General features: G+C 57.9%; 56 protein-coding genes (1 of these 56 cut by a window edge). 22 read left to right on the top strand and 34 right to left on the bottom strand.

The genetic code is table 11. From position 1 onward, the window contains the following. Window positions 1-166: 166 nt before the first annotated feature. Complete coding sequence (locus AC13E3_RS07300; RefSeq protein WP_482901901.1) at window positions 167-562, top strand: tautomerase family protein; 396 nt, start codon at window positions 167-169, stop codon at window positions 560-562. 98 nt (window positions 563-660) lie between these two features. On the opposite strand, the gene AC13E3_RS07305 is transcribed toward AC13E3_RS07300, so the two are convergent. The 19 genes from AC13E3_RS07305 to urtA all read right to left on the bottom strand — a co-directional run bounded on the left by AC13E3_RS07305 (window position 661) and on the right by urtA (window position 16,098). Beyond that, the gene (locus AC13E3_RS07305; RefSeq protein WP_405417000.1) at window positions 661-1,137 is read right to left on the bottom strand and encodes a hypothetical protein; all 477 of its coding nucleotides are present in this window, start codon (window positions 1,135-1,137) and stop codon (window positions 661-663) included. A 51-nt stretch (window positions 1,138-1,188) separates the two neighbouring features. After that, window positions 1,189-1,956: a DUF1828 domain-containing protein gene (locus AC13E3_RS07310; protein WP_405417002.1), complete on the bottom strand. Its 768-nt coding sequence runs from the start codon at window positions 1,954-1,956 to the stop codon at window positions 1,189-1,191. Beyond that, a complete protein-coding gene (locus AC13E3_RS07315; protein WP_405417004.1) occupies window positions 1,956-2,438 on the bottom strand; it encodes a hypothetical protein in 483 nt (160 codons plus the stop codon). Before AC13E3_RS07315 ends, AC13E3_RS07310 begins: the two co-directional genes overlap by 1 nt. Before the next feature lie 217 nt (window positions 2,439-2,655). Next, entirely contained in the window at window positions 2,656-2,934 is a 279-nt protein-coding gene (locus AC13E3_RS07320) for a hypothetical protein (RefSeq protein ID WP_482901870.1), read from the bottom strand. A 192-nt stretch (window positions 2,935-3,126) separates the two neighbouring features. Further along, a complete protein-coding gene (locus AC13E3_RS07325) occupies window positions 3,127-3,843 on the bottom strand; it encodes a hypothetical protein (protein ID WP_482901871.1) in 717 nt (238 codons plus the stop codon). A 127-nt stretch (window positions 3,844-3,970) separates the two neighbouring features. Further along, window positions 3,971-4,807 carry a nuclease-related domain-containing protein gene (locus AC13E3_RS07330; protein ID WP_405417008.1) on the bottom strand — a complete coding sequence of 279 codons (837 nt, stop codon included), beginning with the start codon at window positions 4,805-4,807 and terminating at the stop codon, window positions 3,971-3,973. A 173-nt stretch (window positions 4,808-4,980) separates the two neighbouring features. After that, on the bottom strand, window positions 4,981-5,166 hold the full coding sequence (locus tag AC13E3_RS07335; RefSeq protein ID WP_139216036.1) for a hypothetical protein: 186 nt from the start codon (window positions 5,164-5,166) through the stop codon (window positions 4,981-4,983). A 44-nt stretch (window positions 5,167-5,210) separates the two neighbouring features. Continuing rightward, entirely contained in the window at window positions 5,211-5,849 is a 639-nt protein-coding gene (ureG, locus tag AC13E3_RS07340; RefSeq protein ID WP_041645525.1) for an urease accessory protein UreG, read from the bottom strand. Window positions 5,850-5,871: 22 nt separating this feature from the next. Beyond that, window positions 5,872-6,591, bottom strand: a complete 720-nt coding sequence (locus AC13E3_RS07345) for an urease accessory protein UreF (protein ID WP_092031957.1) — start codon at window positions 6,589-6,591, stop codon at window positions 5,872-5,874. Further along, window positions 6,557-7,141 carry an urease accessory protein UreE gene (locus AC13E3_RS07350; RefSeq protein ID WP_092031960.1) on the bottom strand — a complete coding sequence of 195 codons (585 nt, stop codon included), beginning with the start codon at window positions 7,139-7,141 and terminating at the stop codon, window positions 6,557-6,559. Before AC13E3_RS07350 ends, AC13E3_RS07345 begins: the two co-directional genes overlap by 35 nt. Window positions 7,142-7,188: 47 nt before the next feature. Next, the gene (ureC, locus tag AC13E3_RS07355) at window positions 7,189-8,892 is read right to left on the bottom strand and encodes an urease subunit alpha (protein WP_092031962.1); all 1,704 of its coding nucleotides are present in this window, start codon (window positions 8,890-8,892) and stop codon (window positions 7,189-7,191) included. After that, window positions 8,889-9,206, bottom strand: a complete 318-nt coding sequence (locus AC13E3_RS07360; RefSeq protein ID WP_008175206.1) for an urease subunit beta — start codon at window positions 9,204-9,206, stop codon at window positions 8,889-8,891. Before AC13E3_RS07360 ends, ureC begins: the two co-directional genes overlap by 4 nt. Before the next feature lie 10 nt (window positions 9,207-9,216). Continuing rightward, the gene (ureA, locus tag AC13E3_RS07365) at window positions 9,217-9,519 is read right to left on the bottom strand and encodes an urease subunit gamma (RefSeq protein ID WP_092031965.1); all 303 of its coding nucleotides are present in this window, start codon (window positions 9,517-9,519) and stop codon (window positions 9,217-9,219) included. Window positions 9,520-9,560: 41 nt separating this feature from the next. Beyond that, window positions 9,561-10,457, bottom strand: a complete 897-nt coding sequence (locus AC13E3_RS07370; RefSeq protein WP_092031968.1) for an urease accessory protein UreD — start codon at window positions 10,455-10,457, stop codon at window positions 9,561-9,563. Then, window positions 10,454-11,152 carry an urea ABC transporter ATP-binding subunit UrtE gene (gene urtE, locus AC13E3_RS07375; protein ID WP_008175218.1) on the bottom strand — a complete coding sequence of 233 codons (699 nt, stop codon included), beginning with the start codon at window positions 11,150-11,152 and terminating at the stop codon, window positions 10,454-10,456. Before urtE ends, AC13E3_RS07370 begins: the two co-directional genes overlap by 4 nt. Then, window positions 11,152-11,976 carry an urea ABC transporter ATP-binding protein UrtD gene (gene urtD / locus AC13E3_RS07380; protein ID WP_008175220.1) on the bottom strand — a complete coding sequence of 275 codons (825 nt, stop codon included), beginning with the start codon at window positions 11,974-11,976 and terminating at the stop codon, window positions 11,152-11,154. The genes urtE and urtD overlap by 1 nt, the downstream gene beginning before the upstream one ends. After that, window positions 11,973-13,097: an urea ABC transporter permease subunit UrtC gene (gene urtC, locus AC13E3_RS07385; RefSeq protein WP_008175221.1), complete on the bottom strand. Its 1,125-nt coding sequence runs from the start codon at window positions 13,095-13,097 to the stop codon at window positions 11,973-11,975. The genes urtD and urtC overlap by 4 nt, the downstream gene beginning before the upstream one ends. Before the next feature lie 3 nt (window positions 13,098-13,100). Then, a complete protein-coding gene (urtB, locus tag AC13E3_RS07390) occupies window positions 13,101-14,699 on the bottom strand; it encodes an urea ABC transporter permease subunit UrtB (protein WP_008175223.1) in 1,599 nt (532 codons plus the stop codon). 91 nt (window positions 14,700-14,790) lie between these two features. Further along, window positions 14,791-16,098: an urea ABC transporter substrate-binding protein gene (urtA, locus tag AC13E3_RS07395; protein ID WP_008175225.1), complete on the bottom strand. Its 1,308-nt coding sequence runs from the start codon at window positions 16,096-16,098 to the stop codon at window positions 14,791-14,793. A 352-nt stretch (window positions 16,099-16,450) separates the two neighbouring features. Here urtA and atzF point away from each other — a divergent pair, with 352 nt between their 5' ends. The 7 genes from atzF to AC13E3_RS07430 all read left to right on the top strand — a co-directional run bounded on the left by atzF (window position 16,451) and on the right by AC13E3_RS07430 (window position 23,699). Beyond that, window positions 16,451-18,265, top strand: a complete 1,815-nt coding sequence (atzF, locus tag AC13E3_RS07400) for an allophanate hydrolase (RefSeq protein ID WP_273044547.1) — start codon at window positions 16,451-16,453, stop codon at window positions 18,263-18,265. 44 nt (window positions 18,266-18,309) lie between these two features. Next, window positions 18,310-19,002: a GntR family transcriptional regulator gene (locus AC13E3_RS07405; RefSeq protein WP_008175230.1), complete on the top strand. Its 693-nt coding sequence runs from the start codon at window positions 18,310-18,312 to the stop codon at window positions 19,000-19,002. A 461-nt stretch (window positions 19,003-19,463) separates the two neighbouring features. Further along, complete coding sequence (locus AC13E3_RS07410) at window positions 19,464-19,733, top strand: ComEA family DNA-binding protein (protein ID WP_008175232.1); 270 nt, start codon at window positions 19,464-19,466, stop codon at window positions 19,731-19,733. Between the two features lie 151 nt (window positions 19,734-19,884). Continuing rightward, window positions 19,885-20,667, top strand: a complete 783-nt coding sequence (locus tag AC13E3_RS07415) for a (Fe-S)-binding protein (RefSeq protein ID WP_008175233.1) — start codon at window positions 19,885-19,887, stop codon at window positions 20,665-20,667. Further along, window positions 20,660-22,099, top strand: coding sequence for a LutB/LldF family L-lactate oxidation iron-sulfur protein (locus AC13E3_RS07420; RefSeq protein ID WP_008175234.1), 1,440 nt, complete (start codon window positions 20,660-20,662; stop codon window positions 22,097-22,099). The genes AC13E3_RS07415 and AC13E3_RS07420 overlap by 8 nt, the downstream gene beginning before the upstream one ends. Beyond that, complete coding sequence (locus tag AC13E3_RS07425; protein WP_104270684.1) at window positions 22,096-22,749, top strand: LutC/YkgG family protein; 654 nt, start codon at window positions 22,096-22,098, stop codon at window positions 22,747-22,749. The genes AC13E3_RS07420 and AC13E3_RS07425 overlap by 4 nt, the downstream gene beginning before the upstream one ends. Further along, entirely contained in the window at window positions 22,746-23,699 is a 954-nt protein-coding gene (locus AC13E3_RS07430; protein ID WP_053112909.1) for a DMT family transporter, read from the top strand. Before AC13E3_RS07425 ends, AC13E3_RS07430 begins: the two co-directional genes overlap by 4 nt. Window positions 23,700-23,705: 6 nt before the next feature. Here the strand turns inward: AC13E3_RS07430 and gloA are convergent, their stop codons facing one another. Then, on the bottom strand, window positions 23,706-24,254 hold the full coding sequence (gene gloA / locus AC13E3_RS07435; protein WP_008175256.1) for a lactoylglutathione lyase: 549 nt from the start codon (window positions 24,252-24,254) through the stop codon (window positions 23,706-23,708). A 291-nt stretch (window positions 24,255-24,545) separates the two neighbouring features. Next, window positions 24,546-25,682 carry an alkane 1-monooxygenase gene (locus AC13E3_RS07440; protein ID WP_008175258.1) on the bottom strand — a complete coding sequence of 379 codons (1,137 nt, stop codon included), beginning with the start codon at window positions 25,680-25,682 and terminating at the stop codon, window positions 24,546-24,548. 251 nt (window positions 25,683-25,933) lie between these two features. On the opposite strand from AC13E3_RS07440, the gene AC13E3_RS07445 reads away from it, so the two are divergent. The 4 genes from AC13E3_RS07445 (at window position 25,934) to AC13E3_RS07460 (ending at window position 31,040) form a co-directional block, all read left to right on the top strand. Further along, the gene (locus AC13E3_RS07445; protein ID WP_008175260.1) at window positions 25,934-26,593 is read left to right on the top strand and encodes a GntR family transcriptional regulator; all 660 of its coding nucleotides are present in this window, start codon (window positions 25,934-25,936) and stop codon (window positions 26,591-26,593) included. Between the two features lie 97 nt (window positions 26,594-26,690). Beyond that, window positions 26,691-27,749: a lysylphosphatidylglycerol synthase transmembrane domain-containing protein gene (locus AC13E3_RS07450; protein WP_008175262.1), complete on the top strand. Its 1,059-nt coding sequence runs from the start codon at window positions 26,691-26,693 to the stop codon at window positions 27,747-27,749. Further along, entirely contained in the window at window positions 27,746-29,989 is a 2,244-nt protein-coding gene (locus AC13E3_RS07455) for a glycosyltransferase (RefSeq protein WP_008175264.1), read from the top strand. The genes AC13E3_RS07450 and AC13E3_RS07455 overlap by 4 nt, the downstream gene beginning before the upstream one ends. Window positions 29,990-30,092: 103 nt before the next feature. Then, on the top strand, window positions 30,093-31,040 hold the full coding sequence (locus tag AC13E3_RS07460; RefSeq protein WP_008175265.1) for a YbgA family protein: 948 nt from the start codon (window positions 30,093-30,095) through the stop codon (window positions 31,038-31,040). Window positions 31,041-31,091: 51 nt separating this feature from the next. Here AC13E3_RS07460 and AC13E3_RS07465 read toward each other — a convergent pair whose 3' ends face one another. From AC13E3_RS07465 to AC13E3_RS07475, 3 genes are all read right to left on the bottom strand, one after another. Further along, on the bottom strand, window positions 31,092-31,823 hold the full coding sequence (locus AC13E3_RS07465; RefSeq protein ID WP_008175266.1) for a DUF481 domain-containing protein: 732 nt from the start codon (window positions 31,821-31,823) through the stop codon (window positions 31,092-31,094). A 21-nt stretch (window positions 31,824-31,844) separates the two neighbouring features. Beyond that, entirely contained in the window at window positions 31,845-32,864 is a 1,020-nt protein-coding gene (trhO, locus tag AC13E3_RS07470; RefSeq protein ID WP_008175267.1) for an oxygen-dependent tRNA uridine(34) hydroxylase TrhO, read from the bottom strand. Window positions 32,865-32,999: 135 nt separating this feature from the next. Continuing rightward, window positions 33,000-33,731, bottom strand: coding sequence for a DsbA family protein (locus AC13E3_RS07475; protein ID WP_008175268.1), 732 nt, complete (start codon window positions 33,729-33,731; stop codon window positions 33,000-33,002). 126 nt (window positions 33,732-33,857) lie between these two features. On the opposite strand from AC13E3_RS07475, the gene AC13E3_RS07480 reads away from it, so the two are divergent. Further along, window positions 33,858-34,832, top strand: coding sequence for an NAD(P)H-dependent flavin oxidoreductase (locus tag AC13E3_RS07480; RefSeq protein WP_008175269.1), 975 nt, complete (start codon window positions 33,858-33,860; stop codon window positions 34,830-34,832). On the opposite strand, the gene AC13E3_RS07485 is transcribed toward AC13E3_RS07480, so the two are convergent. The 4 genes from AC13E3_RS07485 to AC13E3_RS07500 form a co-directional block, all read right to left on the bottom strand. Next, on the bottom strand, window positions 34,829-36,769 hold the full coding sequence (locus AC13E3_RS07485) for a methyl-accepting chemotaxis protein (protein WP_008175270.1): 1,941 nt from the start codon (window positions 36,767-36,769) through the stop codon (window positions 34,829-34,831). The genes AC13E3_RS07480 and AC13E3_RS07485 overlap by 4 nt on opposite strands. Window positions 36,770-36,896: 127 nt before the next feature. Next, window positions 36,897-38,414 carry a DUF5666 domain-containing protein gene (locus tag AC13E3_RS07490; RefSeq protein WP_482901872.1) on the bottom strand — a complete coding sequence of 506 codons (1,518 nt, stop codon included), beginning with the start codon at window positions 38,412-38,414 and terminating at the stop codon, window positions 36,897-36,899. Window positions 38,415-38,490: 76 nt separating this feature from the next. Continuing rightward, window positions 38,491-39,342: a DUF6502 family protein gene (locus tag AC13E3_RS07495; RefSeq protein ID WP_014578156.1), complete on the bottom strand. Its 852-nt coding sequence runs from the start codon at window positions 39,340-39,342 to the stop codon at window positions 38,491-38,493. 82 nt (window positions 39,343-39,424) lie between these two features. Then, window positions 39,425-40,885 carry a DUF5666 domain-containing protein gene (locus AC13E3_RS07500; protein WP_482901873.1) on the bottom strand — a complete coding sequence of 487 codons (1,461 nt, stop codon included), beginning with the start codon at window positions 40,883-40,885 and terminating at the stop codon, window positions 39,425-39,427. A gap of 205 nt (window positions 40,886-41,090) precedes the next feature. On the opposite strand from AC13E3_RS07500, the gene AC13E3_RS07505 reads away from it, so the two are divergent. Beyond that, complete coding sequence (locus AC13E3_RS07505; RefSeq protein WP_008175274.1) at window positions 41,091-41,264, top strand: DUF6435 family protein; 174 nt, start codon at window positions 41,091-41,093, stop codon at window positions 41,262-41,264. 13 nt (window positions 41,265-41,277) lie between these two features. Here AC13E3_RS07505 and AC13E3_RS07510 read toward each other — a convergent pair whose 3' ends face one another. The 6 genes from AC13E3_RS07510 to tkt all read right to left on the bottom strand — a co-directional run bounded on the left by AC13E3_RS07510 (window position 41,278) and on the right by tkt (window position 48,102). Then, on the bottom strand, window positions 41,278-41,622 hold the full coding sequence (locus AC13E3_RS07510) for a chaperone modulator CbpM (protein WP_053112922.1): 345 nt from the start codon (window positions 41,620-41,622) through the stop codon (window positions 41,278-41,280). 13 nt (window positions 41,623-41,635) lie between these two features. Continuing rightward, window positions 41,636-42,607: a DnaJ C-terminal domain-containing protein gene (locus AC13E3_RS07515; RefSeq protein WP_041645533.1), complete on the bottom strand. Its 972-nt coding sequence runs from the start codon at window positions 42,605-42,607 to the stop codon at window positions 41,636-41,638. 154 nt (window positions 42,608-42,761) lie between these two features. Next, entirely contained in the window at window positions 42,762-43,826 is a 1,065-nt protein-coding gene (fba, locus tag AC13E3_RS07520; protein ID WP_048496096.1) for a class II fructose-bisphosphate aldolase, read from the bottom strand. A gap of 54 nt (window positions 43,827-43,880) precedes the next feature. Then, window positions 43,881-45,041, bottom strand: a complete 1,161-nt coding sequence (locus AC13E3_RS07525) for a phosphoglycerate kinase (protein ID WP_008175289.1) — start codon at window positions 45,039-45,041, stop codon at window positions 43,881-43,883. 29 nt (window positions 45,042-45,070) lie between these two features. Then, on the bottom strand, window positions 45,071-46,102 hold the full coding sequence (gene gap, locus AC13E3_RS07530) for a type I glyceraldehyde-3-phosphate dehydrogenase (RefSeq protein WP_008175297.1): 1,032 nt from the start codon (window positions 46,100-46,102) through the stop codon (window positions 45,071-45,073). Further along, a complete protein-coding gene (gene tkt / locus AC13E3_RS07535; RefSeq protein WP_092031990.1) occupies window positions 46,102-48,102 on the bottom strand; it encodes a transketolase in 2,001 nt (666 codons plus the stop codon). The genes gap and tkt overlap by 1 nt, the downstream gene beginning before the upstream one ends. A 244-nt stretch (window positions 48,103-48,346) precedes the next feature. Here tkt and AC13E3_RS07540 point away from each other — a divergent pair, with 244 nt between their 5' ends. The 8 genes from AC13E3_RS07540 to AC13E3_RS07575 form a co-directional block, all read left to right on the top strand. Continuing rightward, window positions 48,347-49,339 (top strand): ArsR/SmtB family transcription factor, encoded by a 993-nt coding sequence (locus AC13E3_RS07540; RefSeq protein ID WP_227499645.1) that lies wholly within the window; start codon window positions 48,347-48,349, stop codon window positions 49,337-49,339. 149 nt (window positions 49,340-49,488) lie between these two features. Then, complete coding sequence (gene metK / locus AC13E3_RS07545) at window positions 49,489-50,679, top strand: methionine adenosyltransferase (RefSeq protein WP_008175302.1); 1,191 nt, start codon at window positions 49,489-49,491, stop codon at window positions 50,677-50,679. Window positions 50,680-50,747: 68 nt separating this feature from the next. After that, window positions 50,748-52,142, top strand: a complete 1,395-nt coding sequence (gene ahcY, locus AC13E3_RS07550; protein ID WP_008175303.1) for an adenosylhomocysteinase — start codon at window positions 50,748-50,750, stop codon at window positions 52,140-52,142. A 12-nt stretch (window positions 52,143-52,154) separates the two neighbouring features. After that, entirely contained in the window at window positions 52,155-53,024 is an 870-nt protein-coding gene (gene metF / locus AC13E3_RS07555; RefSeq protein ID WP_482901874.1) for a methylenetetrahydrofolate reductase [NAD(P)H], read from the top strand. A 230-nt stretch (window positions 53,025-53,254) separates the two neighbouring features. Beyond that, window positions 53,255-54,013: a transporter substrate-binding domain-containing protein gene (locus AC13E3_RS07560; protein ID WP_482901875.1), complete on the top strand. Its 759-nt coding sequence runs from the start codon at window positions 53,255-53,257 to the stop codon at window positions 54,011-54,013. A 91-nt stretch (window positions 54,014-54,104) separates the two neighbouring features. Next, complete coding sequence (locus tag AC13E3_RS07565; protein ID WP_014578168.1) at window positions 54,105-54,776, top strand: amino acid ABC transporter permease; 672 nt, start codon at window positions 54,105-54,107, stop codon at window positions 54,774-54,776. A gap of 13 nt (window positions 54,777-54,789) precedes the next feature. Further along, window positions 54,790-55,536, top strand: a complete 747-nt coding sequence (locus AC13E3_RS07570; RefSeq protein ID WP_008175309.1) for an amino acid ABC transporter ATP-binding protein — start codon at window positions 54,790-54,792, stop codon at window positions 55,534-55,536. Between the two features lie 166 nt (window positions 55,537-55,702). Then, window positions 55,703-56,587, top strand: partial view of an OprO/OprP family phosphate-selective porin gene (locus tag AC13E3_RS07575; RefSeq protein WP_482901876.1) — the 5' portion only. It continues 198 nt past the right edge of the window; 885 of the gene's 1,083 nt are visible here — the first part of the coding sequence; its start codon is at window positions 55,703-55,705; the stop codon falls past the right edge of the window.

The raw sequence follows: 56,587 nt of genomic DNA on the forward strand, positions 1-56,587 counted from the left end.
CGAAAGCCGAGAACCCGCGTCGCTGGTCTGGTGATATCCGAAACTTCAGCTTGCCGGAATCAGTCACTCTGAACCCGGAAAAGGCGGCCAATTGTTAAAGAGCTGATGACTTAAACGCGACATCTACGTTGACAGACTCCGCACCGTCACGGTCGCGAATCTGTCTCTGTCGCCGCAGCAGAAATCACAGATCGCCGAGGCCATCACAACGGCCCACAACGCCCAAACCGGCGCTCCCCGGTTCTTTGCCCAGGTTCTGTTTTATGCGGCCAATGAGGGCGATCACTTTGTGGGTGGCAGAGTGAACACCGCGCCTGAGGTGTATGTGTACGGCCTGGTTCGGGAGGGCAGAACCACCCAGATCAAACAAGCCCTGATGAGCCAGATGCTTGAAGAAATTGCCCAAATCGTGGACATCACAGCTGAAAATGTCTGGATCTATCTGCAAGACGTTCCGGCCACCCAGATGATCGAGTTTGGGCGGTTTTTGCCAGCGCCGGGAGAGGAAGCTGAATGGGAAAAGGGAATGTCTCCGGAAAAGCGCGCCAACTTGCCCAAATAACCGCATTAATAGATCTGTCCCGGTTTTCAGAAAATTGAGGACAAAGCGCAAATAGATAGATATTAAAGCTGTCGGAGTATTGCAAATAAAGCAGGGAGTTACTTTAAATCGACATCAGTAAAATGGACATATCCGGTAAGCACTCCATCGGTGAATCTATCGATCGTTCCTGTAAAGCGGATGACGTCTTCTTGGGAGAGTGAGAGCGCCTGATTGTCGGGGACTTCCTCAAGGAAATAATCGGCCAGCGCTCTTTGATCCCCGTCGCTAAGCTCAATCCTATTGCCCCGGTAGCCCGGCTCAACATCGATAACGGTCCCCGTCCAGGTCACGCGCTTGCCGACGAACTGGGATTTCTTTTCAGCTTCCTGGGCTGACGTGAGACCAGAAGTATAGATCTGATCCATCATCTGGTCATAGGACAGGCTTAGGTGTTCGGCCTGAAAACCGGGGATCTGGAAGCTTTTGCTGAAAACACCGGCCAGAGCACCAACAACCAAGACGATCATGAATATCATCTTGGGTTTGCTGGACTTCAGCTCCGCCCACATATCGTCAGCAGATTCATTTTTCATTGGGCACCTAATTTCCTTGGCAAGAGGAAAACACCAGAAGCAACTTCCACATCAGTGTTTTCCGGTAACTTCCGTTGTCATAAGCTTACGAAAGGCTGCAGGCATGCCCTTCCAAGGAACGGCTTTATCTGTGTAATAACTAGCCCGCGCCAACTGCTTGTCGCTGAATTTCGTCATATCTTCAAACACTGCGATTACCCGCATGGGATCCTTCAATTGCTGGCTCATGCTCCACAGTAGCTCCGCTTCCATTAAGCGCTCGCCAGAGGTTGCAACCACAACGGAAATCGGAATTTTCGACATGAAGTAAGCGTCGACAAAGATCTGCTGGTTCGGGTCAGCAGCGAAGTCATAGCGAGCTTCAATCTGCGTTTCCTTCTCCACTTCCCGAAGAACACTCATGATTTGATCTTTGAAGTCAGATATCTTGCGATCCTGCCGAAACGCAGACAGGACCTGCATCTGCGCGGAACACTCTGCTACACGCATTGCCGCGTCAGCCACCTCAGCAGCTGAACTAGCTACAGCAAATAACTCTTCGTCCACCTCGTCCCAAAATACCTGGTGACTGAACTCCAAAGATTTGATCCAAGCCTGGGGCTTGCCTTTTTCGATGCTGACGCCATCCGTCATCAGCCGAAATGCGGCCTCGCCGTTATCGTCTATTCGGAAGGTTCCGTCGGATATAGGCAAAACGAATAGAACAACGCTGTCACCGTCGTCATAGGTGAAAGGCGTGGAAATGGATACACCTCCGGCTTCTGTCGGACGAATATAGAAGCCTTTGCATAGCTCCGACTGAAGTTGTTTTGTGTCCATTAGAACAGCCCTCCCTGCTCGCTGGGCAACGAAATGCCAAGGCATTTTAGAGCTTGGTCGACCAAATTAATACGATCAATATCCAATTTCGGGTCCAACCGTCGAGTTTTACCGAAAGCCAACTCCTTGACTCCTGGAAGAGCTCTATTGGTTAAATCACGGCCATCCTCACAGTTGAAATGGACGTGAAACCCTTTGTGCGACGGGTGATAGTCCATTCTTGCGATTGGAATAAGATCTTCACCCTGCGATAAGAATAGCCAAGCTGAGAATTTTCGCTTGTCAAAGTAGGCGCCATCTCGCCATAGAAACAAAGCTCGGTAGTTCCCACCAGCATCCATTAAATCTGTGTGTTCGACCCTACGACTCTTCATGTTGAGGAACTTCGGCATATCCCTCGATTTGCTGGCGGGTCTAAAAACGATGGAGCGGACGGCCTTTGGGTGCCTGATATGGTCCCTGACCTGCTGGCGGGTGAACATCCATTTCCTCCTACCTCAGTACTGACCACCAAAATACGCGGCCAATGATCCTGATATTGTTATCAACTACGTGTTGAGCGGAATATTCTTCAGTCCCATGCTCTGATGAATTCTGGATTACAATCTTAATTCCGCCACCTGGTCGACGGTGCGGGTACTTTACCCGAATATTGTTTCCATTGAACAGGGATACAGAACCTCCGAGTGACGCGATTTGTTAGGCTTCAGAATGTTTATCGCTTCCAAGCGCCTGAACTTTTTTTCGGTGTGCTTCTACAGACTGTGCTACTACCTTTTTTTGTTCCTCAGATAGCTCTTCTAGCTTTGGCAATGTCCTCTCAAAAGTTTTAAATCGCGCCGCCATACCATCTAAAGAAATACCATCAATAGTACTCCTGTCAACAAACATGGACCATAGATTCCAAAGTTCATAAGGCAACTCTTGTCCGGAAACTATTTTATTTGCTATCCAGAGATAGACATCAACGATTTGCAAACCTATAGAATCCGAACTCTTTGAAATCGTGAGCTCTTTATCAGAAAGGCCCTCGTTCAATATTTCAGATTTTTCAAATGTAGAAAAAAGTGGATGATTAAGATAAATGTCCTTCTCTTTCTGAGGCGCCTTCCTAATTCCCTCAGAAATTCTTGAAAGGTTGTAATGGGTTCCAATCTGAGCATTATTGAATTAATTCTGTCTATCGACGATTATTGAGTTAGCTCTTTTTCGCCTTTTCTTTCGAACCCGACGAGCAATACATGAAACCACAAACTGAAAGCCCACTGCGTTTGGAGAAATCATCTTTTGATCTGGGTGACCAAAGTCTAAATGCAGTGGATTCGCAATCCCATAATTCATCGCATCAACGATGATTTCTACAGAGCGAGCGTCCAGCCCAGACTGGACAACGCGGTCTCGCACTTCGGAAAGCAGATTGACAATGTCATCGGTATATCTTTCTATTCGCTTTGCTATGCATAAGCGCCACGACTCGCGAAGTAGCTTTTCATCGAACAAGATAGATAATTTGTGAATTACAAGGTATCTCATGGGAGTCCAATAAACATCCCACTTGACTGCCTCATTTAGTCCAGCATCGAATACTGCATCAAAAAACAAAACAAGCGCATAATCAGGCTTTTCGATAAAATAGTAGTCGAAGTCGAATTCCATCCTTTCCTGAAGTTCGATCAAGTGATCAGCTATTTTTACGAGACCACCAAACCCTAGCTCATTTGCATGTATTTGAGGTTGGCCAATTTCCTTTAATATCTTTTTATGTGTAGAAAGGCACAGTGCATCGACGTTTCTCTTGCTAGAGAGCACCCCATAGCTTAGTCGAGGTTGAGCTTCGTCAAAAAGATTGTTGCCTGTATTCCCTGACTCGTCGATGTGGAAAAACATAATTTAAGCCTAACAGTAAATAGATAGCGCGCTTCTTTATTGGAATCATTTGAGCGTCAATAAAAGCTCAGAACCAAAAACTCAGATTTCGCCAGTTAAACCACTTAAATCAATACGCTCCGTTGCGTTAACATTCTGGTCGCTCCGTAATCATTTGAGAGCTTCGTTTCTGCAATAACGAAGCACCAACCATCCCCCGGCACTTGGGAAATGCCTTGCAGCCATAAAAGTCCTTCCCAATATTCTCTCCACGCTTCACCGTGCGCTTTACCATCTCACCCTGGCACTTCGGGCATCGTGGCTCACTGTTTTTCTTCGCCACGACCTCCTTCACATGCTTGACGTGATATCTGTGATTTTTGAACGTAGCCGCCAGCCGCCCGGATTCAATGGCTTCGATTACCTTCTGAACCTCAACATCCGACAGCCGCTGCTCGGTTTGGGCTTTGATATAGCGGACATACCCACCACCGTGGGTCACGTTCTCCGGCATTGGCGTTTTGAACGTCGAATCCCCCACAAAGACCACTACCGAAAACACCTGCTCATCACTCAGCTCCAACAGGCTTTGCAGTGTCTTAACGTGTTTGTAGTTCTGGTGCAGCGGGTTCTGAAATTTCTGCGAGTACTTGAAGATCTTCTGTGTCCAATACCGCTGTTTGGCGTTACCGAAGATCCAGCCCTTCATGTTCTTGGTTTCCACCACAAACACCCCGTACCGGGAAACGATGATGTGGTCGATCTGGGTGGTGCCGTCTTCCGTGGGCAGGGTGACATTCTTGATTAGGTGGTAACGGGTTTTATCGAGAAAGAGTTTGGCGGAAAGGTTAACCACCGCTTCCCCGGCTCTGCCTTTGAACCAAGGCGATTTGATGACCGCCGCAACGAGGAAGAACGGAATCAGATACCAGATGGCCGTTGGAATGGCGTTTTGGAGGGTGTGCAGTAGCTGGGTGTGGTCCATCCGTTATCCTTAACAGCGGCGTCAGTCCGTTTCTTCTGAATACACACTAGCCTAATCGTAAGGTAACTTCCTACCCTTCGGACGTAAAATTTAGTAATTCAAAAACGGAAAAGCCGCCCGAATCAGGAGCGGCTTTTCAAACCAATAAGGAGCAAATCAGTCTAGGTCTCTCCTCAATCCTGCCCGCCTCGTTTATGCCGCATCAGCGCGTAGATGCCAGCAGCAACCGCAGCACCAGCCGCCAGGAAGTATTCAATATGCACTCCATCACCAAGTGCTTCATGGCCGGCGTGACCAAAGGCAGCACCTGAGATCAGTAGCAGGCCGGCAGTCATAGTCAATCGGTTAGTCAGTTGCATAGTTTTCTCTCCGTAGTTCGTTTAAATCTCAAAATCCGGTTTCTCTAAGCAGTCTCGGCAAGCTTCTCAGGCCGGCGCTCCGGCAGCATGCCCCGCTCCAGAATGAAGCTGATGATCGTCTCCAGCCCTACTCCGTCGTAAAGGTTGGTGAACACGAAGGGGCGTTCGCCGCGCATTTTCTTGCTGTCCCGCTCCATCACATCCAGGGAGGCGTGCACCTGTTCCGCGATGTCGATCTTGTTGATGATCAGCAGGTCGGATTTGGTGATGCCGGGGCCGCCTTTGCGGGGGATCTTGTCGCCAGCGGAGACGTCGATCACGTAGAGGGTGAGGTCGCTCAGTTCCGGGCTGAAGGTGGCGGAAAGGTTGTCGCCGCCGGATTCCACCAGCACCAGTTCCAGGTTCGGGTGGCGGTTTTGCAGGTCGTCGATGGCCGCCAGGTTCATGGAGGCGTCTTCGCGAATGGCGGTGTGGGGGCAGCCCCCGGTTTCCACGCCGAGGATGCGGTCTGCGGCCAGGGCTTCGTGGCGCAGGAGGAAGTCGGCGTCTTCCCGGGTGTAAATGTCGTTGGTCACCACGGCGATGTCGTAGTGATCCCGCAGGGCTTTGCACAACTGGCGCAAGAGGGCGGTTTTGCCGGAACCAACCGGGCCACCCACTCCAACTCTCAGACAATGTGTCATGGCAGATCTCCTCAATTGTTATTCAGCTTCTGAAAAGCCGTGAATACTGTGTTTCATGCAGTGCACTTCCGAGCGCCAGTCCCGGCAGGATGGGCCCGAGTTCGTGATCGTTTCGTTCCAGGGCCGTGTCTACCGCCACCGCCAGTTGCGGCCGCAGCCGTTCGATAATGCGCTGTGCGGCGGTATGGCCGAGGGGCAATGCCTTGCAGGCCACCGCGAGCTGGTTTTCCAGCCAGGCCCAGGCGAAGCCGAGCAGCGTCTGGCGCACCGGTAAAAAGCGTTTATGGGCGGCCCAGGCGAACATGGTGATGTAGCCGGGCTCTTCCGGAATCAGGTGTGGCTCTGGCAGCAGCTCCAGGTTGCGCAAGAGAGTAACGAGGGCGCCGCCGAGGCGGGTGTCTTCGTCGCTCAGTTCGGCGGTTTCCCGGGTGGCGTGCAGCCAGTCGTTCCACTTTGCCAGCGCAATGGCATCACCTTCGGCCCAGGCGGTCTGCAAACGCACCAGCAGGGGCAGTTCGCAGCGGCTGAGGCCGTCTTCCAGCACGCCTTCAATCCACTGGGCCAGTTCGGCTTCGTTGTTCACCCAGCCCAGTTCGAAGGCGCTTTCCAGGCCCTGGGACCAGGCGAAGGCGCCGATGGGCAGTGCGGGGCTGACCAGTTGCATCAGGCCCAGCAATGCCAGGTCGTCCACCTGCGGGGTGGCGGCCTCAGTGGGTGTGTTTGTGACTGTGACTGTGGCCATGGCTGTGCCCGTGGTCGTGATCGTGTGAATGGCTGTGGCCGTGGGAATGGCCGTGGGAATGGCCGTGGCTGTGCCCGTTTCCATGGGAATACCCGGCCTGGGTGTAGGCTCCGGGTTCCGGATCGAATGGCGCGGTGTGGTGCACAAGTGTGGCACCCAGGCGTTCCGCCAGTTCTTCCAGCACGTGGTCCGGGGTAATGCGCACGTAGGCGCCTTTGTCGTCCATGCCGATGGCCAGGGTCACGTGGCGGTTGCCCAGGTGGTAACACAGGCGCGCCAGGGGCTGGCCGTTTTCGATTCGGGCGGTGACCACCTGTTCCTCGGCCGCGCGGATGCGAATGATCTCTCCGGTTTTTGCCAGTAGCAGGTCGCCGTCCCGCAGCACGGGGCCGCGATCAAGAAACAGGCCCACGTCCACCCTGGTCTGGGTGGTGGCGCGCAGGCGGCCACGGATGCGCAGCTCGTACGGCAAAATCAGGTTATCGAGGATTTCGGAGCTGTCGATTTCGGCAGCTTCCTGTTCGCTCAGGCGTTTTGTCAGTTCCAACATAATCAGTTCTCCAGTACCCGGCTCAGAACAGCCTTGAGCTGTATTGATTAAAAGAGATGGTAGCGCTGGGCCAGGGGCAGTTCGGTGGCGGGCTCACAGGTGAGCAGTTCGCCATCGGCATGCACTTCGTAGGTTTGCGGGTCCACGGTGATGTGCGGGCACGCGTCGTTCAGTTTCATGTCGCCCTTGCGCACCTCACGTACGCCCTTGCAGGCGGATAATGGGCTGTCCAGGCCAAGCTCTTTGCCAATACCGGCATCAATTGCCGCCTGGCTCACAAAGCTCAGGCGGGTGGCACTGGCCGCCTTGCCGAAGGCGCCGAACATGGGGCGGTAATGCACCGGCTGGGGCGTGGGAATCGAGGCGTTCGGGTCGCCCATGGGTGCAGCGGCAATCATGCCGCCTTTGAGGATGGTGGCCGGCTTCACGCCGAAGAACGCCGGGCTCCAGAGCACCAGGTCCGCCAGCTTGCCCACTTCCACGGAACCCACTTCATGGGCGATGCCATGGGTGATGGCCGGGTTGATGGTGTACTTGGCGATGTAGCGTTTGGCGCGCAGGTTGTCGGCGCCACGGTCTTCGTCTTCCGGCAGCAGGCCGCGCTGCTGTCTCATCTTGTGGGCGGTCTGCCAGGTGCGGCACACCACTTCGCCCACCCGGCCCATGGCCTGGGAGTCTGAGGCGATCATGGAGATCACGCCCATGTCCTGCAGGATGTCCTCGGCGGCGATGGTCTCGCGGCGGATGCGGGAGTCGGCAAAGGCGACGTCTTCCGGGATGTTCGGGTCCAGGTGGTGGCACACCATCAGCATGTCGAGGTGTTCGTCGATGGTGTTCACGGTGTAGGGTCGTGTCGGGTTGGTGGACGACGGCAGCACGTAATCCTTGGAGCAGGCGGTGATGATGTCCGGTGCGTGGCCACCGCCGGCGCCTTCGGTGTGGTAGGTGTGGATGCAACGTTCTTTGAACGCGGCCAGAGTGTCTTCCACAAAGCCGGATTCGTTCAGGGTGTCGGTGTGAATCGCCACCTGCACATCGTATTTGTCGGCCACGGTGAGGCAGTTATCGATGCTGGCCGGGGTGGTGCCCCAGTCTTCATGCAGCTTCAGGCCAATGGCGCCAGCCTGGATCTGCAGTTCCAGGGATTCCGGCAGGGAGGCGTTGCCCTTGCCCAGAAAACCAATGTTCATGGGCAGGGAATCCACCGCCTGGAGCATCTTGCCAATGTGCCACGGGCCCGGCGTGCAGGTGGTGGCGTTGGTGCCCGTGGCCGGGCCGGTGCCGCCGCCGAGCATGGTGGTGATACCGCTCATTAGCGCTTCTTCCACCTGCTGGGGGCAGATGAAGTGGATGTGGGCATCGATGCCGCCGGCGGTGAGGATCTTGCCCTCACCGGCGATGATTTCGGTGCCGGGGCCGATCACGATGGTCACGTCCGGCTGGGTGTCCGGGTTGCCGGCCTTGCCGATGGCGGCGATGCGGCCTTTCTGGATGCCCACGTCGGCTTTGACGATGCCCCACCAGTCGAGAATCAAGGCGTTGGTGATCACGGTGTCCATCACGGCGGCATCGGCACGCTGGCTCTGGCCCATGCCGTCGCGGATAACCTTGCCGCCGCCGAATTTTACTTCGTCGCCGTAGTGGGCGGCGTCGCTTTCCACTTCAATCCACAGGTCGGTGTCGCCGAGCCTTACCCGGTCGCCGGTGGTTGGGCCGTACATGTCGGCGTAGGCTTGTCGGGTAATTTTCATTTCTGGCCCTCCAGTTTGCCCATGACTTCCTGCCGGAAACCGTAGATTTCACGGCCGCCCGCAAACGGGATCAGCGTCACTTCGCGGCTCTGGCCGGGTTCGAAGCGGATGGCGGTGCCGGCCGCCACGTCCAGGCGGTAGCCACGGGCCTTGGCACGGTCGAAATCCAGGGCCGGGTTGGCTTCGGCAAAGTGGTAGTGAGAGCCGATCTGGATCGGGCGGTCGCCGGTATTGGCCACGTCTATCTGGATGCGCTCACGGCCTTCGCAGAGTTCGATGTCGCCGTCTTTGAGCTGGTATTCACCGGGAATCATGGCGCGCTCCTTACACGATGGGGTTGTGGACGGTGACGAGCTTGGTGCCATCGGGGAAGGTAGCCTCCACCTGCACTTCGTCGACCATTTCGGCGATGCCGTCCATCACGTCATCACGGGTGAGGACTTCGGTGCCGGCGGCCATCAGCTCGGCCACGGTGCGGCCCTCGCGGGCGCCTTCCATGATTTCGGCGCTGATCAGGGCCACGGCTTCCGGATAGTTGAGCTTCAGGCCTTTGGCTTTCCGGCGCTCGGCCAGCAGGGCTGCTGTGAACAGCAGCAGTTTGTCTTTGTCTCTTGGCGTTAATTCCATCGTTGTTTGCTCCGTTGATCGCGTCGCATTCTGCTTGTTATTCAGGTCAGCCAGATTCGGGGAACGCTGGCAGGCTGGCCGGTGAGTCTTGGTCTGATCAGTTCCCAGGCTTGCTGGCACAGGGCCCAGGCTTCGTTTCGTTCCTGCCCCAGGTAGCGCAGCAGCACCACACCCCGGCGGCGGGTCACCGCCCAGCGGTGGCTTTCCGGAAGGGTTTCCCTGAGTTCTTCAATGGCGGCGGCTTCGTCGTCCAGGCCGACCACCCAGAGGGTGGCCTGCACGGTGGCGCCGCCCTGGCCCCAGTGGCCTTTGAACCTGGCGTGGTTCGGGTCCATCAACTGGCGTTCCAGCCACAGGGGGCGGCCGTCCATCAGCAGGCGGAATTTCTGCTCCAGGTGGCCCGAAACAAACGGCAGTTTGCTGGCCGGGCGCCCGAGGGCAAGGATTTCCCAGCCGATGCATCGGGCGCCGGCTTCCAGTTCAATGGTGGTGGTCTGTTCGCCCCGGGAACCATCAAACGCCAGGGTTTCCTGGGGCAGGTATTCGAGAATGCCGCCCTGCTCCACCTTCAGCCGGGTGTGCTGGGCCCAGGCCACCCCATGGCTGTCGGCCTTGTAGAGCTTGGCCGCCGCTGGCGTGGTCAGCAGGGTGTGCGAGTCTTTACCTACACGTGCCTCGATACTCAGTGCATCGCCACTCACCAATCCGCCCGGCGGATGCAGTAGGTACACGTGGCAGCAGCCATGACGGCCTTCCGGGTAAAACGGACGTTGCACCCGCAACGGGCCTTTGTGGCGTACATGGGTCATCCGGGTGGCGGTGTTGCTGCCATCCGGCCGGGCGTCGAAGCCCAGGGCAATGGACGCGGCCCAGTGCCGCCCGGCGTCGAAACGATGGCCGGAGTCGTGGGCGGGTTCGATGCGTTCAAAAACCGTCATACCGTCAGGTGCTTCTTGATGAGTTCATCGGTGAGGCCGGCGATTTCGTCTTCAGCTACCCGGCGACCGCGGTCGAGGATGGCAAACCGGTCGGCGTATTTGCGGGCGAACGGAAGCTTCTGTTCCACCAGCAGCACGGTCAGGCCGTCCTCCTCGATGAGCTTGCGGATCACTTCACCAATCTGGGCCACGATGTTGGGCTGGATGCCCTCGCCCGGCTCGTCGAGGATCAGCAGGCGCGGCTCGATCACCAGGGCGCGGCCGATGGCGAGTTGTTGCTGCTGGCCGCCCGAAAGGTCACCGCCGCGGCGATGGCGCATTTCTTTCAGCACCGGAAACAGTTCATACACCCGCTCGGGGATTTTCTTGCTGCCGTCCTTGCGCACGGCAAGGCCGGTGCGCAGGTTTTCTTCCACGGTCAGTAGCGGGAAGATCTGCCGGCCCTGGGGCACGTAGCCAATGCCCAGCCGGGAGCGGTCTTCCACTTTCTTTTTGGTGAGTTCCACGTCGCCGGCGAATTCGATGCTGCCGCTTTTGGTGGTTTCCTCACCCATGATGCATTTCATCAGGGTGGTCTTGCCCACGCCGTTGCGGCCCATCACGCAGGTGCACTGGCCCTGGGGTACGTCCAGGTCCAGATCCCAAAGGGTGTGGCTCTCGCCATAGAACTGGTTGAGTTTTTCAATCTTCAGCATTACGCCTCCTCCCCGAGATACACCTTGATCACTTCCGGATCGTTGGAGACCTGGTCCATGGAGCCTTCGGCCAGCACGCTGCCCTGGTGCAGCACGGTCACCTTGCGTGCGATGGAGCGCACAAAGCCCATGTCGTGCTCCACCACAACCACCGACTGTTTGCCGGCGAGGCTGGTGAGCAGTTCGGCGGTGCGTTCCATTTCCTGTTCGGTCATGCCCGCTACCGGTTCGTCCACCAGCAGCAGCCGGGGTTTCTGCATCAGCAGCATGCCGATTTCCAGCCACTGTTTCTGGCCGTGGGAGAGGATGCCGGCGAGGCGGTCGCGCAGGGATTCCAGGCCGATCATTTCCAGCACTTCATCGATGCGGTCGCGGTATTCGGCTTTCATGATGGCGGTGAGCGTGGGGAACACCCGCTTGTCCGTCGCCATGGCCAGCTCCAGGTTTTCGAACACGGTGAGCGCTTCGAACACCGTGGGTTTCTGGAACTTACGGCCGATGCCCAGGCTGGCGATGTCCGGCTCGTTCATGGTGAGCAGGTTGTGGCGGCTGCCGAACCACACCGAGCCGGTATCCGGCCGGGTTTTACCGGTGATGATGTCCATCATGGTGGTTTTACCCGCGCCGTTGGGGCCGATGATGCAGCGCAGCTCGCCGTCGTCGATGGTGAGATTCAGGTTGTTGATGGCCTTGAAGCCGTCAAAGCTTACGTTCACGTCTTCCAGATACAGGATCGGCCCGTGGCGCACGTCCACCGGGGACTGCACCTGGGTCAGAAACTCGAACACATGCTCGCGGTCGGTCAGCTCCTGAAACAAGCTCATACAGTCGCCTCCTGCGCGGTGGGGGTATCGTCATCTTGGCTGGCTTTCCGGCGCTTCTGCAGCAGCCCGGCAATGCCCTTGGGCAGGAACACGGTCACCAGCACGAACAGGCCGCCGAGGGCGAACAGCCAGGCGTCCGGCATGATGCCGGTGAACACGGTTTTGGCGTAGTTCACCAGGATGGCCCCGATCACCGCGCCGTAGAGGGTTGCCCGGCCACCCAGGGCCACCCACACCACGATCTCGATGGAGAACAGAGGCGAGAATTCGCTGGGGTTGATGATGCCTACCTGAGGCACGTACAGCGCCCCGGCCACACCCGCCAGCATGGCGGAGACCACGAACACGAACAGCTGCACCCGCTCCACCCGGTAACCCAGGAAGCGGGTTCGAGCCTCGGCATCCCGGCAGGCCACACTCACCCGGCCCAGCTTGCTGGTCACAATGCCCCGGCAAATCACGTAGCCGATGGCCAGGGCGATACCGGTTGCGATGAACAGCCCGAGGCGCGTGGCGTCTGTGCGCAGGTTAAAGCCGAGAATGTCTTTGAAGTCGGTGAGGCCGTTGTTGCCGCCAAAGCCCATCTCGTTGCGGAAGAAAGCCAGCATCAGCGCGAAGGTGAGCGCCTGGGTGATGATGGAGAGGTACACCCCGGTTACCCGTGAGCGGAAGGCCAGGAAGCCGAACACCAGCGCCAGCAGGCCCGGGGCCAGCAGCACCATGATGAAGGCAAACCAGGCCATGTCGAACCCGTGCCAGAACCAGGGCAGCTCCTGCCAGTTCAGGAAAACCATGAAGTCCGGCAGGATCGGGTCGCCATACACGCCGCGATCACCAATCTGGCGCATCAGGTACATGCCCATGGCATAGCCGCCGAGAGCAAAGAAGGCGCCATGGCCCAGGCTGAGGATACCGAGGTAACCCCACACCAGGTCCACGGCCACTGCCAGCAGGGCGTAGCAGAGGTATTTGCCAAGAAGCGTGACGGTAAAGGCGCTCACGTGCAGGGCGCTGTCCTGGGGCATGAACAGGTGAAGGAAGGTCACCAGCACCACGGCCGCGAACAGCACGCCAAGAAATATCTGGGTTGAACGTTCCTGTAAGGGTCTTGTTAACCACATACCTTAACCCTCCGCTGCCCGGCCTTTCTGGGGGAAGAGCCCCTTCGGCCGTTTCTGGATGAACAGGATGATGAACACCAGCACGATGATCTTGGCGAGTACGGCACCGGCCCAGGGTTCAAGCAGCTGGTTGATGGTGCCCAGGGAAAGCCCGGCAATGAGCGTGCCCCAGAGGTTACCGACGCCGCCGAACACCACCACCATGAACGAATCGATGATGTAGTTCTGGCCCAGGTTCGGGCCCACGTTGGTGAGCTGGGAGAGCGCCACCCCGGCCAGGCCGGCGACGCCGGAGCCCAGGGCAAAGGTCATGATGTCTACCCGGGTGGCGCGGATGCCCATGGAGCGCGCCATGGCACGGTTCTGGGTAACAGCGCGCACTTCCAGGCCCAGGCGGGTCTTGCGCATGATCAACATCAGCCCGGCGAACACGATCAGCGCAAAGGCCAACACGTAGAGGCGGTTCAGGGTCAGCGAGAGCGCGTCGTTGATCACCAGGGAGCCGCTCATCCAGTCCGGCGTTACCACGGTGCGGTTTTGCGGAGAGATCACCGTGCGCACCAGCTGCTGCAGGATCAGGCTGATACCGAAGGTGGCCAGCAGGGTTTCCAGCGGCCGGCCTTTGAGGTACTGGATTACGCTGCGTTCAATGATGATGCCGGCGGTGGCCGCGACCATGAACCCGGCGGGAATCGACAGAATCAGCGCCAGGCCAGGTTGGCCGGGGAAGAGTTGCTGCATGCCCCAGGTGGTGTAGGCACCGAGCATGATCAGTTCGCCGTGGGCCATGTTGATCACGCCCATCACGCCAAAGGTGATGGCCAGGCCGATGGCGGCAAGGACCAGAACCGAACCGAGGGAAAGGCCGAAATACAGGGTCTCGGCGGCGCGGTTCAGTTGGAGTTTCTGTTCAATGCTTTCGAGGGCCTTGGCGGCACGTTGAGCCAGCGCCTCGTTGTCACCGCGAACGGCTTCGTTCAAAGCGGCGCGGGCCCGGGGATGCAGGCTGCCGGCGAGCACGTCCACGGCCTCCAGGTTGCCCTCGCCCACCCGGTAGATGGCCAGGGCTTCTTCAATGCGGTTGCGTACAGCCGCGTCTTCTTCTTTCGCCAGCTGAGCCTCAAGCGGCTCGACCAGAGAAGCATCCACTTTGCCCATCATATCCTGCGCGGAGGCTTCGCGCACATCTGGGTCTTTGGCATTCAGGTCCAGCATGGCCAGTATGCCTTCAAGCTGGCCCCGTATGCGGTTATTGATGGCGACTCTGTCCAGCTCACGGCGGGACATTTCACCCATATTCTCTCCGGTCAGCGGATCGGCAATTTCCCAGTCCCTGCCCCGGTTGTTCAGTACCAGTACAACCTGCCCGGTGTCTTTTACCCGGCTCAGGCGGTTATTTCCGTAGGCTTCGAGCCAGCCCCTGGCTCTTTCATCACCACTGCTGACGATGGCGTTCACCGCCTCTTCCACTTTACTGGCCGGCGCCTCTGCGAGATTGATCAGCAGAGCCTTGCCAGGATCGTCTTCCTGCGCCGTTGCAGGCAGCGATAGCAGGGAAAACAGGGCGATAAGCAGCAATGTGAGCGATCGGCAAATGCTCATGAGAGTGTCCTGTCTGTTTCAAGCGTGTTGCGGGGCAACAACCGGAGGCTTAACTACCCCCGGCTGTCGATGGTGCTTTACCGTCTGAGCCTTACTCGGCTTCAGCGGCCATTTCGCCCGCAGACGCGCCACAGGTGCCGGTTGCGGTGTTGAACGTGCCGCAGAACAACGGCTTGCGCCAATCTGCAATCATGTCCCGCGAACCAGGCAGGTAGTCAGACCAGGCATCGCCCGCGACCAGACCAGAGGTTTCCCAAACCACAGAAAACTGGCCGTTGTCCTGGATCTCGCCGATCAGCACCGGCTTGGTGATGTGGTGGTTGGGCATCATGGCGGCGTAGCCACCGGTGAGGTTGGGCACGGTCACACCGATGATGGCGTCTTTTACCGCATCAACATCTGTGGTGCCGGCCTTCTTGACCGCTTCCACATACATGTTGAAGCCGATGTAGTGCGCTTCCATCGGGTCGTTGGTGACCGCTTCATCATTGCCGGTGTGCTCAATCCACTGGTCGATGAAGTCGTAGTTGGCGTCGTTGTCCACGCTCATGAAGTAGTTCCAGGCGGCCAGGTGGCCAACCAGCGGGCCGGTGTCGATACCGGAGAGTTCCTGCTCGCCCACGGAGAAGGCAACAACCGGGATGTCGGAGGCCGCGATGCCCTGGTTACCCAGTTCACGGTAGAAGGGCACGTTGGCGTCGCCATTGATGGTGGAGACCACGGCGGTCTTCTTGCCGGCGGAACCAAAACGCTTGATATCAGACACGATGTTCTGCCAGTCGGAGTGACCGAAAGGCGTGTAGTTGATCATGATGTCTTCCTTGGCCACACCCATGTCCATCAGGTAGGTCTCAAGGATCTTGTTGGTGGTGCGCGGGTAGACGTAGTCGGTACCTGCCAGAACCCAGCGCTCCACGCCGATTTCGTTCATCAGATAGTTAACCGCAGGAATCGCCTGCTGGTTGGGCGCAGCGCCGGTGTAGAAGACGTTTTCGGAGGATTCCTCACCCTCGTACTGAACCGGGTAAAACAGAAGGCCGTTCAGCTCTTCCACCACCGGCAGTACGGATTTACGGGAAACCGAGGTCCAGTTACCGAAAATCACGTCGACTTCTTCCTGGGCCAGAAGCTCGCGGGCTTTTTCAGCAAACAGCGGCCAGTTGGAGGCCGGGTCTACAACAACCGCTTCCATCTGACGACCGAGCACACCGCCCTTGGCGTTCTGTTGTTCGATCAGCATTTCAACGGTGTCTTTCAGAACGGTTTCACTGATGGCCATGGTGCCGGACAGTGAGTGCAGGATGCCCACCTTGATGGGATCTTCCGCTGCAACGGAGTTAAAAGAGATGGAGAGAGCGAGCGCAGAGAGGCCAAGTTTCACGTGTTTTTTGAGGTTCATTTCAGGCGTCCTTTTCTTAGTTGGGTATGCAGTTCGTCTTCAAACGCAGCAGGGCCTTTGCATCTGCTGTTCCATAACCCTTATATCTCCATTAAAAACAGAGGCTTATCTAGTATACAAGGCAAACCAGAGGCATCCGCGCTCCTGAATACGCCTCCGGAGTGCAGCATTCTTGAGCGTTTTTGGTGCGGCCGCACCTGATATGGGCAGACCTGAACCGTCTTGTGCCTCAAAAATACTCATAACCTTATGTTTTCTGCTCACTATCAAGAAAAATTGGCAAATGGCACAAGCATTGCCATTCCACATGTATACAAGTTGATTACGCACATGAGGATGACCAATGCCTTCAATGCTCGGATGGACCATCAGGGACTGGCAGACTGCTTATAAAGAGGGCGCTACGCCCGAGTCATTGCTGGGTGAGTTACTGACCGGCCTGGACAAAAAAGACGTCGCCTGGATTTCGCTTCTGGACCAGAAAGGCCTGGATGAGGCCCTTGCCGGGCTGAAACAGAAACTCCAGGACGCCGGCGAAGAGATCGACAAGCTGCCGCTCTACGGCATTCCCTTCGCCGCGAAAGACAATATTGATGCGGCAGGATTTGAGACAACGGCAGCCTGCCCGGCCTTTGCCTATACCCCGGAAGAAGACGCCACCACCGTGGCCAGACTCAAGGCCGCCGGCGCCATCGTCATCGGCAAAACCAACCTGGACCAGTTCGCAACCGGCCTGGTGGGCACCCGCTCTCCCTATGGCGCCGTGCCCAACAGCTTCAAACCGGACGTGGTGAGCGGCGGCTCCAGCTCCGGTTCGGCTTCTGTGGTTGCAAGAGGTCTGGTGCCTTTTGCCCTGGGTACCGACACCGCCGGTTCCGGCCGGGTGCCTGCCGGGCTGAATAATCTGGTGGGGCTGAAACCGACCAAAGGGCTCTTCAGCATTCGCGGCGTGGTACCGGCCTGTCGTTCACTGGATTGCGTGTCCATTTTTGCGCTGACCGTGAATGACGCCGGCCTGGTCTCGGATACCATGGCGGGCTTCGATGCCGCCGATGCATTTTCCCGCAAGCCTCCCTATGCGCTGCCTCTGGATGGGCCAGCCCTTCGGCGGCCCGGCCCCATCCAACGACTGGCGATTCCCGACCACCCGCAATGGTTTGGTGATCAGAAGGCAGAAGCGGCCTGGAATACCGCCGTCAGCCAGTGGCGACAACAGAATGTGGAACTGGTGCCGCTGGATTTCAGCCCCATGCTGGAACTGGCTGCACTGCTCTACGAAGGCCCCTGGGTGGCTGAACGCCACGCGGCGGTGGAATCGTTCATGGCCAGCCACGGCGATGATATGAACCCGGTGGTCAAAGGCATTATCAGCAAGGCCGGGAATTTCAGCGCCACGGATACCTTCAAGGCCCAGTACCGCAAGGAAGAGCTGCAGCGCCAGATCGATGAACTGTTAGCCGATGTGGATGCCCTGCTGGTGCCCACGGCTCCGACGGCTCCCACCATCGAAGCGGTAAATGCGGACCCGGTTGCACTCAACAGCCAACTCGGCACCTACACCAATTTCGTGAACCTGGCCGACATGAGTGCGCTCGCGATTCCTGCCGGTTTCCGGGACGACGGCCTGCCCTTTGGCGTTACCCTGATAACTGGTGCCTGGAAAGACACGGAGCTGCAACGCCTGGCGTGCCAGTGGCTGAATGCCCACCCGACCCCTTTGGGCGCTACAGGCAACGACCGCCCCGAAGAAGCCCCCGGGGCCGCCATTTCGACACCCACCATCAAGGTGGCCGTTGTTGGTGCCCACCTCAGTGGCATGCCCCTGAACACCCAGCTCAGTGAGCGCTACGCGGTTCTGCTTGAGCAAACCACAACGTCTGCCAACTACCGGCTGTTCGCCCTACCAAACACCACACCGCCGAAGCCCGGGCTGAAACGGGCGGCCCCTGGCGAAGGCAGGGAAATCATTGTGGAAGTCTGGGAAATGCCCGCCTCGGCCTTTGGCTCCTTTGTGGACCTGATTCCTGCGCCTCTGGGCATAGGCAACGTCGAGCTGGCTGATGGCCGGTGGGTAAACGGTTTTGTTTGTGAGGGCTACGGCTTCGAGGGCGCAGAGGATGTAACAGAGTTCGGTGGCTGGCGCGCCTATATCGCCTCCAGAGCCTGACCAAGCCGGGGCAATCTGGCGCTCCACGAGGGGAAACGGTGCCAATGGCAAACCCTAGACGAAAAGAGTCCGTAGCCGACAGGGTCTATGAGGCCCTGAAAGAGGACATCTTCGAGTTCCGCCTAATCCCCGGCGACCGATTCAGCGAGGGGGATGTCGGAACCCGCCTGAACGCCAGCCGGACACCGGTGCGGGAAGCACTGTACCGCTTGCAGCGGGAGGGCCATGTGGAGGTGCTGTTCCGCAGTGGCTGGCAGGTAAAGCCATTCGATTTCCAGCAGGTGGAGGAACTCTATGACCTGCGCATCACTCTCGAACGGGCGGCCGTGCACAAAATCTGCAACCTGCCTGAAGAGCCTGCAGCACTGCGAACCCTGGTAGCCCTCTGGAACCCGGACCATCCATCCGAGCGCGCGGTGGGCAGCACCGTCAGAATGCTGGACGAGAGCTTTCACTGCGATCTGGTGGCCGCTGCCGGAAACCGGGAGATGACACGAATTCATCGTGAGATCACCGACAGGCTGAGGATTGTGCGGCGCCTGGACTTCAGCCGGGACGAGCGTATTGATGCCACTTACGTGGAGCATGCCGCGATTCTGGAGGCACTGCGCAACGGGCAGGCAAGCGAGGCGGCGGATCGTCTCACCCGTCATATCCGTGCCAGCCAGAAGGCCGTGCGGGAAATCACCATGGAGCGAATCCGCGAGGCGGCTGCTGCCCACCGCAGTGAGCAATAAATTGCCTCTCAGGCCCCGGAAATACTGAACCCAGGTTCATAATTGAACCCGCCGAAACGCTTACAGATTCGTAAGATATATCGCACAAACCATGGAGCGATTCTCCGATAGGTAGGAATTCGATACACAGTAGAATGATCAGTGTCAGGGATGACAAGCCAGCAAGGAACGTTGGCTCAAGGATGAGAACTCCAGGGAAGAGCCCTCCGCGGCTCGGGAGTTGCCCGAAGGATCAGGGCTTACAGGGATGATCACAGGAAAGACGCGCTCAGGATGAGTCGCACGCCTGAGGGAACAGGCAGGGGTCAGCCACGGAATCGGGGATCACAAGGAATGTGGTCCCGTCCGTGCACTCCCCGTACCCACAGACATTTCTGCTCTCTTCTTTACATTTCGCTTCTGCTGCTTTGCGCCCTGGCACAAAACCAAAAAACGCAACACAGCTTCAGGAGCTCGTATCTATGAAACGCACACCGCTTTTCGCAACACTCGTTCTGCTGTTCAGCCTGGTTACCGGTTTTGCCTACGCCCAGGACGCCGCTATCAATATCAACACGGCCGATGTGGCTACCCTCGCCAGCCTGAACGGCATTGGCCAGAGCAAGGCCGAAGCCATCGTTGCCTATCGCGAAGCGAATGGTCCTTTTGCAGTTACCGCAGACCTGGCAAATGTGAAGGGCATTGGCGAACGTACCATCGAGAAAAATGCCGCTCGCCTCACCGTGAAGTAATACCCCGGGCAGTGGCGCGCTGCCGCTGCCCTTCCTCTTTCTGAATCCCTTTCCTCCCTCTTTCCGGCTACCCATAAAGTCGTCTGGCAACACCGCGCTCGCCACCCTATTATTGCTGGATAACAATTCAAAAACCGTTGAGCATCCGCACATGGTTGATCCGATCAAGGTTTATCCTGCAAAACCCGCGAAAGTCTATTTCTACGGCACCTGCCTGGTGGACATGTTCTACCCCGATGCGGGCATTGCCGGCGTGGAACTTCTGGAGCGTGAAGGCATTGAGGTGCTGTTTCCCCAGAACCAGACCTGCTGTGGCCAGCCAGCCTACACTTCCGGTTATCACGACGAGGCCCGATCAGTAGCCAGGGCCCAGCTCGACCTGTTCCCCGGCGACTGGCCCATTGTGGTGCCATCCGGCTCCTGTGGCGGGATGATGCGCAAGCACTACCCTGACCTTTTCAAGGACACCACGGATGAGGTGAAAGCCGCTGAGGTTGCGGGCCGGGTCTGGGAGCTGACGGATTTTCTGCTCAATGTTTGCCACATCAAACTTGAAGATTTGGGCGAACCCACCACCGTGGCCATGCACACCTCCTGCTCCGCCCGCCGGGAAATGGGCGTGGCCGAGGTTGGACCCAAACTGCTGGGACAACTCAAAAACGTGAACCTGGTAGAGCAGATCCGGCCGGAGGAATGCTGCGGGTTTGGCGGCACCTTTGCGGTTCGCCACCCGGAGATTTCCAGCGCCATGGTGAGCGAGAAGGTGGATGCACTGGTGGATACCGGCACCAGGCAGTTTGTCACCACCGATTGCGGCTGCCTGATGAACATCGCCGGCTACGCCGAGAAAAACCAGAAGCCTGTTGAAGGCCAGCACATTCTCAGTTTCCTGTGGTCGCGCACCCAGGGCAAAGGGGGCAGCAGTCATGAGTGAGACAGCCGAGCACACTGGCCATCACATCGACGTGAAAGAGTTCCATCCGCGGGCTCAGGCGGCCATTCACGACCCCAAGATCCGCAAGAATTTCCGCAGCGCCATGGACGGGCTGATGTCCAAGCGCAAGACGGCGTTCGAGGGCTGGGATCTGGAAACCCTCCGGGATCTGGGTGCCAACGTTCGCCTCCGCGCCCTGGCCAACCTGCCAGATTTGCTGGAGCAGCTTGAGAAAAAGCTGATCGAAAACGGCATCAGGGTGCACTGGGCGGTGGATGGCGATGAGGCCTGCCGGATTGTGCGGGACATCTGCAAGGCCCGGGATGCCAAGACGGTGATCAAGGGCAAGTCCATGGTCTCCGAGGAAATGGAGCTGAACCATTACCTGGAGGAACAGGGGATCGAAGCCCTGGAATCGGACCTGGGCGAGTACATTGTGCAGTTGGCGGATGAAACGCCATCACACATTATCATGCCGGCGATTCACAAGAACACTGGAGAGATCTCCCAGTTGCTGCACGAGAAAACCGGCACGGATCTGTCCAACGATGTGGAATACCTCACCGCCAGTGCCCGCCTGCAATTGCGGGAAAAGTTCATGAATGCCGATGTGGGCGTTTCGGGGGTTAACTTTGCGGTGGCGGAGACCGGCACCCTATGCCTGGTGGAAAACGAAGGCAATGGCCGGATGACCACCACGGTGCCCAAGTGCCATATTGCCGTTACCGGCATAGAAAAGGTGGTGCCGAGCATGGAGGACGTCTCTGCCCTGCTCGCCCTGCTGACCCGGTCTGCTACCGGCCAGCACATCACCACCTACTTCAACATGATTTCCGGCCCGCGCAAGGCCGAGGAGCTGGACGGGCCCGAAGAAGTGCATCTGGTGCTGGTGGATAACGGCCGCTCGTCGATCTACCAGGACGACGAGCTGCTGGACACCCTGCGCTGCATCCGTTGCGGCGCCTGCATGAACCACTGCCCGGTGTACACACGGGTAGGCGGCCATGCCTATGGCACCACCTATCCGGGCCCGATCGGCAAGATCCTGATGCCGCACCTGATTGGCCTGGACGAAGGCCGGCACCTGCCCAGCGCCTCCAGTCTGTGTGGCGCCTGTGGCGAGGTCTGCCCGGTGAAAATCCCCATTCCCGATCTGTTGGTGCGACTGCGCCAGGAATCGGTGGATGGCGACAAGCTCCACCCGGCCAAGGTCCGTGGCCACGGGGCCAAGCGAAGCTCAATGGAAGCGATGATCTGGAAAGGCTGGGCCTGGATGCACGCCAGCCCCGGCATTTATCGCTTCGGCACCGGTGCCGCCAGCAAATTCAGGGCATTGCAGCCCTCGAAAGCGGGCGCCTGGACCGATTACCGCACGCCCCCCAAACTGGCGGCCAAAACCCTGCACCAGCGAATGAAGGAGCGTGGCCAATGAGTTCCCGGGAAACGATTCTTCAGCGTCTGCGCAACCGAACCGGCGGTGAACTGACGGTGCCGGAGTGCGACTTTTCAGTTCTGGTACGGGATGACTGGTCGACAAAGGAGCGTATCGAGCGGTTCGAGAAGATGATCGAGTCGGTCCACGGCGAGGTGCACCACTGCACCGAAGACATGTGGATGGAACGCCTGGCGGAGGTGCTGAACACCCGCGGGGCCAGGAATCTGCTGATTCCAAAACAACACGAAATCGGACAGTCACTTCGCACTGCCGGTCGTAACGATCTGCCGGAACTGTTGATCTACGACGAGCCTATCGAAAGCTGGCAGTCGCATTTGTTCAACGAGGTGGACGCCAGCATTACGTCCACCCGCGGCGGTATTGCCGAAACCGGCTCGCTGATCCTGTGGCCAAACGAGGACGAGCCACGGCTAATGAGCCTGGTGCCGCCGGTGCACATTGCCGTGCTCCGGGCCTCTGAGCTCTATACCACCTTCCACGAAGCCATGAAGGCCCAGAACTGGGCCGCTGGCATGCCGACCAATGCCCTGCTAATCTCTGGCCCTTCCAAAACCGCTGACATCGAGCAAACCCTTGCCTACGGTGTTCACGGTCCCAAAGAGCTGATTGTGTTGATTATTGAATGATCCAAGGCGCCCTGTTGATCGCCCTGGCTGCCCTGCTATGGGCGACCACGGGCATTGTTGCGAAATTTCTGTTTACCGGTACCGAACTGCAGGCCATTACGTTGGGCTTCCTGCGACTGGCCGTGGCTTTGCCGTTTTTCTGGCTGCTGATGCGACGGGAGCAGGCACGCCTTGAGCGAGCCAATCCGGGCGCTAAAGTGCCCGGCAGTTCCCTACGGAGCCTCACACGCAAGACCCTGATTCCGCTGGCAGCCCTTGGCCTGTTCCAGGCGTTCTACCAGGGCAGCTACCTTCTGGCCGTGGACCTCACCGGTGCCGGCATCGCCACCCTGATCGCGCTCTGCCTTCCGCCAGTGCTGGTGGCAATTCTTGCTGCGCCTCTTCTGGGAGAGAAGCCCAGCCTTTTGACGGTTCTGTCGCTGTTTGCCGCCATCGCGGGCACGGGCATGCTGGTTCTCAGCGATATGGACACCACCGGTACACTTCGGCTTGCGGGCATTCTGGTGGCGTTACTGGCCGCCTGCGTGTACACCGGTTTCACGCTGACCAGCCGTTACAGCTCTGCCGGGACACCGGTGTTCACCACGGCGTTTATCTGCTTCTTCACTGCGGCGCTGATTCTGTTGCCGGTGGTTGCCCTGTCTGGCGGTTTCGAGGGGCTGGAAACTCTCAGTATCGGGCACTGGCTGATGGTGGTGTATGTGGGGGTGGTGCCAACCTGTATTGGCTATGTGTGCTTTTTCTCTGGCATGAAAACGACACCGGCCACGCTCTCCAGCATCATTGTGACTCTGGAACCGCTGTTTGTGGCGCTGCTGGCCTGGGTGTTTCTGGAGGAGATTCTGGGGCCGATTGGTATTGCGGGGGCACTGATACTGACCGCAGCGGTGGTGGTGGCTTCCCGCTACGGCCGTAAACCCGCAGCCGGCCAGGAGGCCGGTGCGGAGTAAGGAAGATCAGTCTTCCTTGCGCTGTTTCTCAAGCATGTCCGGCTGCAGGATTTCAATCCAGTAGCCGTCCGGGTCTTTGATAAAGGCCAGGCCTTTCATCTTGCCGTCGTCCGGCTTTTTCACAAACTCCACACCGAGCTTTTCAAAGCGGTCGCAGGCGGCGTAAACGTCTGGCACCGCTACGCCGATGTGGCCGAAGCCCTGAGGTTCGTCGTTGCCATTGTGGTAGCCGAAGTCGTTGTCGTCTTCGGTGCCCCAGTTGTGGGTGAGCTCAAGCATGGCTTCGCGGCCGAAGGTGTAGGTGGTGCGGTGGGCATCGTCCTGCGGCACGAGGCCGGCCTGGCGATCATCCAGGTAGCCAAGGAAATACAGGGTGAACTTCATTTCGGGGAAGTCCAGTTTGCGAACGAGGCGCATGCCCATCACTCGGGTGTAGAAGTCCATGGAGCGCTCGGGTTCCTTGATGCGCATCATGGTCTGGTTGAAGACGTAACCTTCGGTTTCGGGAACGGTTTCTTCGTATAGGCCAGGGGCCTGTTCGAAATGCTTGGGCATGTTGGTTTTCCCTTTTTTTCGCAGGATTCAAAGGTTATACCTGTGTGCGTTTCAGGGGGATTTCAAGGGCGTGAAAAAAGACCCCGGGGCCAGAGACGAACCGCCGGGGTCTTGAGGGCCGGTTTTTTAGGCCGGCGTTTCTTCAGAGACGCTCTGAAGATCGGTGGCTGGCAGGGCCATGAGGGGGTTCTTTCTTCCGGGAATCCGAACTCGCTTCGCTCAGACAGTCGTTTCCCTGCAGAAAGAACCCCCTCACACCCCTGCCGACCGAACCTTTGGAGTGGCCCGCTTTCAGGCCAACTGGTGTTCTTCTCCTTCGTAATAAGCCTCTACCCTTGGGTTCATTACCCGCCGCCAGAGTGGGGGGAACATTGCCAGGACGATCATTGCGGAGTAGCCGGCCGGTAGTTGGGGAGCCACGTCGTGGTGGCGGAGGATCTGGTATCTGCGTTTGGCCCAGGCGTGGTGGTCGCTGTGGCGTTGGAGGTGGAACAGGAAGACGTTGGTGAGGAAGTAGTTGCTGTTCCAGCTGTGTTCGGGGCCGGTGCGTTCGTAGCGGCCGTTTTCGAGTTTTCTCCGGTGCAGGCCGTAGTGTTCGAGGTAGTTGACGATTTCCAGGAGGGTGAAGGCGATAAAGCTCTGGCCCAGGAAGAAGACGGCGCCGAGCCAGCCGAAGGCGATGGTGAAACCAGCCAGTGCCAGGGCGCTGATGCTGTACCACCAGATCAGTTCGTTGCGCCAGCTGAGGGCTTTGTGGCCTTTGCGTTGCAGGCGTTCGGCTTCCAGTTTCCAGGCATTCAGGAAGTTGCGCATGTAGGCCTGGGGCAAGAAGTTATACAGGGACTGGTTGTAGCGTGACGAGGAGGCATCTTCCGGGGTGGAGACGTGTACGTGGTGGCCGCGCAGGTGTTCGACTTTGAAACCGGCGTAGCAGACCAGTGACAGCAGGAAGCCGCCGGCCCGAGTTTCGAGTTTTTCGTCTTTGTGGATGAGTTCGTGGGCGACGTTGATGCCGAGGCCTCCGACGATGCCGATGGAGACGATCCAGCCAATACTGCCCACCAGGCTGAAGGTGCCGGACGCCAGTTCCAGCATGCTCCAGACCAGTAAGGCTGCAAAGCCTGCCACCCAGCCCAGGGTAATGGCTTTATAGAACCGTTCGCCGACCATCCGCGGCACGTCGGTTTCTTCATCCGGGTTCAGGGAATCCTTGCCGAGCAGCATGTCCAGTACCGGGATGATCCCGAACACGACCACGGGGACGCCCCAGGAAAACAGGTTCACCAGATCAGTGGCCTGGCCGGCGGCCAGCAGCAGAGGCGGCAGCAACAGGGGCACCATGGCGATCAGGTAGCTGTACTTCTTGAGGGTCAGCAATATCCTTCGGCGGGTGGCCTCGCGATTGACCGATAACTGCGTTGTGCTCATTGGGTTCTCTCCATCAAATGCTTGTTGGTGAAACTCTGATCACCTGTTGTTTTCTGCATTATTGTCCTACAGTACATCAGTCGTCAACATTTCTGGCGAGGTTTTTTGACAATTGTCAGGAAGCCCCGCCGAATCAAGGCGTTGTCGCTATCGCACTCCGAGGCTGTGATAAACTCATGCGCATATACTCTTCCGCCGGTCGGCTTACTGCAGCAGCCGACCGGTTTTTACGACCTGTCCAGAGAGCCTTTATGGATTTTCAGGTGCCGAACACACTGGCCGAGCAGATTGCCAATTACCTTGCAGAACGGATCATGACCGGGCAGATTCGTCCGGGTGAGCGGATTCAGGAGGCCACGCTCGCCGGTAAACTGAAGGTGAGCCGGGCATCGGTGAAGGAAGCCCTGTACACCCTGGAGCGCTGGCATCTGGTGGAGATCACGCCCCGTAAGGGCGCTTCGGCAACCCGGCTGGATGCGGCCCATGCTTCGGAGCTCTACGATGTTTATATGCACTTGCTGATGATGATGGCGGTGCGTTTGTGCGAGCGCTGGCAGGAACGCGACAAGCCTCTGGTGCTTGGGGCGGTGAGCAAGGTTGTTGACAAGATAAACGACGGATCTGCCGACATCTCCGGGGTGGTTGAGGCGAGTTTTGATGTGATGGATGCCTGTTGTGAGGTGGTGGGGAATCCGTATCTCACGGAGGCACTGTCGAATTTCAAGCCGGCGGTCAGTCGGGCCTATTATCTGAGTGCCGATCGGTATCGTCGAGGTTTGACGCAGACCAGTGAGTTTTTTGCCAATCTGCCGCAGGCGGTGCTGGCGCGGGATTCGGTTAAGGCGCAGGCGTTGATTCGGGAGTTTGCGGAGCACCAGAAGTCTCTCATTCACCAGGCTCTGACTTCTTAACCTCGACCCTGGAATCCATGGGGTTCGCCGCCAGCGACACTGGACACCCACCACACCCTACGCTGTAAACTGCCCGTCTCACTCTGACGGGCAGCCCATGACTGACTCCACGGACATCAACCATTCGAAGCGTGCCTCGGGAAAAAGGCTGGCGGTTTTCAGTCTGTTGTTTGTGGCGCTCACCGCTGCCGGGCTGTATGCCGTTTACCATCTGTTCGCCGAACGCACCCTTACCTTCGATACCAGGCTGATCGCTCCGGGAACCCTGTTATCGGTGGCTGGCCTTCTGCTGGTTTATTTCATCTCGGATGGCCTTCGGCTCTATTTTACCCTGAGAGCCCTGGGGCACCGGCTTCCCCTGCCGGCCATGGTGCGGCTGGTGTTTATCAATCTGTTCTTTTCCAACATCACGCCGATGGCCACCGGGGGCGGTTTCGCCCAGATCTGGTTTCTGAGCCACCATGGCGTTCCGATTGGGCGTGCGACGGCTGCGACCACGATCCGGACGATCCTGGCGGTGCTGTTCATATTTTCGCTGACGCCGGTATTCCTGCTCACGCTCAAACCCCTGGACGGCAATTCCATCACTGGCGATATCGGCACCGCTCTGGCAGTTCTGATTGTGTTGTACCTCGGCTTTTTCCTGGTTCTGCTGCTCCGGACCCGCTGGCTGATCGGCCCCCTGGCCCGGCTGCTGAGGGCCGCGCGTCGGCTCCATCTGATCAGTGAACCCCGCCATCGGCGCTGGCAGTTCAAGGCACGCCGGGAAATGCTGCGGCTGTCACGGAGCTTTGGTGATTACCTGCGTGGTGCTCCGGTGTTCGTCTGGCTGTCCATCCTGTTCACCGCCGTGTTTCTGCTTAGCCTGTTCAGCTTCCCGGCGCTGCTGATGCACAGCCTGGACTACAGTGTTGATTATGTGATGTCCGTGGGCCTGCTGGTTGTGACCACCTTCGTGATGTACTTCTCGCCCACGCCGGGCGCCTCAGGCATCTCGGAGGGTGTTTTCGGGAGCTTCTTCCGGGATATCCTCTCGGGAAACCACCTGATTCTGGTCATCGTCTGCTGGCGTCTGCTGACCATCTATCTGGGCATGATTATCGGGCTGGTGGTGCTACAGAAGGAACTTGTTGCCAATCGCAGGAGAGCCGGATGATCTTCCGAAACCCACTCAAGCTGCTGTTTTACCTCTGTCTTCTGGTGGTGTTTCTGCTGGTTGGCTACAAAACCTACCTGAATCTGTTCACGGAGGATTTCGAGGGGGTTCATACCGAGCAGGTAGAACGGATTTATCAGGCACTTGAACCCGGCGAGCCCTTCAGTTTCGCGGTGGTGGGCAATATCAATAATTCGGTGGGCATCTTCGAGGACCGCATCATCCCGGAGCTGAATCGATCCGGGCTGGATTTTCTGGTTTCGGCGGGGAACGCTGTCAGTGGTGGCGGCGAAGACAAGTACCGGGCACTCTACGGCACTCTGAGCCACCTGGAGATCCCCTATCTGCTGACCTTCGGTGCCCACGAGTACGAGGACTTTGGCAGTTTCCGTTTCTACGATCACTTCGGCCCGCACTTCTTCAGTATCGAAGCGGGCAATAGCCGGCTGATTTTTCTGGACAGCACCGGTAAAACTCCCTGGCGCTGGCAGATCCGCTGGCTGAAGGATTTGCTGGCCCAGGACACGTCGAAGGCGAGGATCTTGTTCATCGGGCACCCTCCCCTTCATCCGGACGAGAATGCCCCGTTCGACCAGAAGGATGATTACCTGGCGCCGCCCGAGTTCCGGGACGCCCTTCTACAGGCCATCGAGGAGCATGACGTTGACCGGGTATTTTCAGCCAACCTCTCGCTCTATTCGGAAAAGACGGTAGAAGACACCACCTTCGTTACCACGGGTGGCGCCGGTGGCCTGGTTATGAACAACGACACCAGTTTCTATCACTACGTGCAGGTGAATGTAGACTCAGATGGCGAGGTAACACACCGTCTGCAGCGACTGGAAGTGGGCCAGCACCCGGTTCTGAAGCGGCTGGAAAGTCTCTGGTTCTTTATCTACTCCCTGTTCTACACCGGTTACCTCAACTTTATTCTGATCGTCGCCGTGTTTGCGGCCATTGCGATCAAGCTGTACGGCGCCATTTTCATCGGCAAGGATTATTACCCGGACTACGACCTGGACCCCTCGCCCTGGCTGGACAAACCGATGCGGGTGGCCATGTTTACCAACAACTACCTGCCCTTCATCGGCGGGGTACCCATTTCCATTGAACGCCTGCGCCGGGGCCTGGAAGCGCTTGGCGATAAACTGCTGGTCGTGGCGCCCCGCTACAAGGGGCAGCCGGAAACCGAATCCCACGTTTTGCGAGTGCCCTCGCTACTGGCCATGGGCGAGAAGCGGGAATTCCGGCTGGCCAATATTTTCCTCGGGCGGATTCGCAAACGGGTTCGGGCGTTCAAGCCGGATATCATCCATCTGCACCATCCGTTCTGGCTGGGGTCGCTGGGCCTGTTCGTGGCTCGCACCCTGAATATCCCGGCCATATACACCTACCATACCCGCCTGGAGCATTACGCCCACTTCGTGCCGCTACCCGGCATGCTGTTCCGGAACCTGATTTCGCACGCGCTGATCAAACGCTTTGCCAACAAGTGCGACGGTGTGATCGTGCCTACCTACTCCACGGAGGAATATCTGCGGATGATCGGGGTTAAAACACCGACCTTCGTGCAGCCTACCGGCATTGAATATCACAAGTTCCAGGAGGTTCAGGAAAAGGACGTCGAGCAACTCCGGGAGAAGCTGAAGCTCAGGAATGAGAAAGTGTTTGTCAGTGTTTCCCGGCTCTCGAACGAGAAAAACATCGACTTCATGATTGAGGCCATTGATGCCCTGCGGCGGGAAACCCATGTGCCCTTCCGGTTCCTGATGATCGGCGATGGCCACCAAAAGGACCGCTTGCAGAAGAAGATCGAAGACCTGGGACTTCAACAACACTTCACCCTTGTTGGTGCCGTGCCGCCGGACGAAATGGCCACCTGGTACCGACTGGGGGATGCCTTCCTGTTCGCCTCCATCTCCGAAACCCAGGGCATGGTAATTCTGGAGGCGATGGCTGCCGGTTTGCCGGTCGTAGCGGTTCGCTCCAGTGGCATTGAAGACGTTGTCCGACACGGGTTCAACGGCTTCAAGACGCCGGAAAAACAGGACCAGTGGCGGGCGCAAGTCAAAAAGCTACTGGAAGACGACGATCTGCGTGAAAAACTCTCCGAACAGGCCCTGGAATTTGCCAGGGACTACTCAGTGGAGCAGTTCGCCCAAGACGTCCGCACCATCTACGCCACCACACTCGCCATGGCCGCGAAGAAACGAAAAGGCTCGATAATCCATCCTGAATAGGTGGGGTTACAGTTTTCCGCAGCGGCCTGATCGGGCTAGACTGAATTCACGTATTACAAAGACAGTTTTAGCTATCAGACCTGGTTAATTATCGGAGACTAACGTGAGCGGCATCCCCGTCGGAATCAGCACCTGCCTGCTGGGCAAGGAAGTTCGCCATGATGGCGGCCATAAACATTCCCGCTACTGCACCCAGGTGCTCTCGAAACACTTTGATTTCCGCTCCATCTGCCCGGAGCTGGAAGCGGGCCTGGGCGTTCCGCGCCCGGCGATCCACCTGCGCGAATACAGTGATGGCCTGCGCCTGATCGAGACCAAGGGCGCGGCGGACCATACCGACGCCATGCAGGGCTTTATCGAACAGGTGATGCCGACCCTGGCAGACCTTCGTGGTTACATCCTGATGGCCAAGTCCCCGAGCTGTGGCATGGAGCGGATCAAGGTACATAACGAGGATGGCAATGTAACCCGCCGGGATGGCCGGGGCATGTTTGCCGAGGCGCTGCTGAAGGCCTACCCTCTGATGCCGGTGGAAGAGGAAGGCCGACTGAACGACAACATGATCCGGGAGAATTTCGTTGAAAGAGTTTTCGCCTACGACGACTGGATGCAGAACGTGGCCGGAGACAAGCTCTCGGCCAGGGCGCTGATTGAATTCCATACCCGCCACAAATTCCAGCTTCTGGCTCACTCCGAAAAGATCTACCGCCAGCTTGGTCCGATGCTTGGAGACCTGAAGTCCGAGCCGTTGGAAGACATTGCCGAACGCTATATCCACCAGTTCATGGAGGCCATGAGCAAGAAGGTAAGCCGGGGTTCACACATGAACGCCATGCAGCATCTGATGGGCTACCTCAGGGATTCCATGGGCGATGAAGACCGCAAGGTGTTGATGGAGCAGATGGAGGCCTACCATCGTGGCGAGGTACCGCTGGTGGTTCCCATGACGCTGCTGCGTATGGCCCAAAGAAGGGAGCCGGTGGATTACCTGCATGCCCAGCAGTATTTGACGCCCTACCCAGATGAGCTGGGGCTGCGTAACAACGTCTGAAGATAAAGTTGGGGTCAGATGAAATTTTCATCTGACCCCGAATTCACGCAGTTAGAAACCGTAGAGCAGCGAGAGTGACGTTTCGGTGTCGGTGTTTTCGGAGCCGGCCGGAGCGTCAGACACGTGCTTGACCCGGAAAGCAGCCTTCATGGAGAGATTCCCCACCACGTTCGCCTGCAGCGATGTTTCCGATTCGGTCACCGTGTTGTTTTCGTCCAGGCCAACTTCGGTACTGAGCTTCTGACGGAACAGGGAATTTTCCGAAAGGGCGTAATCAAACTGGCCAGCAAGGCGGGCGATGGCCTCTTCCTCGGTATCCTCGCCTTCCGCATTCACCATATCCAGCTTGTTGTAGCGGTAACCGGCGCCTACTGAGAGGTCCAGAAACGAGCGATCTCCGGAGTTCCAGACCCGGTTGCCGTAACCCGTGGTTACGGTTGATTCGAAGTCGTAGCCGGAGAAGCGATCGTCTTCATAGGAGCCACGGAGAAACCAGTACCGGTTCTCGGCGAACTTGTAGTCGGTCTCCAGGGCGGCCTGATATTTCTCGGCAGTGGTTTCGTCTTCAGTCTCGGAATAGTTGGTGCGGAATTCGCCGGTGTTACGCCAGGTTTCGACTTCATGGACCAACCCCAGGCGACCCTTGATGTTGGTCTCTTCGGTAGTGCCCGAGGTGATCAACACACCCAGCTCGGTTTCGCCCTTCCAGTTGTCTGCCTCCTGCGCACTGGCAAAGGGCGCGATTGCAACTGCGGTAATGGCTACAGCCTGTCGTAAATCCATGAAGTCTCCTTTGGGGGTTGGTCAGGCGCCCTCGGTGCTCCTCGCCCTCTCGCCATCGAGGCTTTTCCGGGCCTGACGTTCTCTTTCAGCCTTTTTCCGGGCCTTGCGCTCGGCAATGATGCGCGCGGCTTCACCACCAACGTGGGCTTCGCCCCGCTCCTCTGCCAGACGCATCTGGCGTTCACGCTCGGCAAACCGGGCTTTCTGCTCTTCGGTCAGCGATTCGATGCACTGATGGCAGCTCACACCCTGTTCATATTCGGGGCGCTGCTTGTCTTCTTCGGTAATCGGCCTGCGGCAGGCATGGCACTGGTCGTAATCGCCACGCTCCAGCCGGTGGTTAACCGTTACCCGGTCATCAAAAACAAAGCACTCTCCGTGCCACAGGCTCTGCTCTTCCGGTACCTCTTCCAGGTATTTCAGGATGCCACCCTTGAGGTGATAGACCTCCTCGAAACCCTGCTCCTTCAGATACGCGGTGGATTTCTCGCAGCGGATTCCACCGGTACAGAACATCGCCACCTTCTTGTGCTTCGAAGGATCCAGGTTCTGTTTCACGTATTCCGGGAACTCCCGGAAGGTATCCGTGGCCGGATTGACGGCATTTTCAAAGGTGCCGATTTCCACTTCGTACTGGTTGCGGGTATCCACCAGCACCACATCCGGATCGGAAATCAGTTTGTTCCATTCTTTCGGATCCACATACGTGCCGACAATCCGCTTCGGATCAATACCGTCCACACCCATGGTGACGATCTCTTTCTTGAGCTTCACTTTGGTGCGTTTGAACGGCTGGATGTCCACAAAGGACTCTTTGTAATCAATGCCGTCGAACCGCTCGTCGCTGGCGATCCAGGCTTTCACGGCATCAATGCCTTCGCGGCTGCCGGCAATGGTACCGTTGATGCCTTCGCGCGCCAGCAGCAAAGTGCCATGCACGTCTTTATCAAGCATCAGATCCAGCAGCGGCTGGCGGAGGGATTTGTAATCGTTCAGGACTGCGAACTTGTACAGTGCGCAGACAACAACATTGTTGCTCATCATGTTCTCCTGCGGGCCGGACCGTAAATCCGGAGCATGGTTTAGAGGTTCATCTGAGGCGGGAGCCTGAGAGGGCGCAAATTTTAACCAACTCAGGCTCACGATCAAGTGCGGGGTTACCCGGGGTTCAACAGGTCACTCCGCCCCGTTGGCCAGTTCGCGCTCAACGACGGCGGAAAGTTGGCCCCAGCCGGGACGGGTCAGGCGGATGTTATCCACCAGAACCGTCGGCGTACTGGTTACCCGAAGCTGCATGGCCACTTGGCGGCTCTGCTCGACAGCTTCCCGGTGCAACTCGGTGGTCATGCACCGGCGGAAGCGCCGCTCTTCAAGGCCCAGAGCACCGGCGTAGCGGGTAAAGGTGGCAACCGGATCGTTCGAGCCGCTCCACTCGGTCTGGGAATCGTACAGGCGTTCGTGCATGGCCCAGTAGGCGTCCTGATCCCCGGCACAGCGTGCTGCCTGGGCGGCTGGCATGGCGTTCTGATGCTGCTGTAATGGCAGATCAAAGTAGACAAAGCGAACCTTGCCCTCAGCCACATACTCTTCCTTCAACTGCTTGCTGGCAGAGGCAAAGTTGCCGCAGGCGGGGCATTGATAGTCGGCAAACTCACGCACCACGACCGGTGCGTCGTCGGGACCCACGGAGACACCGAACTGGTCCAACTGGGCGGGGAAGTCCTCGGCATTCGGAGCGGCCACAGGCAGCCCGTCAGACGTTGGTTTTGGTGGAGCGGTCAGGAAAAATACGCCAAGAAGCACTGCCGCAAGCGCAAGCAGTCCGATACCCGCATACAAAAGCTTGTTTGATTTTCCTTTTTGGGGCGGCGGCGCACCGGTTTCCTTGCGACGTTTTGCTTCACCCATGGAGGGACTCCTTATTGTGTTTATGGTTTCCGGAATTAATTAGCTCGCGACCGTTTTCAGATCGAGCGTGGCACGCTAAGATCCTTTATATTCTACAAAAGTTCCAACAAAAATTAAGGAATCCTCATGCCATTGCCCGCTTCCCTGACAGACTCTCTCTCACTGCCCCTGGTGGCCGCACCCATGTTTCTGATCTCTGGGCCCGAACTGGCGCTCGCCTGCTGCAAGCAGGGCATCGTTGGCAGTTTCCCGGCTTTGAACCAACGCACCAGCGAGGGCTTTGAGGAGTGGCTCATCCAGATGAACGAAGAGCTGGCCGCTTACCGAAGCGCCAATCCGGAAGCAAAAACGGCGCCCTACGCCGTGAACCTGATCGTGCACCGGACCAATCCGCGCTGGCAGGCAGACCTGGAACTGTGTGTTAAACACAAGGTGCCCATTATCATCACCTCCCTGGGCGCCGCCAGCCAGGTGGTGGAGGCGGTGCACAGCTACGGCGGGGTGGTGTTCCATGACGTGACCAACCAGAAGCATGCCCGCAAGGCGGCCGAAGCCGGTGTGGACGGCATTATTGCCGTGGCAGCGGGTGCCGGTGGCCATGCGGGCACGATCAACCCGTTCGTTCTGGTGCATGAAATCCGGGAAGTCTTTGACGGCACGATTTTGCTGGCCGGGGGGCTATCCCATGGTGAGGATCTGCTGGCGGCCCAGGCCCTCGGTGCGGACCTGGCCTACCTGGGTACCCGTTTTATAAACACGTTCGAGTCCCAGGCCGATGAGGCCTACCGGAACATGATCATTGAGGCAGTGTCTGGCGACATTATTCATACGCCGGCGGTATCCGGTGTGCCCGCCAGTTTTATGCGCCAGAGCCTGGAAGCGGCCGGCTTCCCCATGGACGAACTGAACCAGGCCGGCGAGATCAACTACGGCGAAAAACTGAAGCCTATTGATGATGAAGCAAAGGCCTGGAAAACCGTGTGGTCCGCCGGCCAGGGGGTCAGCCAGATCCACGACGTGCTGTCCGTCTCGGAACTGGTGAGCCGTCTGACCGAGGAGTACAGAAACGCCCGGGAGCGCCTGTTATCGACAGGTTCCTAAACCTGGAACTGTGAGGCTTTATCCTTCAACGAGGTCAGTGTCCGGGCAATCTGGCCGCTGGCCTCGTCGGAGCGCTCAATGGCTTCCACCGTCTCTCGGGAGGAGCCTGCAATATCGCTCACGCTCACGCTGACCTCACTGGCATGCCGGCCCTGCTCTTCCGCCACGGATGAAATAGCCATGGCCCGATCCTGAAGGCTGCTGAGCAGCTGGTTGATCCGGTCGAAATGCTCGTCAGCCCGACGGAATTCCGACGACGACTCTGCAACCTGGCCTGACACTTCACCGATAGCGCTGACCGCCTGTTGGCTGCCCTTCTGCAAACGCTCAATGATGGACTGGATCTCCGTGGTGGACTCCTGGGTCCGGCTTGCCAGGGTGCGGACCTCATCGGCCACCACGGCGAAGCCCCGGCCGGATTCTCCTGCGCGGGCCGCCTCAATAGCGGCGTTGAGAGCCAGCAGGTTGGTTTGCTCTGCGATGGCACCGATCACCGACAGCACCGAACCGATTTCCTTGCTCTGGTGGTCCAGCTGATTAACCGCATCTACTGCCTGCTCAACGTTACGGACCACCTGATCCAGCCGGTTTCGCACATCCCGGGAAATACCGGCGGTGGCCTCGCTCTCGGAACTGACATTACTCACCGATCCGGCGATGTCCTGTATGTTCTCAGCCACCTCAGAGATGCTGCGGGACATGGCTTCCATGGTGCCAGACACCTCGGCTACGTCCTGCTCCTGACGATTCACCGCGGCCACGGCACTACGGCTTATGTCGCCCTGAGCCTGGGCCTGGCCGGCTGCCGATTCAGCGGACTCTTTCACGTCGGAGACCAGCTCCTGGATTCGTCCAATAAAGCGGTTCACGCCTTGCGCCATTTCCGTGAGCTCATCCTTGCCTTTCATGGAAACCCGGCGGGTGAGATCGGCCTCGCCATCGGCGATACCCCAGATCGCCGAGCTCAAACGGAAAACTCTGGGCAGCAAGCCTCCACCGAGCACCAGGGCCACCAGCAGGATCAGAACCACCACGGAACCGATTGCCAACATGCTCAAATTGGCGGAGAGGCTCGAGGCTTCGGTATTCAACGCCTCCACAGTGTTCTGGATTCTGGAGCGAGTGTCAGCGTCCATACTCGCCAACTGCTGCTGAAGGCGCTGGTTAACCTGCTCGGTTTCTGATTCGAGGGTGTCATGCAGCGCGTCGATGCTGCCGGTGATGGTAGTGCTGAATTCCTGCTCCAGAGCCGCCAGGTCCTGATTGATGCCTTCGAGCGACAGTCCCAGCTTCAGCTGACCAATGGCGGAACCCTGGGGAGCGATATCGGCAGTAATGATGACCACGTTGGGGTCGCGACTTGCCGCATCCAGGACCCGATTTGCCGCACCGCGACCTTCCCCCTGCTCCATTAAGGTGCGCACCCGGTCATCGGTGCGGTCCACATAACGGGTCAGGCGTTCACCGTACTGGTCGTAATACACGGCAAACAGAACCGATTCACGTGCGTCGGCCAGTTCGACAAGATCGGTGAGGCGCGGGACATCCCGATCCCAGATCAGCGGGGCCGCAACAGCGGCGAGGACGTCAGCCAGACCCTGGGCTTCCGCCATTACAGCGGTGCGAACGTTGCCGGCAACGCGTTCCTGCTGCGCCGTCTGCTGGCGGGTGAGTTCGGCGGAGAGTTCCTCGGTGGTCTTCTGCCGCATGGTCTCCAGGCGGGATCGGACATCCTCACGGGTATCACCGAAGGAGGCACTGACCTGCTGGCTGCTGGCCTCAAGGGCGGACCCTGCGGTGTCTACCAGGCGCTCTACCTGGCTGGAAATCAGCCACTGGCTGACCAGGACCTGAACCAGACCGGCAACGACCAGAACAACAAAAACCGGTCGGAGAAGGCGGCTAGAGATCAGCCGCCGGATAAAACTGAGTGACATACGGACTCCGCTAGCATGTGTGCTTCATGCATCCTGCACAGTCGGCAACAGCGTCCCTGCCTGGCGTGTCCGTATGTATAGCAAAACCCGGGCCGGAGTGGGCCGCATTTATGTACGGGTTTTGTAGTTAATCGTCATCGCTTTCTTCCAGATCGATTTCGTCGGCGATGAAGTTGTTCCCGTTCCTCGAATATTCAACTTCGAGAATCAAAAGCTCGCCATCATCAAAACGATCAATAATTTCACTTTGAGTATTACTGTCGTAAACCGCTGGTCCGGCATCGATCGATACACCGAGAACCGTGATGGTGCTCGGAGTGATGCTCGTAAGCTTTCCTTCAAGCTCGTAAAGATCTCGATCATCGAAATCTGCAATTTCGTCATCAACCTCCACCTTCAAAGCTTCGATAAATACATCTGCACCCTGCTCTTTCTCAATGCCCTCGACCTCCACTGTGGTCGAACCAATGGGGAGGGTCTGGAATGAGATACCAGAGCCGTCTTCGACAGTGAAGGCAGTCGTCGACGAAATCCGAACTTCAACACCGCCGACTAGGAAAGAGTTGTCAGCAGAGGAAGAAACTACTCCCTTCACTTTCGCATTGCCGTCCCGGATCTCAATTTCCTCCGCTTCAACAACCGTATCCGAGACGAACTGCCCTTCCACCTGTATCAGGAGCCCTTCGGTAAGCTCGTCGAGAGTAATGCTGTCATCCAGTTCGGTTGCATCTGTCACCCGAACGGTCAGACCTCCCATCGTAAACTCTCCCGGGCGTGAGCTGATACCGGAAGCGGTATAGGGCGCATCAATTATCGCGGTGAACTCGATATCGTCAGCACTGCTGCGACTGAAGCGTCGGGCGTCGTCCCGGTCAATGGTAGCGGCAGTCAACACGCTTCCTGACAGGGTTCCCTCTACCTCCAGGACAGCGCCGTTGATCAGGTTCGCCTCGGTCAGGTCTGATCCGAAACTGACGCTGTTCTCATCATATTCAACGGTGATCGTGCCAATCGTGAATTGATTCTGGGATATATCCACCGCTGACAATGTGCCTTCCAACTCGATACTAGTCAGATCCGGATTGATGACCGCGATGTAGCCGGCCCGATAGGAGCCATCGGCCTGACGCCAGGCGCTGACACGGACATGATCTGTGATAGAGGGTTCGCCAAGCAGTGTGGCGTAAGTTGTGCCGCGAACCACCGTCTGGCGATCAACCCGCACGGATTGCCCCATCACTGAAAGGGTCACGAATTCACCGGCACCACTTGGATCGGCGGTCACTAGGTCTACCGGACCCCGCAATGTATCGTCGTAACTGAGCTTCTCGGCCGTGCCTTCGCCATCATCAAACCACTCGCCTTCAACCCTGAGAATCATTCCTTCACTCAGAAGGCCTTCAGCAGTGATGCCGTCATTGCTTTCCACTTCCCGATTCGGAATGTCATCGGTGCTGAATTCAACGCCATTAACAAAAACACTTCCGAATCCGGAAACCGGACCAACGCTGGACCCGGTGCCCCGGATACCACCATCGGCAACATCCAGGCCTCCACCACCCGCGCCACCGCAGGCGGAGATCGCCCCGAAGACCACTGTTCCGGCTGCCAGCCCAATAACACGATTGCAGAAGTGCCGTTTCATAACTTTTATCTCCGTAGCCGGCGTTCCTGGCCGGCATCTGTCATATCGCTTCTTTAAAGCGCCTGCGGAAACTTTTTTATTCCCCACCCCGGCCGCCGTTTCCGGCGGGCTCTTCGAAGAAGAAGATGCTCACGCCGGTTCGGACGGGCTCACCGGATACACTTTCAGTCTCTTGACCGGATATATCCCGATCATGGGGACCAAGCCACTTGTCCAGTTCTTCCAGAAGAGACTGGGACCGTTCGGCTGCGTGCCTGCGCCAGCGCTCCATCACTTCCGGAGGGATATTGTTGTAGGTCAGGGTTCGCTGGAACAGCGGTGGCTGCCCGGACTCGTCACTGACCAGATTGTGATCAATGGTTGCGATGAGATCCGATACGTCCTCACCGAAAATCTGCAGCATTTCCTCGCTGTCTCCGGCCGGGACAAAGGCCCTTTGCTGCAGGACCAGGCGGCCCGATTCCCCCTCCACGGAAACCACCCCCACCCGAAGCAGTTCATCCAGCACGGAACGGGGCGGCATGTCGCCGCTGTAGCGTTTGACCAGCTCGCTGAAGCTTGCAGGCCCGTCGAAAGCCAGCATTGCAGGCTCTCCGTCCTTGGCCTGAAACACCGCATCGTGGACCCAGCCCGATACCACCCGGGACGCCCGGTTGGTATGAAGCACGTCGCGGCTCCCAGCATCCTCCCCTGCCAGGATCTCCCGCTGGCGTTTGACTTCCTTGCGGGTCAGCCCGGTCATGACTGCAGCCCGTGAGTCCGTGGGCTTTCGCCGGTCGTCGGTGAAATCCTCCAGGGCGGCTTCCACGTAGGCACGTTTAACCAGCTCGGAAAACTCACCGAAAGGAATACCATTGCGCAACAGCAACCTCGCCAGAGGGCGCAGAATGCGAAACAGCGCTTGATGCAGGGGGTTGGGCTTTTTCATGTTTGGGATTGTATTCCCATAGCGACTTCGAAAGCCAGAATGCGGGCCGACAACACCCCGGCCCGCTCCGGTGTTTCACTGATCAATCATCGCTGTCACTGTCGTCATTGCTGTCGTCGACCTCGACGTTCTCGGTCAGCTCATACAGGCCACCGATGGTCTGGCGGTACCCGATTTCCACTTCATCACCAACCTGTGCGCCGGACAGGCTGTAGCCATTGCGAAGCACCTCAAGATTCATGATGGTGATGGAATCGGCTCCGATGGCACTCACCCGTGCCTCGAGCTCAAAATCGTCATCGTCGTCGTCATCCTCGCGTTCAATGCTGATGGCCTCGAGGAATCCGCCATCACTGCTCTGCTGGCGACCTTCAATTTCGAGATAGTCTCCCACCTGCAGGCTCTGGATATCCTGAACGCGACTGCGACGGTCATCTTCGTCATCGTCGTCGTCATCAAGCAGGGTATTGCCGGTCAGCTGGACCCGGACGCCACTGACGACCATGGTTTCATTGGTCAGATCAAGAGACTCGATGCGACCATCCAGCTCGGCATCGGAATCCCGGCCTTCGATCTCTTCAGCCACCAGGACGCCATTGCGGAAACCCCCTTCCACTTTCACAAACAGGCCATCGGCAAGGCTGCTTTCGCGGAGATCGTCGAACTCGGTGCCACCATCAATCTGGACGCGCACCCCATTCACCGAGAACTGTCCGCTGGCAGCGTCATAGTCATAAATGCTGCCGGAGATTTCGACATCGTCATCATCGTCGAAGAGGTCGTCCTCATCATCGATCTCCTCGGCCATGATGGTGTTGCCGTCCAGGTAGCCTTCCACTTCCACCACGATTCCATTTGCCAGATCGTCCAGAGAGAAGCCGTCATCGCCGACAGCGCTGGTGTAATCAACCAGGAAACCGTTGATGGTGAAGGTCTGGGCGCTTGTGTCCAGATCGGCAACAACGCCTTCAATTTCTACTTCGTTGTTGTCATCGAATTCCAGGCCAATGGCCCGGGCACCAACAAAGCTTGCCCGGAAGCTGCCATCCTCAAGGCGCCAGGCGCTGACCCTTACACGATAGTCCTGGGGATTGTCGGCAAGGGCCGTTGGTGTTGCGCCGCGGAAGACGGTTTTGCCATCCAGGGCAATGCTCTGGCCAAGCATGGTCAGAGTTCCGGTGCGGGTAACCTCATCCCAACTCATGCCAGAAATCGGCCCGCGCAGGGTATCGTCATAACTGACTTTGTCCGCCCGCCCCTGACCCCTGTCATCCCAATCGCCCTCAACTTTGAGGATCATGCCCTTTTCGAGCTGATCCTCGCGTTCCAGGCCATCGTCGCTGCTAACGCTGCCGTTGGTCTCAAATCGGGTACCGTTCACGTAAACACTGCCGAAGCCCGATACCGCCCCGACACTGGTCCCCGATGAAGCATCACTTGTTGAGGCGTCTCCAGAGCCACCGCCTCCGCAAGCGGCGAGCGCGCCAGCAAGAGCGCCGGTCATGGCCAGTTTCACTGCAATTGCTAAAGGTTTGCGATTCATCGTTCTTCTCCAGGCTTGTTGTTGCGTCCCCGGGCGACCACGTCTTAGCACCCGACAATAAAATGGGATTTTTTTCCCATATCTTTATTTGGGAATTTAATCCCATTATTTATGGCTGTCCAGTTTTTGATCATGAAAATTTTGTGAACTTTATGGAGCAAAAAACGTAAATCTTTGAACGTTCAGCCAAAACAGGTTCATTACGATGTTGGGATTTTTGAAAGGCGATCCGAAGAAAAAACTGCAGAAACAATACGAGGCGAAGCTCGCCAAGGCACTGGATGCCCAGCGCAATGGCGATCTGAGAACTCATGGAACCCTCATGGAGGAGGCAGAAAAGATCTACGCCGAGATCCAGGCGCTGGACGAAAAGAAATAAGCGGGGGGAGCGTTTACTCCCCCATCAATTGCCGGATGCGGTGATTGAGACGGGCCACTTCCCGACGCATTTCCTCCACCTCATCGAGCAGTTCCAGAGACATGGCCAGGCCGGGCAGATTCATTTTCAGGTCCCTCTGTAATCTCTGCGCTTTGCGCAATCGGCTCAGGGCAGCGACATCGAACTCCCATTGCCGTGCCTCCGGGTAATCTTCCAGCGGGGCAATGATCCCGTAGTCCACCAGTTTTATGACAAACTCGGCATGGCACTCGCCACGCTCGCATATTTCACGCAGGGTGAAGGTGCTGCCATCCTGGTCGACCACCTCTACCGTCAAAATATGATCCTGCTTGCTCATACCTTACTCCCGCTCACACGTGAAGCTTGCTGCGTGGATTGAATTGCTTCTCGGCCTCGGCCAGCTGCTCGTAGAGCTTTTCGGCCTCAGGGCTGTGTTTCTCGGGCATGGCAATCTGCAGGATGACAATCTGATCGCCCGGGTGCTTGCCCGGGAAACCCTTACCCTTGAGGCGCAGCTTCCGTCCACTGGTGGAGCCCTTCGGCACCTTCACATTCACCTTTGAGCCAATCGTTGGCACGGTCACCGTTGCCCCCAGAGCGGCCTCCCAGGGGGCGATCGGAACCGTGACCAATACGTCCCGGCCCTCCACCGTGAAATGCGGATGGGGTGCCAGCTCCACTTCAATGAACAGATCGCCTGGTTCTCCGCCACCAACGCCCGGCGCCCCCTGGCCTTTGAGGCGAATATGCTGGCCCTCGCGCATGCCTGCGGGAATCTTCACTTTCAGGGTCTTTTGCCGCGGCATCACCCGGCCATGCTCATCGGCCTCATGTACCGCAAAAGAAACCTGCTTTTCACAGCCGTGAAACGCTTCTTCGAGGAACAGGGCGAGCCTCGCATGCACATCCTCACCGCGCATTCTCATGTTCTGGCGGAAACCGCCACCACCGTAGCCCCCGGAGAAACCGCCCTGGCGACCACCTCCGAATATCTCCTCGAAGAAGTCGCTGAACTGGCGCGCGTCGGCATCGGTATAACCTCCGCCACCGAAACCGGCACCACTTTGCCAGCCCGGAGGCGGCTCGAAAGAACCATCCGCCCTGGCGCCGTATTTACGCAGCTGGTCGTACTCCGCGCGCTTCTCGGGATCTTTCAGTACTTCGTAGGCTTCACCCACTTCCTTGAATTTGGTGTCGGCGTCCTCTTCCTTACTGACATCCGGATGGTATTTCCGTGCCAGCTTTCGGTAGGCTTTTTTTATCTCCTCGGCGGAGGCAGACTCACTCACACCGAGCACGGCGTAATAGTCTTTGAAGTCCATCAGGATCCTCACCACTGGTTATTCTGCTGGGCGTACGCCCGCTTACTAACCACTATATTTGATGAGATTGGGGAAATTACAAGGGGAAGGTCGTTCGTACTTGAGGTGGGTCAGGCATTTGGGGCGGAGATCCGCCCCAAATGAATAACATAACTTACTTAACTTTCGGATCCAGCTCACCGGAGGCGTAACGCTCGAACATGCGCTCAAGGTTCACCGGCTTGATTTTGCTGGCGTTGCCGGCACAACCGAAGGCTTCGTAGCGTGCGATGCACACTTCGGTCATGGCCTTCATCGTTTCCTTGAGGAATTTGCGCGGGTCGAACTCGGCCGGGTTCTCAGCCAGGAAGCGACGAACGGCGCCAGTGCTGGCCAGACGCAGGTCGGTATCAATGTTGACCTTGCGCACGCCGTGCTTGATGCCCTCTACAATTTCTTCGACCGGCACACCATAGGTTTCCGGAATCTCGCCACCGTATTCGTTGATGATCTTCAGCCACTCCTGGGGTACGGAGCTGGAGCCGTGCATAACCAGGTGGGTGTCCGGGATGCGAGCGTGGATGGCTTTGATCTGGTCGATGGCCAGGATGTCGCCTGTGGGCGGACGGGTGAACTTGTAGGCGCCGTGGCTGGTGCCGATGGCAATGGCCAGGGCATCAACGTGGGTTTTCTTGACGAAGTCCGCCGCTTCTTCCGGGTCGGTCAGCATCTGGCTGTGATCCAGGGTACCTTCGGCACCGATGCCGTCTTCTTCACCGGCCTGGCCGGTTTCGAGAGAACCCAGGCAACCCAGCTCGCCTTCTACGGAGACACCGCAGGCGTGGGCCATTTCAACGGTGCGACGGGTAACGTCGACGTTGTATTCGTAGTCGGTGGGGGTTTTACCGTCTTCACCGAGGGAGCCGTCCATCATCACGGAGCTGAAGCCCAGCTGGATGGAGCGCTGGCACACGGAGGGGCTGGTGCCGTGGTCCTGGTGCATGACCACCGGGATGTGCGGGAATTCCTCGATGGCCGCCAGGATCAGATGGCGCAGAAATGGCGCACCGGCGTACTTACGGGCACCGGCGGAGGCCTGGACAATCACCGGCGAATCGGTTTTGTCGGCGGCTTCCATGATGGCGCGCATCTGTTCCAGGTTGTTGACGTTAAAGGCTGGCACACCGTAACCATGCTCGGCGGCGTGATCCAGCATTTGCCGCATCGAAATCAGGGCCATGGGTCGTCTCCTTCATTTGGACTTTGGGGATAGTTGGATTCTTTCAGTAACTCGTTACGCGCCGCGTTCTTCCAGCACCGCTACTGCCGGGAGCGTCTTTCCTTCTACGAATTCCAGGAACGCGCCACCACCGGTGGAGATATACGAGATTTTGTCAGCAACGCCGTACTTGTCAACGGCGGCGACGGTATCACCACCGCCGGCGAGGGAGAAGGCGTCACTTTCGGCGATGGCATTAGCAAGCGCTTTGGTGCCGTTGCCGAACTGGTCGAATTCGAAAACGCCAACCGGGCCGTTCCAGAGGATGGTTTTGGCGTTTTTCAGCAGTTCAGCGAATTCGCCCGCGGTCTCTGGGCCCACATCGAGAATCATGTCGTCGTCGGTGACGTCGGAGATGTTCTTGACGGTTGCGGTGGCGGTTTCGGCGAACTCGCTGGCAACAACCACGTCGACCGGCAGCGGGATTTCAACGCGACTGGCGATGTCTTTGGCGGTGTCGATCAGGTCGTGTTCGCATAGCGATTTGCCGACCGGGTGACCGGCCGCGGCCAGGAAGGTGTTGGCGATGCCGCCGCCCACGATGATGGAGTCACACACTTTCTCAAGGGCGTTGAGCACGTCCAGTTTGGTAGAAACCTTGGAGCCGCCAACGATGGCAACCACCGGTTTGGCCGGGTTGTCCAGGGCTTTGCCAAGGGCTTCAAGCTCGGCCGCCAGCAGCGGGCCGGCGCAGGCCTCTGGGGCGAATCTCGCCACGCCGTGGGTGGAGGCCTGGGCGCGGTGCGCCGTGCCGAAGGCGTCCATGACGTAGACATCGCACAGGGCCGCGTACTTCTTCGCGAGGTCTTCGTTGTCTTTCTTTTCGCCCTTGTTGAAGCGAACGTTCTCGAACAGGACAACTTCGCCATCGGCGACTTCAACGCCGTCCAGATAGTCCTTGATCAGGCGAACTTCCTGGCCCAGCACCTTGGTCAGGTGGTCGGCGACCGGCTTCATGGAGGAGGCTTCGTCGTAAACGCCTTCCTCCGGGCGGCCCAGATGGGACATCAGCATGACTTTGGCGCCCGCGTCTTTAGCCGCCTTGATGGTGGGCAGTGACGCGCGAATGCGGGCGTCACTGGAGACTTTGCCGTCCTTGACCGGCACGTTCAAATCTTCGCGGATCAGCACTCGCTTACCGGCGAGGTTAAGGTCGGTCATTCTCTTGATGGCCATAACGTTCGTCCCTTCAACAAAATTTCAGATTAAGAATGTTTGGTTAACCAGCTTTTGCTGACATCGAGCATCCGGTTCGCGAACCCCCACTCATTATCGAACCAACACAGCACTTTCACCATGGTGCCCCCGGTGACCCGGGTCTGGCCGCCATCCACCACGCCGGAGTGGGCATCGTGGTTGAAGTCGGAGCTGGCCAGCAGTTCGTCGGTATAGCCGAGTATGCTCTTTAACGGGCCGTTGGCGGCCTCTTCTAACAGGTTGTTCACCGCTGCCACGTTGGTGGCTTTGCCCACGTTCACCACCATGTCGATGGCGGAGACATTCATGGTCGGCACCCGCATGGCGACCGAACTGAACTTGCCTTCCATGCTCGGCAGCAACCGCTCAATACCTTTCGCAAGACCGGTTTCCACCGGAACGATGTTGTGCAGGGCGCTGCGGGTTCGTCGCAAATCCTGGTGGTGGTAGGCATCGATAACCGGCTGGTCATTCATGGCCGCGTGAATCGTGGTGGTACTGCCCTGCTGCACGCCAAAGGCGTCGTCCAGCACCTTGATCACAGGCACCAGGCAGTTGGTGGTGCAGGAGGCGGCTGCAACGATCACGTCTTCCGGTGTGAGATCAGCGTGGTTGACCCCGTAGACAACGGTGCGGTCCACATCGGACTCGGCCGGCTGCGAGAAGAGCAGGCGTCTGGCCCCGGAATCGATGTGCTTCTCGGCCGTAGCACGATCCGAGAAGGCGCCGGAACATTCCAGTACCAGATCGACATCAAGCAGGCGCCAGGGCAGCTCTGCCGGGTCAGCGTGACTCAACACGCGGATGGCATCGCCATTGACCATCAGATCCTGACCCGATACCGAAATGTCACCCTGGAAACGCCCGTGGGTGGAATCGTATCGGGTCAGGTGGGCAATGGTGTCGATATCCGACAACTCGTTGATCGCGACCACCTGAAGGTGATCGCGGAAGCCGTTTTCATAAAGCGCACGCAACACGCACTGGCCGATTCGGCCGTACCCGTTGATGGCGACACGAAAAGGCGCAGAGTCCGTCATCAGGCGTCCAGAAGCTCAGCAGCCACTTCCAGGACATTGTCGACGGTAAAGCCGAATTCCTTGAACAGCTCACCGGCCGGGGCGGACTCACCAAAGGTGGTCATGCCGATGATGCGACCGTCCAGGCCAACGTACTTGTACCAGTAATCGGCAATGCCGGCTTCAATGGCGATGCGGTTGGTGACATCCAGCGGCAGGACCTGCTGCTTGTACTCGGCGCTCTGGGCATCGAACACGTCCGTGGACGGCATGGAAACCACGCGCACGTTCTTGCCCTGATCACGAAGCTGGGCAGCCGCATCCTGCGCCAGGCCGACTTCGGAGCCGGTGGCAATCAGGATCAGGTCCGGCGTGCCTTCGCTGTCTGACAGGATATAGGCGCCCTTGGCTACGTCCGCCAGCTGTTGGGCATCGCGCGGCTGTGCCGGCAGCCCCTGACGGGAGAAGACCATGGCGGTCGGGCCATCGGTGCGCTCAAGAGCTGCTTTCCAGGCCACTGCGGATTCAACAGTATCCGCCGGACGCCACATGCTCATGTTGGGCGTGGTGCGCAGACTGGCCATCTGCTCGATAGGCTGGTGAGTCGGGCCATCTTCACCCAGGCCGATGGAGTCGTGGGTGAACACGAAGATGGAACGCTGCTTCATCAGCGCAGCCATGCGCACGGCGTTGCGGCAATATTCCATGAAGATCAGGAAGGTCGCGCCGTAGGGCACGAAACCGCCGTGCAGGGCGATGCCGTTCATGATCGCAGCCATGCCGAATTCACGGACACCGTAATAGATGTAGTTACCGCTGGCATCTTCCTTGGTCAGACCCTTGGTGTCGGACCAGATAGTCAGGTTGGAACCGGCCAGGTCGGCAGAGCCGCCCATCAGTTCCGGCAGCAGCGGGCCGTAAGCGTTCAGAGTGTTCTGGGACGCCTTGCGGGAAGCCACAGTCTCGGCCTTGTCCTGGCATTCCTGGATGTAAGCCTGGGCCTTCTCGGCAAAGTCGGCGGGCAGGTCGCCAGCCATGCGGCGCTTGAACTCAGCCGCCAGTTCCGGCTCCGCCTTTTCGTAGGCGGCAAACTTCTGCTCCCACTCGGACTGGGCAGCAGCACCTTTTTCACGGGCGTTCCAGGCACTGGCGATGTCGGCCGGAATTTCGAACGGACCGTACTGCCAGCCCAACTGCTCGCGGGTCAGGGTGATTTCGTCGTCACCCAGGGGGGCACCGTGACAGCTTTCCTTGCCCTGTTTGTTCGGGGAACCAAAGCCGATGATGGTCTTGCAGCAGATCAGCGTGGGCTGTTCGGTGTTGGCACGGGCGGCTTCGATCGCGGCGCGAATGGCGTCAGCATCATGGCCGTCGACTGCGGGAATCACCTGCCAGCCGTAAGACTCGAAACGCTGCGGGGTGTTATCAGTAAACCAGCCATCCACTTCGCCATCGATGGAGATGCCGTTGTCGTCATAGAAGAACACAAGCTTGCCGAGGCCGAGGGTGCCTGCCAGGGAGGCAACTTCGTGAGAGATGCCTTCCATCAGGCAGCCGTCGCCGAGGAACGCGTAGGTGTAGTGGTCAACAATCTCGTGGCCCGGACGGTTGAACTGCGCTGCCAGGGACTTCTCGGCAATGGCAAAACCAACGGCGTTGGCAATGCCCTGGCCCAGAGGACCAGTGGTGGTTTCAATGCCCGGGGTGTAGCCGTACTCGGGGTGGCCCGGCGTCTTGGAGTGCAACTGGCGGAAGTTCTTGATGTCGTCGATGGAAACGTCGTACCCGCTCAGGTGCAGCAGGGAATACTGCAGCATGGAGCCGTGACCGTTGGACAGCACGAAGCGGTCCCGGTTGGCCCACTGAGGGTTGGCCGGGTTGTGGCTCAGGTAATCGTTCCACAGAACCTCGGCGATATCCGCCATACCCATGGGCGCACCCGGGTGGCCGGACTTGGCTTTCTGAACCGCATCCATGCTCAGCGCGCGAATGGCGTTGGCGAGATCTTTACGAGACGGCATTGACGTTTCTCCAGTGTTTTGCAGGAAAAGAATTCGCAGTGATTAAAGGGCGATCAAAATGAGGCGCGTATTTTCGCCGATTAGTGTGTGCCGGGGCAAATCGGCATGTGCCTGTTTCACGATTGTTTGCCTGTGGATTTCCGAAAGGTCTGATTTCAAAGAACGATAAGTCTATATCAAAATTTTTTGATATGCCTATTGATTGACCACCCGAAGCCCCCTACACTTCGTTTCCATGACATCCATGAACACACACGCCGACAACCTGTCCTCCGTGGACGCACTGGCCCCGATCTTCAAAGCAGGCGGGGATCCGTTGCGCCTGGAGATTCTGCGTGTGTTGAGACGGGATACGTTCGGAGTTCTGGAGCTCAGCCAGTTGTTTGATATGCGCCAGTCCGGCATGAGTCACCACCTGAAGGTAATGAACAAGGCTGGTCTGCTTGAGCCCCAGCGTGAAGGCAATGCGATTTTCTACCGTCGCCCGCTGCACCTGGACAGCGACAAGCCAACCGACCAGACCATCCGACAGATATTTGAAGCGGTAGACCGGGTGCCACTGCCACCACATCTGCAGGAGCGCATTGAGGCCATCCGCACACAGCGCGCAGACCAGTCCCAGGCTTTCTTCGCCCGGCATGCGGAGCAGTTCCGCGAGCAGCAGGAACTGATCGCCGCTTTTGATCTTTACGCAGAGCCGGTCGCGGAAATGATCCGCAAACGGTCCCGCAAACATCAATGGCAGGCCGCACTGGAAATCGGCCCCGGCGAAGGTGCCTTCCTACCGGTTCTGGCAGAGCTTTGTGGGCATGTGGTTGCACTGGATAACAGCCGGGACATGCTGGCCAAGGCAACCCGCACCTGCATTGACGAACGGCTGAACAACATCGACCTGATAGAAGGTGTTACCGATACCCTGCTGGCCAGGGGCGACGCCTTCGACCTGGTCGTTGCGAATATGGTTCTGCATCACGTGCCCAGCCCCGCTGACATCTTCCTTGATGCCGCGGCGTTGATGAACAACGGCGGCTGCTTCGTAATCAGCGACCTGTGCAGTCACGACCAGGACTGGGCAAAAGCAAACTGCGGTGATCTCTGGCTCGGGTTTGAGCCGGAAGAGCTTACCACCTGGGCCGCGGACGCCGGCCTGGTTGCCGGAGAACAGCTGTTTATCGGCTTGCGGAACGGGTTCCAGATCCAGGTTCGGGAATTCTGGAAACACAGCGGTCAGATTTGACGACCTGGATCGCAATATCAACAAATTTTGATATACGGATACGTAGTTTTACGTATCCTCACACAGACCAACAAACCGGATACCGGAAAGCGCTTTAAGAAAACCGCTTACCGGCCTGAATTTGAATCGCTCACAGAGGAGCATGCGCTATGGCTGACTACAACATCTTCACTTCCGAATCGGTCTCTGAAGGCCATCCGGACAAACTGGCAGACCAGATCTCTGATGCCGTGCTGGATGCCATCCTGACCGACGATCCCCATGCCCGCGTTGCCTGCGAGACCATGGTAAAAACCGGTGTGGCCATCGTTGGCGGTGAGATCACCACCAGCGCCTGGGTGGATCTGGAAGACCTGGTGCGCGGTGTCATCAAGGACATCGGCTACACCTCCTCGAAAGTGGGCTACGACGGCGACACCTGCGGTATCATCAACATTATCGGCAAGCAGTCCGTCGATATCGCCCAGGGCGTTGATCGCAAGAAGCCTGAAGACCAGGGTGCCGGCGATCAGGGCCTGATGTTCGGCTATGCCAGCAACGAAACCGACGTACTCATGCCGGCGCCGATCACTTTCTCTCACCGCCTGGTGCAGCGACAGGCCGAGGCCCGCAAGAGCGGCCTGCTGCCGTGGCTGCGCCCGGACGCCAAGAGCCAGGTGACCTGCCGCTACGAAAACGGCCGGGTTGCCGGTATCGACGCCGTGGTTCTGTCCACCCAGCACGATGAAGACGTGACCCAGGAAGACCTGAAAGAAGCGGTGATGGAACTGATCGTCAAGCACGCCTTGCCGCCCGAGCTGCTGCACAAGGACACTCAATTCCACATCAACCCGACCGGCAAGTTCGTGATCGGTGGCCCCGTTGGTGACTGTGGCCTGACCGGCCGCAAGATCATCGTCGACACCTACGGCGGTATGGCGCGCCACGGTGGTGGTGCGTTCTCCGGTAAGGATCCGTCCAAGGTTGACCGCTCTGCCGCTTACGCCGGCCGTTACGTAGCCAAGAACATCGTCGCCGCCGGCCTGGCCGACAAGTGCGAGATCCAGGTGTCCTACGCCATCGGCGTAGCCCAACCGACGTCGATCTCCCTGAACACCTTCGGAACCGGCAAGATCAGCGACGACAAGATCATTGAACTGGTGCGCCAGAACTTCGATCTGCGCCCGTATGCGATTACCAACATGCTTGACCTGCTGCATCCGATGTATCGGGCAACAGCCGCCTACGGCCACTTCGGTCGCGACCCCTATGAAATGACGGTTGGCGGCAAAACCTTTACCGCCTTCCCGTGGGAGAAGACCGATCGCGCCGCGGCCCTGAAAGATGCGGCTGGTATCTAAACCGATTTCGGGCGTATGTCATCAGGCATACGCCCAAGCCAAACTGATTGAACTGACAGGAGAACACCATGAGCACTCCCGCAGAAAAGCTGAACAGCTTTGACGACTACAAAGTTCGCGATATTTCCCTGGCCGGCTGGGGCCGCAAGGAAATCAACATCGCTGAAGGCGAAATGCCGGCCCTGATGAAGCTCCGCGAGAAATACAAAGCCGAGCAGCCGCTGAAAGGCGCCAATGTGATGGGCTGTATCCACATGACCATCCAGACCGCCGTGTTGATCGAGACGCTGATTGAACTGGGTGCGAACGTGCGCTGGTCCTCGTGCAACATCTTCTCCACCCAGGACCAGGCCGCGGCCGCCATCGCCGCGCAGGGCATTCCCGTGTTTGCCTGGAAGGGCGAAACCGACGAAGAGTACGACTGGTGCCTGGAGCGTACAGTCGGAGCCGATGTAGACGGCTGGGAACCGAACATGATTCTGGACGACGGCGGCGATCTGACCGCCCTGCTCCATGAGAAGTACCCGGAAATCCTGGCTAACTGCCACGGCGTGACCGAAGAAACCACCACCGGTGTGCATCGTCTGCAGGAAATGCTGCGCGAGGGCACTTTGAAGGTGCCGGCCATCAACGTGAACGACGCGGTCACCAAGGCCAAGAACGACAACAAATACGGTTGTCGCCACAGCCTGAATGACGCCATCAAGCGCGCTACCGACCACCTGATGGCAGGCAAGAAAGCCCTGGTGATTGGCTATGGTGATGTAGGCAAGGGCTCTGCTGCTTCCCTGCGCCAGGAAGGCATGATTGTAAAAGTGACCGAGGCCGACCCCATCTGTGCCATGCAAGCCTGCATGGACGGATTCGAAGTTGTGTCTCCGTACATTGACGGCGTGAACACCGGTACCGAGTCTGCCGTGAACCGCGACCTGCTGCAGAACACCGATCTGCTGGTCACCACCACCGGCAACATGAACGTGTGCGACGCGCACATGCTCAAAGCCCTGAAAAGCGGTGCCGTGGTGTGCAACATCGGTCACTTCGACAACGAGATCGATACCGCCTACATGCGCAAGAACTGGGAATGGGACGAGGTGAAGCCGCAGGTGCACGTTGTGTACCGTGACAAGGCCACCAACGACCACCTGATCCTGCTGTCCGAAGGCCGCCTGGTGAACCTGGGCAACGCCACCGGTCACCCGTCACGGATCATGGATGGCTCCTTTGCCAACCAGGTTCTGGCCCAGATGTACCTGTTCGAGCGCAAGTTCGCCGATCTGCCGGAAGATGCCCGCGAGAAAGGCGTATACGTTCAGGTTCTGCCCAAGCACCTGGATGAGGAAGTGGCTCGGGCCATGGTGGAAGGCTTTGGTGGTGTTATCACCAAGATGACGCCGGAGCAGGCCAAATACATCGGTGTACCGGTCGAAGGCCCGTACAAGCCAGAAAGCTACAAGTACTGATCGGGTAAACAGATGCAATCCCAGAAACAGTTCAAGCGCCGTTTCAGCTTTGAGTTTTTCCCGCCCAAGACCGACCAGGGCAAGGAAAAGCTGCAGAACGTGCGCAACCAGCTGGCCGAGGTGAATCCGGACTTTTTCTCCGTCACCTTCGGCGCCGGTGGTTCCACCCGGGACCGCACCATCGAGACCGTGCTCAACCTGCATAGCCAGGGCATTTCCACGGCACCTCATCTTTCCTGCGTCGGGGGCACCCGCCAGGAAATCGGGGAGCTTCTGGATCTGTACCGGGAGCACGGAATCAACCGGATTGTCGCCCTACGGGGCGACATGCCCTCCGGTATGGGTGCCGCCGGTGAGCTGCGCTACGCCAACGAGCTGGTGGAGTTTATCCGTGAGCACAGCGGCGATACGTTTAACCTGGAAGTAGCCGCGTACCCTGAGTTTCATCCTCAGGCCCGCAACGCCGAAGAAGATCTGAAGAACTTTGCCCGCAAGGTTCAGGCCGGTGCCAACAGCGCCATCACCCAGTACTTCTTCAACGCGGACAGCTACTTCTACTTCATCGACCGGCTGGAGAAAATGGGCGTTACCATTCCGGTGGTCCCGGGCATCATGCCCATCGTCAATTTCTCCAACCTGGTTCGTTTCTCGGACATGTGCGGCGCGGAAATTCCTCGCTGGATTCGCAAACAGCTCGAAGCCTACGGCGACGACAGCGATTCCATCCGCAAGTTCGGTGAGGAAGTGGTCACCAAGATGTGCGAGAAGCTGTTGAAGGCCGGCGCGCCGGGATTGCATTTCTATACCCTGAACCAGGTGGAACCCAGTATCAGCATCTGGAAGAACCTGGGCATCAGTGAGCGGGAGAAGATTGCTTTTTGATGTAGTTCATTGCCGTCGGATTACGGTCCTCCGCACCGTAATCCGACACCCCTTGCCGACCGCCGCCCCCGTGCCAAGCATTTGATTTCCTGTGCTCATCTGCGTAATAGTCTAAAGTGTATGTGATGCAGTTCCATCAACGCTCCCCGGAGATCGCAGTCAACAGCAGTGATTGGTCCGGCTTGCCTTACCGGGCAAATGGAGCCTCATAAGAAAGAAAAGGAGAATGTATGAGCACGAAGTGGCTGAAGACCCTAAGCGCCAGCCTGGCACTGACCGTTGCTGCAGGAACCGTGAGCGCAGAAACCCTGCGCGTCGTCACTGACCCGAGTTTCGTTCCGTTTGAAATGATGGACCAGGAAACCGGTGAGATGATCGGTTTCGATATGGAGATCATCCGCGAGGTAGCCGACCGTGCAGGTTTCGAAATTGACCTCAACACCATGGACTTCAACGGCATCATCCCCGCCCTGCAAACCGGCAACGTCGACATTGCCATTGCCGGCATCACGATTACTGAAGAGCGTGAAGAGATCGTCGATTTCTCCGACCCGTACTACGACTCGGGTCTGCGAATCCTCGTTCGCGAGGGTAATGACGACGTTAGCGAATTCGACGACCTCGAAGGCAAGAAAATCGGCACCAAGATTGGTAGCACCAGTTATGACTACCTGGTCAAGAACCTTGACGCCGATGACGGTGTAACCCCCTACCCGGGCAGCTCTGATATGTACATGGCGCTGATGTCCCGTGCCATTGATGCAGTGTTCTACGATGCGCCAAACGTAGGCTACTTTGCCCGCACCAAAGGTGAAGGCAAGGTGACAACCGTCGGCCCGCTGTATGAAGGCCAGCAGTATGGTATTGCCCTCAAGAATGGCAGTGAATGGGTTGATGATGTAAACGACGCCCTTGCCGCAATGAAGGAAGATGGCACTTACAAAACCATCTACGAAAAATGGTTTGGCCCCATGCCCGAGGGCATGTAAGGGCTCCCGGACCCCAGAGGTCTGATTCCCTTTGCCGGGGCTTCACTGCCCCGGCACTTCGTGACTCCAAAACTCTGCGGAGACTCTCATTGTGGAATTCCAGTTTCAGTTCGACTGGCAGGCAGCCATCGACTCTATCCCTTTTCTGATAAAAGGGATCCCCTACACCCTGCTGATCTCCTTCGGCGGTCTTCTGATCGGTTTTGCTCTGGGCATTTTCTTTGGCCTGCTGAGCATCAACAAGAAGTGGTTCCTGCGGTGGCCGGCCACCGCCTACATCGAAATCTTTCGTGGCACTCCGATCCTGGTTCAGGTCCTCTTTATTTTCTACGGCCTGCCGGACCTGATTGGCGGTCCAATTGATCCCTTGACGGCCGGCATCGCGGCCATCGCTTTGAACTCCGGCGCCTACATATCCGAGGTGGTCCGGGGTGGCGTTCAGTCCATCGACAAGGGCCAGACCGAAGCCGGGCTTTCTCTGGGGCTGTCCCGAACCCAGACCTTCTGGTCTGTCGTGTGGCCTCAGGCGTTCCGTCGCATGATTCCGCCGCTGGGTAACCAGGCCATTGTCAGCATCAAGGACACATCCCTGTTCTCGGTGATCGGCGTCGGCGAGCTGGTCCGCCAGGGCCAGATCTATATTGCCAACACCTTTACCGCCTTCGAGGTGTATTTTGTGGTCGCGATCCTCTACCTGGCCATCACCCTGTCCCTGTCCATCATTCTCCGCTTCGTTGAGCGCCGCGGACTGGCTTCTGTCTGAAGGAACGTTACCCATGACTCAGATTGTAAAAATGAAGGGCATGAACAAGTACTTCGGGAAACTGCATGTCCTCAAAGATATTGACCTTACCGTTGAACAGGGCGAAGTGGTGGTTATTATCGGCGCCAGCGGCTCCGGCAAATCCACCCTGATTCGCTGTGTGAACGGCCTTGAAGAATATGAATCCGGAACACTGGAAGTGGACGGCCAACAGCTCGCGCCCAAGAGCGGCAATCCGAAAGCTCTGGCTGAAATCCGCAAGGAAGTCGGCATGGTATTCCAACAGTTCAACCTCTTCCCTCACCTCACGGTGAAAAAGAACATCATGCTGGCGCCCAAGAAGGTCAAGGATGCTCCGGAAACTGTTGCCAATGCCACCGCCGAGCGGTTGCTCAACCGTGTGGGCATCGGCAACCAGGCCGACAAGTACCCCAGCCAGCTGTCCGGCGGCCAGCAACAGCGGGTCGCAATCGCCCGAGCGCTGGCGATGGAACCGCGCCTCATGCTGTTCGACGAGCCAACGTCAGCCCTGGATCCGGAAATGATCGGTGAAGTGCTGGACGTCATGCGCGAGCTGGCCAAAGAAGGGATGACCATGATGGTCGTCACCCACGAAATGGGCTTTGCCCGCGAAGTGGCCGACCGGGTGATCTACATCCACGAGGGCCAGATTGTCGAGCAAGGCAAACCCGAAGACGTCTTCGACAACCCCCAGAACGAACGCACCCAGTCATTCCTGTCACGGGTACTCGCGCACTGAGCTAAGCCGCCCAGGCAAAGCCCCTGCTTCCGGGGGCTTTTCTTCAGGTTTTTCTTTTTTCAGGGTCGACTAATTGGTTTTCTGTAACTTTTTCGCAATGTTAGCCAAATTTACTTACCCCGGTGTTCCAAAATACACAAGCAAACCGACAAGGTAAGAGAAAACCATGGCTAAGAAATATTTGAGCTTGATGCTGGCGGTTTCCGCTGTTTCCGCACAGGCCGGTACTGTTACGACTGACGGTGAGGACCTGGTGATCAATACCGAGAGTGGTATTGAGGTCAAAACGTCTGATGATTTGGCATCCTTTCAGCTTGGTGGCCGTATCCAGTGGGATTACGACGCAACGCAGTCGGATGACAACGGCGTTGATACCAAGGATTTTGATGTGCGGCGTGCACGCTTATACGTCAAGGGCCATTATGGCGACTGGGCCTACAAGACTCAGTTTAACGTCGCGGAAAGTGAGGGTGCCGACGGCGGTGACGTCGAAGACCTTTACATTCGGTACCTGGGGTTTGGCTCAGTTGCAAGCGTCACCATCGGTAAGCAGAAAGAGCCTTTCGGCCTGGAAGAACTGACAAGCTCGAAAGACATTTCCGCGCTAGAGCGCTCCGCCATGACCGAGCGTTATGCTCCCGGACGCAGTGGCGGTATTCAGCTGAGCGGAAAGGGAAGTAACTGGACCTACGGTATCGGTTATTTTGAAGCGGATGGTGACGGCAGCAACGACTTCAATAATACGGCGATAACGGCACGGGGTACGTTTGCGCCGATTCAAACGAATGATGCCGTTGTTCATCTTGGCGCGGGTTATACCACGCGTGAGGCCGATGTTCAGGCTGATGAAATCGATACCTACAATCTGGAACTGGCTGGCCGTATGGGGCCTTTCCACGCTCAGGCCGAATACTTCGATTCCGAGGAAGGGCAGTTGGATGTCGATGGCTACTACGTGCAGCTCGGCTGGGTCATTACCGGAGAGAGTCGCCCCTACAAAGCGGGCGTGTTTAAGCGGGCAAAGCCGTCATCGCCCAGAGGTGCCTGGGAA

It is taken from the genome of Marinobacter sp. L-80 (assembly GCF_056859395.1).

Excerpts from the sequence above, each read along its gene's own strand:
- AC13E3_RS07415 (WP_008175233.1), top strand. The coding sequence starts at position 19,885 with ATGGTTGATCCGATCAAGGTTTATCCTGCAAAACCCGCGAAAGTCTAT.
- AC13E3_RS07505 (WP_008175274.1), top strand. The coding sequence starts at position 41,091 with ATGTTGGGATTTTTGAAAGGCGATCCGAAGAAAAAACTGCAGAAACAA.
- AC13E3_RS07495 (WP_014578156.1), bottom strand. The coding sequence starts at position 39,342 with ATGAAAAAGCCCAACCCCCTGCATCAAGCGCTGTTTCGCATTCTGCGC.
- urtD (WP_008175220.1), bottom strand. The coding sequence starts at position 11,976 with ATGAGCTTGTTTCAGGAGCTGACCGACCGCGAGCATGTGTTCGAGTTT.
- atzF (WP_273044547.1), top strand. The coding sequence starts at position 16,451 with ATGCTCGGATGGACCATCAGGGACTGGCAGACTGCTTATAAAGAGGGC.
- AC13E3_RS07405 (WP_008175230.1), top strand. The coding sequence starts at position 18,310 with ATGGCAAACCCTAGACGAAAAGAGTCCGTAGCCGACAGGGTCTATGAG.
- AC13E3_RS07315 (WP_405417004.1), bottom strand. The coding sequence starts at position 2,438 with ATGTTCACCCGCCAGCAGGTCAGGGACCATATCAGGCACCCAAAGGCC.
- AC13E3_RS07325 (WP_482901871.1), bottom strand. The coding sequence starts at position 3,843 with ATGTTTTTCCACATCGACGAGTCAGGGAATACAGGCAACAATCTTTTT.
- gap (WP_008175297.1), bottom strand. The coding sequence starts at position 46,102 with ATGACGGACTCTGCGCCTTTTCGTGTCGCCATCAACGGGTACGGCCGA.
- tkt (WP_092031990.1), bottom strand. The coding sequence starts at position 48,102 with ATGCCGTCTCGTAAAGATCTCGCCAACGCCATTCGCGCGCTGAGCATG.
- metK (WP_008175302.1), top strand. The coding sequence starts at position 49,489 with ATGGCTGACTACAACATCTTCACTTCCGAATCGGTCTCTGAAGGCCAT.
- ureC (WP_092031962.1), bottom strand. The coding sequence starts at position 8,892 with ATGAAAATTACCCGACAAGCCTACGCCGACATGTACGGCCCAACCACC.
- AC13E3_RS07490 (WP_482901872.1), bottom strand. The coding sequence starts at position 38,414 with ATGAAACGGCACTTCTGCAATCGTGTTATTGGGCTGGCAGCCGGAACA.
- AC13E3_RS07560 (WP_482901875.1), top strand. The coding sequence starts at position 53,255 with ATGAGCACGAAGTGGCTGAAGACCCTAAGCGCCAGCCTGGCACTGACC.
- gloA (WP_008175256.1), bottom strand. The coding sequence starts at position 24,254 with ATGCCCAAGCATTTCGAACAGGCCCCTGGCCTATACGAAGAAACCGTT.
- trhO (WP_008175267.1), bottom strand. The coding sequence starts at position 32,864 with ATGAGCAACAATGTTGTTGTCTGCGCACTGTACAAGTTCGCAGTCCTG.
- AC13E3_RS07510 (WP_053112922.1), bottom strand. The coding sequence starts at position 41,622 with ATGAGCAAGCAGGATCATATTTTGACGGTAGAGGTGGTCGACCAGGAT.
- AC13E3_RS07310 (WP_405417002.1), bottom strand. The coding sequence starts at position 1,956 with ATGGACACAAAACAACTTCAGTCGGAGCTATGCAAAGGCTTCTATATT.
- AC13E3_RS07370 (WP_092031968.1), bottom strand. The coding sequence starts at position 10,457 with ATGACGGTTTTTGAACGCATCGAACCCGCCCACGACTCCGGCCATCGT.
- AC13E3_RS07540 (WP_227499645.1), top strand. The coding sequence starts at position 48,347 with ATGAACACACACGCCGACAACCTGTCCTCCGTGGACGCACTGGCCCCG.
- AC13E3_RS07420 (WP_008175234.1), top strand. The coding sequence starts at position 20,660 with ATGAGTGAGACAGCCGAGCACACTGGCCATCACATCGACGTGAAAGAG.
- AC13E3_RS07480 (WP_008175269.1), top strand. The coding sequence starts at position 33,858 with ATGCCATTGCCCGCTTCCCTGACAGACTCTCTCTCACTGCCCCTGGTG.
- AC13E3_RS07465 (WP_008175266.1), bottom strand. The coding sequence starts at position 31,823 with ATGGATTTACGACAGGCTGTAGCCATTACCGCAGTTGCAATCGCGCCC.
- ureG (WP_041645525.1), bottom strand. The coding sequence starts at position 5,849 with ATGACACATTGTCTGAGAGTTGGAGTGGGTGGCCCGGTTGGTTCCGGC.
- AC13E3_RS07410 (WP_008175232.1), top strand. The coding sequence starts at position 19,464 with ATGAAACGCACACCGCTTTTCGCAACACTCGTTCTGCTGTTCAGCCTG.
- urtC (WP_008175221.1), bottom strand. The coding sequence starts at position 13,097 with ATGTGGTTAACAAGACCCTTACAGGAACGTTCAACCCAGATATTTCTT.
- AC13E3_RS07360 (WP_008175206.1), bottom strand. The coding sequence starts at position 9,206 with ATGATTCCCGGTGAATACCAGCTCAAAGACGGCGACATCGAACTCTGC.
- urtB (WP_008175223.1), bottom strand. The coding sequence starts at position 14,699 with ATGAGCATTTGCCGATCGCTCACATTGCTGCTTATCGCCCTGTTTTCC.
- AC13E3_RS07440 (WP_008175258.1), bottom strand. The coding sequence starts at position 25,682 with ATGAGCACAACGCAGTTATCGGTCAATCGCGAGGCCACCCGCCGAAGG.
- AC13E3_RS07475 (WP_008175268.1), bottom strand. The coding sequence starts at position 33,731 with ATGGGTGAAGCAAAACGTCGCAAGGAAACCGGTGCGCCGCCGCCCCAA.
- AC13E3_RS07450 (WP_008175262.1), top strand. The coding sequence starts at position 26,691 with ATGACTGACTCCACGGACATCAACCATTCGAAGCGTGCCTCGGGAAAA.
- AC13E3_RS07345 (WP_092031957.1), bottom strand. The coding sequence starts at position 6,591 with ATGGCCACAGTCACAGTCACAAACACACCCACTGAGGCCGCCACCCCG.
- metF (WP_482901874.1), top strand. The coding sequence starts at position 52,155 with ATGCAATCCCAGAAACAGTTCAAGCGCCGTTTCAGCTTTGAGTTTTTC.
- AC13E3_RS07455 (WP_008175264.1), top strand. The coding sequence starts at position 27,746 with ATGATCTTCCGAAACCCACTCAAGCTGCTGTTTTACCTCTGTCTTCTG.
- AC13E3_RS07445 (WP_008175260.1), top strand. The coding sequence starts at position 25,934 with ATGGATTTTCAGGTGCCGAACACACTGGCCGAGCAGATTGCCAATTAC.
- AC13E3_RS07570 (WP_008175309.1), top strand. The coding sequence starts at position 54,790 with ATGACTCAGATTGTAAAAATGAAGGGCATGAACAAGTACTTCGGGAAA.
- ureA (WP_092031965.1), bottom strand. The coding sequence starts at position 9,519 with ATGGAATTAACGCCAAGAGACAAAGACAAACTGCTGCTGTTCACAGCA.
- AC13E3_RS07485 (WP_008175270.1), bottom strand. The coding sequence starts at position 36,769 with ATGTCACTCAGTTTTATCCGGCGGCTGATCTCTAGCCGCCTTCTCCGA.
- urtA (WP_008175225.1), bottom strand. The coding sequence starts at position 16,098 with ATGAACCTCAAAAAACACGTGAAACTTGGCCTCTCTGCGCTCGCTCTC.
- AC13E3_RS07430 (WP_053112909.1), top strand. The coding sequence starts at position 22,746 with ATGATCCAAGGCGCCCTGTTGATCGCCCTGGCTGCCCTGCTATGGGCG.
- AC13E3_RS07425 (WP_104270684.1), top strand. The coding sequence starts at position 22,096 with ATGAGTTCCCGGGAAACGATTCTTCAGCGTCTGCGCAACCGAACCGGC.
- AC13E3_RS07525 (WP_008175289.1), bottom strand. The coding sequence starts at position 45,041 with ATGGCCATCAAGAGAATGACCGACCTTAACCTCGCCGGTAAGCGAGTG.
- AC13E3_RS07330 (WP_405417008.1), bottom strand. The coding sequence starts at position 4,807 with ATGGACCACACCCAGCTACTGCACACCCTCCAAAACGCCATTCCAACG.
- AC13E3_RS07515 (WP_041645533.1), bottom strand. The coding sequence starts at position 42,607 with ATGGACTTCAAAGACTATTACGCCGTGCTCGGTGTGAGTGAGTCTGCC.
- urtE (WP_008175218.1), bottom strand. The coding sequence starts at position 11,152 with ATGCTGAAGATTGAAAAACTCAACCAGTTCTATGGCGAGAGCCACACC.
- AC13E3_RS07305 (WP_405417000.1), bottom strand. The coding sequence starts at position 1,137 with ATGAAAAATGAATCTGCTGACGATATGTGGGCGGAGCTGAAGTCCAGC.
- AC13E3_RS07350 (WP_092031960.1), bottom strand. The coding sequence starts at position 7,141 with ATGTTGGAACTGACAAAACGCCTGAGCGAACAGGAAGCTGCCGAAATC.
- AC13E3_RS07335 (WP_139216036.1), bottom strand. The coding sequence starts at position 5,166 with ATGCAACTGACTAACCGATTGACTATGACTGCCGGCCTGCTACTGATC.
- fba (WP_048496096.1), bottom strand. The coding sequence starts at position 43,826 with ATGGCCCTGATTTCGATGCGGCAAATGCTGGATCACGCCGCCGAGCAT.
- ahcY (WP_008175303.1), top strand. The coding sequence starts at position 50,748 with ATGAGCACTCCCGCAGAAAAGCTGAACAGCTTTGACGACTACAAAGTT.
- AC13E3_RS07500 (WP_482901873.1), bottom strand. The coding sequence starts at position 40,885 with ATGAATCGCAAACCTTTAGCAATTGCAGTGAAACTGGCCATGACCGGC.